Below are 56,117 nucleotides of genomic sequence, written 5' to 3'. Positions count from 1 at the left end.
GAGCGTGCTATGGCCTCGGCCTGGCCGCGTTCTTCCGCGCCGATGCCGGGATAGGCACCGGCCGTGTCCACCAGGCTGATCAACGGCACGCCGAAACGGTCGGCGAGTTCCATGATACGCACAGCCTTGCGGTAGCCTTCGGGCTTGGCCATGCCGAAATTGTGCTTGAGCCGGCTCTTGGTGTCGGAGCCCTTCTCCTGGCCGATGACGGCAACCGGCTCGCCGCGGAAACGGGCGAAGCCGCCGACGATGGCGTGGTCGTCGCCGAAGGCGCGGTCGCCTGCCAGCGGCGTGAAGTCGGTGAACAGCGCATCGACATAGTCGAGGCAGTGCGGCCGGTCGGGATGGCGGGCGACCTGCGCCTTCTGCCAGGGATTGAGCTGCTTGTAGATGTCGCGCAGCGCGTCGCGGGAGCGCTTTTCCAGCCGCGCGACCTCGTCGCCGACATCCACCGCCTCGCCGCTCTCGGAGAGCTTCTTCAGCTCGATAATCTTGCCTTCGAGGTCGGCGACAGGTTTTTCGAAATCGAGGTAATTATACATTCGTGAGCGGACCAGGACGCGGGATACGGTTCGAAACGACGCCGGAATTGACGGGAAAATGGGCCCGGCGCCCGGAATGCTGCCCTCACATAACGATCCGAGGCCTAGTCGGCAAGCGGATGATGGTCCTGCACCAGCCTGACCAGCCGCTCCTCCAGGACATGGGTGTAGATCTGCGTGGTGGAGATGTCGGAATGGCCCAGCAGTTGCTGCACGGCACGCAGGTCGGCGCCGTTCTGCAGGAGATGGCTGGCGAAGGCGTGGCGGAGCACATGCGGCGAGACCTTCGCCGCCGCGATGCCGGTGCGCGCGGCGAGCCCCTTCAGTTCGCGCGCGAAGACCTGGCGCGGCAGATGGCCGCTCTCCGACGACGCCGGGAACAGCCAGGGGCTTTCGTCGAGGCGCGGCACGGCGGCGCGTTCGGCCGTCCAGGCGCGCATCGCCTCGCGCGCCGCCTTGGACAGCGGCACCATCCGCTCCTTGCCGCCCTTGCCGCGCACGATGAAGAAACGCTCGTCGCGCTGCGCCACGGAGGCGGGCAGCGATACCAGTTCCGAAACGCGCAGGCCCGTGGCGTAGAGCACCTCGACCAGCGCATGCAGCCGTTTCGCCGCGACCCGGGCCGCACCGCCCTCTGCCGGGTCGCGCGCTTCCGCCGCGGCCCGGTCGAGCAGGCGGCCCGTATCGGCCTCGCTCATCGTCTTGGGCAGGGGCCGGCCCTTGCGCGGCGCGTCGAGAGTGCCGGTCGGATCGTCGGCGCGAAGCCCTTCCGCATAGAGGAACTTGAAGAACTGGCGCAGCGCGGAGAGCTTTCGCGCCTGCGAGGTGGGTGCGAAGCCGCGCTCGGCGATACCGTCGAGATAGGCGCGGATGTCGGCGGCACCGGCGCCCGCCAGCCCTCCCGGCGCATCGGCCATGTGCTCGGCCGCATCGTCGAGGTCGCGCCGGTACGAGGCGAGCGTGTTGTCGGCCGCCCCGCGCTCGGCGCTCATCATCTCCAGGAAAGCCTCGATGCGGGCGGCGCTGCGCATCTCCTACTTCTTCGGATTGAGCTTGTCGGGCGGGATCCTGACGATCATCTCGCCCTGGTTCGGCTGGACGAAGGTGGCGAGCGCGAACATCGCGCCGTAGACGACGCCGGCGATCACGGCGAGGGTCATCAGCAACCGGAACAGTGTCGGCATCGGTCGATTCGCGCGCCTTTTACGATTCTGGTCCTTATCCGACGGGCACCGCGCCATTTCAAGGCGGCCGCGGCGCTTGACGCAACAGGCCTTTTCATGTCGATACGCGACCGGCAGGACGAGAGACGATGACGACCGAGCACATCCCGATGGAGCAGCGGCCGGACGAGGTGCTTCGGCGCCTGGGCAGCCGTTCGATTGTCTTCGTGGGGCTGATGGGCGCCGGCAAGACGGCGATCGGCCGCAGGGTGGCGAACGCACTCGGTCTTTCCTTCACCGACAGCGACCACGAGATCGAGACCGTCTCGCGCATGACGGTTCCCGAGCTTTTCGAGCGTTACGGCGAGGCCGAATTCCGCGCGCTGGAGCAGCGCGTGATCGCGCGCATCCTCGAAAGCGGACCGCAGGTCCTGTCGACCGGCGGCGGCGCCTATATGAACGAGCATACCCGCCAGGCCATCACCGAGCGCGGCGTGTCCGTCTGGCTGAAGGCCGACATCGACACGCTGATGGAACGGGTGTCCAAGAAGCAGAACCGTCCGCTGCTGAAGAACCCCGATCCGCGGGCCGTCATGCAGCGGCTGATGGCCGAGCGTTATCCGGTCTATGCCAGGGCCGACGTCACCGTGCCGACCCGCGACGAACGCAAGGAGGTCATCGCCGCCGAGGTGATCGCCGCTCTGTTCGCGGCACTGGACGGCGGGGCGCAGGCCGGGGTCCAGGCACCCCACGCCGCAAAGGAGATGCCATGAGCGAGCGGGTCACCGTCGGGCTGGGAGAGCGCAGCTACGACATATTGATCGGACCGGGCCTGATCGAGGCGGCAGGCGCCGAGATCGCCGCCCGGCTGCCCGGCATCCGCGCCGCGATCGTGACCGACGGGAACGTCGCGCCCGTGCATTTGGCAAGGCTGGAGGCGGGCCTCGCCGCCGGCGGCGTCCCGTCCGTTGCCCTGACGCTCGCGCCGGGCGAGAAGACCAAGAGCTTCGCCGCCCTGCAGGATGTCGTGGACGCCGTGCTGGCCGCGCGGCTCGAGCGCGGTGACGCAGTCGTCGCGCTCGGCGGCGGCGTGATCGGAGATCTTGCCGGCTTCGCGGCGGGCATTGTGCGGCGCGGCATGAATTTCGTGCAGATACCGACATCGCTGCTCGCCCAGGTCGATTCTTCGGTCGGCGGCAAGACCGGCATCAACAGCGCCCACGGCAAGAACCTCGTCGGCGTCTTCCACCAGCCTCGCCTCGTGCTGGCCGACACCGGCGTGCTGGATACGCTGCCGGCGCGGGAATTCCGGGCCGGCTACGCCGAAGTCGCCAAATACGGCCTTATCGACCGGCCGGATTTCTTCGCCTGGCTGGAAGCCAACTGGCGGGAGGTGTTTTCAGGCGGTCCCGCCCGCACGCGCGCGATCGCCGTGTCCTGCCAGGCCAAGGCCGATGTCGTGGCGCGCGACGAATTCGAGACCGGCGATCGCGCCTTGCTCAATCTCGGCCACACATTCGGCCATGCCCTGGAGGCCGCGACCGGCTATGACGGCGGGCGTCTCGTCCATGGCGAGGGCGTGGCGATCGGCATGGCGCTTGCGCACCGCTTCTCCGCGCGCCTCAATCTGGCGAGCCAGGACGACGCGGCCCGTGTGGAGGCTCATCTCCGGGCCGTCGGCCTGCCCTGGCGCATGGCCGACATCCCCGGCGAACTCCCCGATGCCGAAAGGCTGCTTGGCTACATCCAGCAGGACAAGAAGGTGTCGCGCGGCGCGCTGACCTTCATCCTCACCCGTGGCGTCGGCCGCTCCTTCATCGCCAGGGACGTGCCCGCCTCGGAGGTGCTTTCCTTCCTGAAGCAGAACCATCCGGGATGAGCCCGGAGCTTGTCGGCGCGCTGGCGGTGCTGGCCCTGGCGACGGCCGGTGCCCTGCTCCTGATCGCCCGCCGCAGGTTCGCGCCCGGCGCGGTGCCCGACAAGGCCGGTACCGCGGGCGCGCAGGAACGGCTCGAAGGCGCTCGGCGCGACGGTGCGACCGCGCCGGCCGGCGCCGGATGGCAGGCCGATCTGGCGGGTCTCGAGGTGTCGGACGTGATGGTGCACCGTATGAACATGCGCTCCGTCAATGTCGACGATCCCCGGGAGACGATCGTCCGCGAGATCCTGCAGAGCCCGCACACCCGCATGCCGCTGTGGCGCGGCTCGCTCGACGACATCGTCGGCGTCGTCCATGCCAAGGATCTGTTGCGCGCGCTCCATGACCTCGGCAACGACTTTTCGAAGCTCGACATCATGAAGGTGGCGTCCAAGCCCTGGTTCGTGCCCGACACGACCTCGCTGCAGGACCAGCTCAACGCCTTCCTGCGCCGCAAGGCGCATTTCGCGATCGTCGTCGACGAATATGGCGAGGTGCAGGGACTGGTCACGCTGGAGGACATTATCGAGGAGATCGTCGGCGAGATCGCCGACGAGCACGACGTCGACATGCAGGGCGTCAAGCAGGAGGCGGACGGCTCGATCGTGGTCGACGGTTCCGTGCCGATCCGCGACCTGAACCGCGCGCTTGGCTGGAACCTTCCCGATGACGAGGCCACCACGGTCGCCGGCCTCGTCATCCACGAGACGCAATCGATCCCCGAGGAGAAGCAGGCTTTCACCTTCCATGCCAAGCGCTTCATCGTGATGAAGCGCGAGAAGAACCGCATCACGCGGATCAGGATCAGGCCGGCCGAGCAGCAGTGACGGTTCATATGCCGGTCGTTGTTGCCGGCCACTTTCGAGCATGGCTTTGTATGTCCTTCGGAGGTGGACGATCATGACCGAGCATGTGTCGAAGTCGCAGTTCAAGGCGCGGGCATTGGAGTTCTTTCGCCGGGTCGAAACGACAGGGGAACCTGTCGTCATTACCGACCGCGGCCAGCCCAGGCTCGAGATACGCCGCTATTCCGCGCCGCGACGGGATTCGCTGGAGACCTTGCGTGGGACGGTGCTGCGCTACGACGCTCCCATGGAGCCAGTGGGCGACGATGTTTGGGAAGCCGGGACTTGATCATACCCGATCCCGCGTCGCGACGATCTGTCGTAACGGGTTTCGGCCGACCGTCGCGAACACTCCGGCATCACTCGACGGCTGACGCGCTTCCTTACCAGCGCGTCTTCTCTCCCGGCGCGGCCGGTTCGATCGCCAGCGCATGGACCCCAGCCTCGAGTTCGTCGGCCAGCAGCCCGTTGACGGCCCGATGGCGGTCGATGCGGCTCATGCCGGCAAAGGCCGGCGATACGATGCGCACCCGGAAATGCGTTTCGCCGGAGCCGTCGAAGGTAGCGTGGTGGCCCGAATCCGCGTGATGATGGCCGGCATGGAGATGGCTCTCGTTGATCACCGACAGCCTTTCGGGGCGGAAGGCCTCTGTCAGCTTGGCTTCCATCGTCGCCTGTATGGACATCACGCTATTCCTTCACCATATGTGGCTTGCCGCCGCGAAAATCTGAAAAAACTGCACCCGATGGCCGCGATTCAGCGGTTAGGGCGATTGCGTCGGAAATGTCAATTCTTGTCTCGCGGCCCCATCTTCCCATAAATGGAACCGATGACGTCCTATTCCAAATATTTCGACCGGATCCGCGTCCGGCCCGATCCGGAGGCGGAGCTGAAGTCGCGCGCGCCGCGCTGCCAGTGGGACGGCTGCGCGGAGGCCGGCACGCATCGCGCGCCGGTCGGGCGGCTGAAGGAGGGCGAGTATTTCCGCTTCTGCTTCGAGCATGTGCGCGAGTACAACAAGGGGTTCAACTACTTCTCCGGTCTCGCCGACTCCGAGATCGCGCGCTTCCAGAAGGAGGCGCTGACCGGTCACCGGCCGACATGGACGATGGGCATCAACGGCGCGGCGCGCTCCGCGCCCGATTTCGCGCAGCAGCGCTCGGGCCGCGCCGGCTACTACAACCGCATTCGCGACCCCTACAACCTGTTCAACGGCGGCCGGGACCATGACGGTCCGCGCGAGCGCAAGGCAAAACCGCTTGAGGCCAAGGCGCTCGAAACGCTCGGCCTTGATACAAAGGCGACTGGCGCGGACATCAAGTCCCGCTATAAGGAACTCGTGAAGCGCCACCATCCCGACGCGAATGGCGGTGACAGGGGTTCGGAAGATCGGTTCCGCGACGTGCTCCAAGCATATCGCGTGCTCAAACAAGCAGGTTTGTGTTGAGCGCAGGGTCTGATAAAGACCACCCCCGAAGAAAAGATGGGTTGCCGGCGAAGCGAAGACCTTCGCGCGTGGAGAAGTGATGAACAAGATGGATCGCGATATCGCCAACCTGCCCGACACGACGGTGTCGGTGAAGCAGGTCTTCGGCTTCGACTCCAGGATGGTGGTGCCGGCCTATTCGGTAGCGACCGAGCACGTGCCCGATGTCGACCCCGACTATCTGTTCGACGAGCAGACCACGCTCGCCATCCTCTCCGGCTTCGCCTTCAACCGCCGCGTGATGGTGTCGGGGTATCACGGCACCGGCAAGTCGACCCATATCGAGCAGGTCGCCTCGCGTCTCAACTGGCCCTGCGTGCGCGTCAATCTCGACAGCCATGTCAGTCGTATCGACCTCGTCGGCAAGGACGCGATCGTGGTCAAGGACGGCAAGCAGGTGACCGAGTTCCGCGACGGCATCCTGCCATGGGCCTATCAGCACAATGTCGCGCTCTGCTTCGACGAGTACGACGCCGGCCGGCCCGACGTGATGTTCGTCATCCAGCGCGTCCTGGAATCGTCGGGACGCCTCACGCTGCTCGACCAGAGCCGCGTCATCCGCCCGCATCCGGCCTTCCGCCTGTTCGCCACGGCCAACACGGTCGGCCTCGGCGACACGACGGGCCTCTATCACGGCACACAGCAGATCAACCAGGCGCAGATGGACCGCTGGTCGATCGTGACCACGCTGAACTATCTGCCGCACGATAACGAAGTCGCGATCATCCTGGCCAAGGCCAAGCACTACCGCAACGAAAAGGGCAAGGACATCGTCAACAAGATGGTGCGTGTGGCCGACATGACCCGCTCGGCCTTCATGAACGGCGATCTGTCGACCGTCATGAGCCCGCGTACCGTCATCACCTGGGCCGAGAACGCCGAGATCTTCGGCAGCGTCGGCATGGCGTTCCGGCTGACCTTCCTCAACAAATGCGACGAGCTCGAGCGCAACGTGGTCGCGGAATTCTATCAGCGCGCCTTCGGCGAGGAATTGCCGGAATCGGCGGCCAACGTGGTGCTCGGCTGAACCGGTAAGACCGATGGCGGGCCCCGGAGACAACACGCGCAACAAGCCGAAGAACGGCACCGACACGGACGCCTTCAAGCGCGCCGTGACGGTCACCATGCGCGCGATCGCCGGCGACAACGAGATGGAAATCGCCTTTGCGAAGGACCGGCCCGCTTTGGCCGGAAACCGGGCGCGGCTTCCCGAACTGCCGAAGAAGCCGTCTAAGACAGACATCGCCGTCACTCGCGGGCTCGGCGATTCCATGGCGCTGAAGCGCGCCTGCCACGACATGCGCATCCACACCCGCCTCGCTCCGGATGGAAAGCAGGCCCGCGCCATCTATGACGCTGTAGAGCAGGCGCGCTGCGAGGCGATCGGCAGCCGCGCCATGCAGGGTGTGGCCGACAATATCGGCATGATGCTGGAGGACAAATACGCCAAAGCCAATCTCGCCGACGTGCGTGATCAGGCCGACGCTCCGCTGGAAGAGGCGATCGCGCTCATCGTGCGCGAGAAGCTGACGGGCCGCGCCGTGCCGAAGAGCGGCGAGCGCATGGTCGGCCTCTGGCGCAACTGGGTCGAGGACAAGGCCGGCGCCGACATGGACGGCCTGGCCGACAAGCTGGACGACCAGCAGGCCTTTGCCCGCGTCGTGCGCGAGATGCTCGCCTCCATGGAGATGGCCGAAGAACTCGGCGACGACGAGGAGACCGAGGACGCCCAGGACGACAATGACGACCAGCCGCAGGGCGAGGAAAACAGCGAGAAGGGCGGCGAGGAGGACTCCGGATCGGACGAATCCCAATCCGACGACGCCGAAGCCTCCGCCGAGGAGCAGGAGACCGGAGAGACCGAGGCTTCGGACGCGACGGCCGACGACATGTCGGATGACGAGGATGCCGACGCAGAGACACCCGGCGAGGCCAAGCGCCCCGACAACCCCTTCGTCAACCTGCCCAAGGAGATCGACTACAAGGTCTTCACGTCAGCCTTCGACGAGACGGTGGGCGCGGAGGAGCTCTGCGACGAGGAGGAACTCGACCGGTTGCGCGCCTTCCTCGACAAGCAGCTCGCCAATCTGCAGGGCGTCGTCGGCCGCCTGGCCAACCGCCTGCAGCGCCGCCTGATGGCCCAGCAGAACCGGTCCTGGGACTTCGATCTCGAGGAAGGTTATCTCGATCCGGCACGCCTGGTGCGCGTGGTCATCGACCCGATGCAGCCGCTCTCCTTCAAGCAGGAGCGCGACACCAAGTTCCGCGACACGGTGGTGACGCTGGTGCTCGACAATTCGGGTTCCATGCGCGGCCGGCCGATCACGGTGGCGGCGACCTGTGCCGACATACTGGCCCGCACGCTGGAGCGCTGCGGCGTCGCGGTCGAGATTCTCGGCTTCACCACGCGCGCCTGGAAGGGCGGGCAGTCGCGCGAGAAATGGCTGAAGGACGGCAAGCCCGCCAATCCCGGCCGCCTCAACGACCTGCGCCACATCATCTACAAGAGCGCCGACACGCCGCTGAGGCGCGCCCGGCGCAATCTCGGCCTTATGATGCGCGAGGGGCTGCTGAAGGAGAACATCGACGGCGAGGCGCTGCTGTGGGCGCATAACCGCCTGATCGGCCGGCCCGAGCAGCGCAAGATCCTGATGATGATCTCGGACGGCGCGCCGGTCGACGATTCGACGCTGTCGGTCAATCCGGGCAACTATCTGGAACGTCATCTGCGCGCCGTCATCGAGCTGATAGAGACGCGCTCGCCGGTCGAGCTCCTGGCGATCGGCATCGGCCACGACGTCACGCGCTATTACCGGCGCGCCGTGACCATCGTCGACGCCGAGGAGCTTGCCGGGGCCATGACCGAGCAACTCGCCTCGCTGTTCGGCGAGGAATCGACCCGGGACACCCGCCGCAGCGGTTTGCGGCGGGCCGGATGAAGAAACCCTCCCTTTTCGTCGCGATCGCTCTGGGCTTGCTCGCGGCTGTGCCGCCGGCGACGGCCCGTGACAGGGCCGCGGTCGAGCAGCTGGAGGTGAGAGCCCGGCCGATCACCAACTTCCGCATCGGCCGCGACGATAAGCAGTTCGGCCCTTTCGAATTCGTCGGCGGGCTGGAGATGACCTCGTCCGGGCGTGACTTCGGCGCGCTGTCGTCGTTCCGCTTCCTCTCGCCAGGCGGCGACTTCGTCGGCGTCGCCGATACCGGCTTCTGGTTCTTCGGCATTGTGACCCGCGATGCGGACCGGCGCCCGACCGGCATCGGCCGCTTCACCATGCAGCAGATGGTCGACGCCGGCGGCAATCCGATCGGCGAGAAGTGGCTCGTCGACGCCGAGGGGCTCGATGTGACCGACGACGTCGCCACGGTCGGCTTCGAACGCAATCATCGCATCGCCCGGTTCCGCATCGATCGGGACGACATGAAGGCACCGTTCCGCGAGCTCGATCTCGTGGTGCCGAAGGTCGAGCTGCGCCGGAACAAGGGCTTCGAGACGGTCGCGCGCGCGCCTGCCGACGGTAATCTGCGCGGCAGCCTGATCGTCGTGTCGGAGCGCAGCATCGACAAGCAGGGCAACGTCTTCGCCGCCATCCTCGAAGGGCCCGGCAAAGGCGTCTTCACGATCCGGCGCCAAGACAATTTCGACATCACCGACGGTGCCTTCCTGCCGGACGGAGACCTGCTGCTCCTGGAGCGGCGCTTCACCATGGCCGACGGTGTCGCCATGCGGCTGCGCCGGATCAAGGGCGATACGATCGCCAAGGGCCAGATCGCCGACGGGCCGGTGCTGATGTCGGCCGACATGGGCTACCAGATCGACAATATGGAGGCGATGGACGTCTGGCGCCGCGACGACGGCGCGCTGATGGTGTCGCTGATGTCGGATGACAACCACTCCATGCTCCAGCGCAATCTCTACCTGGAGTTCCGCCTGCACGAGGATTGAGGCGTATTTTCCGCAAGGTCGGCTTTGCGGTGGCAGGGTTGCACTGCTACGTGGCGCCCCAGCATTTACCCCTCATCCGACCGCGCGGAGCCTGTCCTCGGGCTTGCCGGAGGCAAGACCCGTGGGCGCGGCCACCTTCTCCCACACCGGGAGAAGGCCGGAGCCTGGTTTTGCCGGCACTGCAAATCGTTAACGTCGACGACTGGCGGAAGCGTCGCCGCAGCGCTCCCTTCTCCCCTTGTGGGAGAAGGTGGCCGCGCGAAGCGCGGTCGGATGAGGGGTATGCCATGTTCCTGACTGGAAATACTGTCGCCGCAGCGACGCAGCCAACCGGCTGCCGCTACGCCGCCGCCAGACGCGCGCTCCAACGGGCCACGATCAGCCGGTAGGGAATAAGCGCAAAGACGGCGATGACGAGCTTCACGCCGAGATCGCCGAGCGCCCAGGAAACCCAGCGCTCGGCCTGCGCGCCGAACAGGCCGAGCAGCGGCGCCTGCTCCAGTGCGAAGGCGTCGTCGGGTCCGAAGAAGGCGAAGGTGGCCGAGAAGGCGATGCTGAAGAAGACGGCGGTGTCGACGACCGAGCCGGCCAGCGAGGCGAACACCGGAGCGCGCCACCAGCTCTGCCGCCGCAGACGATTGAACACGGTGACATCGAGAAGCTGGCCGACGAGGAAGGCGCTTCCGGAGGCGGCGGCAATGCGCACCAGGCGTCCCGCGGCCGTCTCGAATTCGATCAGCCCGTAGCGATAGAGCAGCGGCGGCACGACGATCGAGCAGAGCACCGCCGCAGCGAAGCCGACGAAGACGACGCGCCGCGCGATTGCCGGCCCGTACCGGCGGTTGGCGAGGTCGGTGACAAGGAACGCGAAAGGATAGGTGAAAGCGCCCCAGGTCAGGATGTCGGCGAGCGAGAGGACGCCAAGCTGCCCCTGTATGGGAAACTGCACAAGCACATTGGATGCCATGACGATGAGCGCCATAGCCGCCACGAATGGCAGGTACTTGGAAAAGAAAGACATTTTTTTATCCTGGGTGATGGAACCAGTGGAGCGGAACCACGAGAGGCGACTGCTCCGGAAGGCGGTCGTCCCCCGCCTTGGAACTTGCTATCAGGCGGCAGTCTGCTCGGCAAGCTTCTTCACGACCTGCTTCTTCAGAAGCCGGGCACGCTGGGAAAGCTCGGCCACATCGGCCTTCACGAGGAACGCGTCGAGACCGCCGCGATGCTCGACCGAACGCAGGGCGTTCGCCGAGATGCGCAGGCGCACATTCTGGTTCAGCGCTTCCGAGATAAGCGTCACATTGACGAGGTTAGGCAGGAAGCGGCGCCGCGTCTTGTTGTTGGCGTGGCTCACATTGTTGCCGGTCTGGACAGCCTTGCCGGTCAGTTCACAAGCGCGAGACATTTTCGTAACCTTCAATTCGTACCGGGCCAATTGTCCAAGCCGCACCAAACAGGGATCGGCGCGCGGGCTTGTCAGGCGGCCTTGAGGGAAAAGTTGGCGTTCCATAGTGGCATTTGACCGATGCGTCAAGCGCAAGCTTGGCGAAGCCTCGCGATTGCGGCGTTTCACAATGCCGTCGGAATTGGTCGCTAGCCAGTCCCCGAGGGATGTTTGACTGCGATCAGGAGCCGGACTTGTCTTTCACGCATCGCTCTTCCCAACCCGGCCGAATATGCGCCGCAAGCGCCCTGGCCGCGCTTGCCTGCGTCTGGCTGGCGGTTCCGGTCCATGCGGCGGCCAAGCAGCAGCCGCGTGCCTTCAAGGCGGACTACGCCGTCACGATCTACGGGCTGACGGTTGCGCGCTCCCAGTTCACGAGCCGCATCTCGCCCGACAGCTTCAAGCTGGAGGGCGCGATCTCCAGCGCCGGACTGGCCGTCATCTTCGACAATACCAGGGCCAGCACGGTTGCCACGGGTCGCTTCTCGAAGGACGCCACGCTGCCCGATGACTATTCGGTTTCCTATACATTCGGCAAGAAAATGAAGCGGACGACGCTGGCCTTCGCCGACGGCAAGGTGTCGAAGGTAATCAACGTGCCACCTCTGCAGAAGCGCGGCAAGGACTGGGTTCCGCTCGACGGCAAGGATCTCGTCGCCGTCACCGACCCGATCTCGGCCGTGCTGGTGCGCGCGCCTTCGCTCGGCCAGGTCTGCCGCCGGACCATAAAGGTCTTCGACGGCGAGCTTCGTGCCGATCTCCGGCTTTCCCCGGTCGGCACCGGACCGGTTGACATGGGCGTCTACAAAGGCGACGCGGCGGAGTGCAGCGGCAAATTCGTGCCGGTCGCCGGCTATCGGCCAGGCAACAAGTCGATCCGCTACCTGAGGGACCGCAGCGACATCCGCATCACATTTGCCCCGCTCGGCGAAACCGGCGTATATGCGCCGATCCACGCCACGGTGGGGACGCAGATCGGAACGGTCACGTTCCGCGCGCGGCAGATCGAAGCCATCGAGTAGCGCGCAGGGCGCGCCGGGAGGGGACCTTGGGGGGCGTTTCACCGGGAACGGCTGGCGGAGCCGGAGCATGATGCCGTTTTCAGGAGGCATCGAGGCGACGGCGAACGCCGCTCTGCTGCTGTCGATCGCAGCGGCGGTGCTCACCCTGTTCCAGGCCGAGCGGGAACCGAGCCTCCGCCGGTCGGCCGTGAAGACGCTTGCGGTGGCGCTTCTCGCCGTGATCTCCTCCGTCGAACACGGACCGTTGCTGCTGACCGGCGCCCTGGTGCTGAGCGCGGCCGGCGACGCCTTCCTGTCGCGTATCGGCGAGCGCGCCTTTCTGGCCGGGCTCGGCAGCTTCCTCGCCGCGCATGTCCTTTACATCCTGCTTTTCGCCATGTCGGGCGGCGGGGCCGGCATGCTGTTTTCCGATCTGTGGCGCCCGGTCCTGGCTGTAGCGATGGTTCTTCTGGCGGCGGCCATGGCGACGCTTCTTCTGCCGCGCGTCGAGCACGCGCTCAAAATGCCGATCGCGGTCTATGTCGCGGCCATCCTCGCCATGGGCCTCGCCGCGCTCACCACGCAGAGCCTCGCCGTCATTGCCGGAGCGATCCTGTTCATGGTCTCCGACGGCATATTGGCGACCGAGCGTTTCCTCACGGCCGGCACTTCTCCTGTGCGGCTGCCGATGCGCTATGCCGTCTGGATCACCTACTATGCCGCGCAGCTGTTGATTGCGCTGGGCATCTTGCTCGGCTGAGGCGACGAGGCCGGGGGCGGACGGTGAGCGATCGAGGGCGGCACCCGGATGCGCGGGACTTCATCCGGGAAAAGCTGCATATCGTGTCCCCGCCCCTTCTGCCCGAACTGAGACTCCATGCGGCCCATTCCGGCAGCGGCCTGTGGCGCCTTGCCGCGGGGCCGGACGCCGGTGCCGGCTCCGCACCGCCCTATTGGGCCTATCAATGGCCGGGCGGGATCGCGCTCGCCCGCTATCTGCTCGACATGCCCGAGATCGTGGCCGGCCTGTCCGTGCTCGACCTCGGCGCCGGATGCGGCGTCGTCGGCATCGCCGCCGCCAAGGCCGGCGCACGGCAGGTGACGGCCGCCGAAATCGATCGCAATGCCGTCGTCGCCCTCGGTCTCAATGCGATGCTGAACGAGGTCGACATCGCCACGCTTCCCGCAGACGTCATGGCCGGCCCGCCGCCTCCCGTCGATCTCGTGGCCGTCGGCGACCTCTTCTATGACAAGGCGCTGGCCAGGCGGGTGACGGCCTTCCTCGACCGCTGCCTCGCCGCGGGGATCGGCGTGCTTGTCGGAGATCCCGGACGGGTCCATCTGCCCCGGTCGCGGCTTCGGCTTCTGGCCGACTACGCCGTGCCCGATGTCGGCCAGGCGGGCGCCGGCGGATCGGGCGCCGTGTTCTCCTTCGGGCCGGCCTGAAGCATACCTCCCGAAATTGTGCAGCGGTCTCGGGAAAAATACATGCGCCGATCAAGAACCTGCAGCGCGTCAGAACACGTCCTTGCGCTTGCGGATCTCGGCGAAGACCTCGGCGTCGCTCGCTTTCTCCATGCCCAGGTTCTTGCGGATGACGGGGTCGTGGCAACGCAGGAACGGATTGGTCGCCAGTTCCAGGCCGATCGTGGTCGGCAGGGTCGGCTTGTCGGCGGCCCTTAGCTTGTTGACGTCGCCCGCCCGCTCGCGCAGCGCCGAATTGGTAGGGTCAATGGTCAGGGCGAACCGGGCATTGGCCTGGGTATATTCATGGCCGCAATAGACCGAGGTCTCCAGGGGCAGGGCGGCAAGCTTCTGGAGGGAGGCATGCATGACGGGCGGTTTGGCCTCGAACAGCCGGCCGCAGCCCAGGGCGAACAGCGTGTCGCCGGTGAAAGCGACCGCCGATTGCGGAAAATGATAGGAGACGTGGCCGGCGGTGTGGCCGGGCGTGGCGATCACGCGCACGGGCTGCCCGGCGAAGCGGATCTCCTGGCCGTCCGCGACGGTCTCGTCGATCCCGGGGATCTTCGACGCTTCGGCCGCCGGCCCGACTATCCTGAGCCCGAATTGCTGCTTCAGCACCAGATTCGCCTCGATATGATCGCCGTGATGATGCGTCGTCAGGATGACCGTCGGCTTCCAGCCGGTGCGGCGGATCGCCTCGAAGATCGCCCGCTCCTCGGGAGCGTCGATCAGCGCCGTCTCACCGCTTTTCGGATCGTGCAGCAACACCCCGAAATTGTCGCTCCGGCACATGAATTGGTCGATCTCAAGGGACATCGCATTTCTCCTTTGCGGGCCGGACGATAGGAGCCACACCCTCGTCTGTCACCACTTTCTTGAAACATGCCGTGGGGGCCGCTACCGTCGCCCGGGATGAACTCTGATATCGTCGATCTCCGCTCCTTCTATGCGTCGGTGCTCGGCAGGCTGGCCGAGCAGTCGATCGCCGCCGCGCTGTCGGCGATCTGGGACAAGCTGCCCGGCGAACGGCTGGTCGGCCTCGGCTATACCTTGCCCTGGCTCGATCGTTTCGGGCCCGACGCAGAGCGCGTCTTCGCCTTCATGCCGGCGACCCAAGGCGCGGTGAAATGGCCGCCGGCCGGCCCCTCGGCGACGGCCCTGGTGTTCGACGAGGAACTGCCGCTGGTCGATTCGTCCGTCGACCGCATGCTGCTGGTCCATTCGCTCGAGCATGCAGAGAGCCCACGAGAAACGCTGAAGGAGATCTGGCGCGTGCTGGCGCCCGCCGGCCAGGTCGTCATCGTCGTGCCCAACCGGCGCGGCATCTGGGCCCGCTTCGAACATACGCCCTTCGGCACCGGCCGACCCTTCTCGCGCACCCAGTTGAGCGACCTTCTGCGGGAAGCCAACTTCACGCCGGCAGCGTGGTCGGACGCCCTGCATTTCCCGCCGTCGCTGCGCCGCTTCGTGATGCGTTCGCACAACCTGCTGGAGCGGTCGGGACGTCGCTTCTGGCCGATCTTCTCGGGCGTGATCATCGTGGCGGCACAGAAACGCCTCTATCAGGGCCTGCCGGTGGCGCAACGTGCCTCGCGACGGGTCTTCGTACCGGTACTCACCCCACAGGGCGCGGGGCGGATCGCCTGACGCGGCCCGGCCGGCGCAGGCCGGCCGGGTCAAATATGGATCGTTGCCGGCCTCGAGGGTGGCGGTCCGAAGATCTATGCCAGTTGCTGCGCAACCCGCATTGAAAGGACCGTTCCGATGACGGCTCAGACCGAGACCGCTTCCCGGGCACCGGGGGCCGCAACCGACGGAGGCAGCCTCGGGGCCCAGCTCGGCCTCATGTTGCGCGCCTTCATCACATCGCCGCTGCGCAACGTGATCCTGGTCATGGCTGCGACCAGCCTGGCGGTGATCGTGGCCACCGCCTTCGGCCAGATCCTTCTCAATCGTTGGAACCAGCCGTTCTACGACGCGATCGAACGGCGCAACCTCCCGGATTTCCTCTACCAGCTTCAGGTTTTCGCGATGATCGCGGCCGGCCTGCTGGCGCTCAACATCGCCCAGCAATGGCTGAATCAGATGGTGCGGCTGAAGCTGCGCGAAGGGCTGACCCTCGATTTGATCGGCGAATGGATGCGGCCGCGCCGTGCCTTCCGGCTCGCCAATGCCGGCGCCATCGGCGTCAACCCAGACCAGAGGATGCAGCAGGACGCCGGCCACTTGGCCGACCTGTCGACCGATCTCGGCTTCGGGCTGCTGCAGTCGTCGGTGCTTCTCGCCTCCTTCGTCGGCGTGTTGTGGTCGCTGTCGGCCGACTTCGTCTTCCATGTCGGCGGCAAATCCCTCGAAATTCCCGGCTACATGGTCTGGGCCGCGATCCTCTATGCCGGCTCCGCCTCGGCCCTCAGCTGGCTCGTGGGACGACCGCTGATCGGCCTCAATAGCGATCGCTATGCACGCGAGGCCGATCTGCGCTTCTCGATGATGCGCGTCAACGAGAACATCGACGCGATTTCGCTGGCCGGCGGCGAAGCAGGCGAGCGGCGGCGGCTCGAATTCGACCTGGCGTCGCTGCTCGCCGCGATCCGCGGCATCTTCCGCGCCCAGATCCGCCTCGCCTGGGTGACCGACGGTTATGGCTGGTTCACGGTGGTCGCCCCCATCCTGGTGGCCGCGCCCGTCTATTTCGCGGGCGATCTGAGCTTCGGAGGCCTGATGATGGCCGTCGGCGCCTTCAACCAGGTGCATTCTTCCCTGCGCTGGTTCATCAACAATATCGGTGCCATTGCCGATTGGCGCGCCACGCTTCTGCGTGTTGCCGTGTTCCGCTCCGCCCTGATCGAGGCCGACGTCCTGCACGATGCGGAGAAGCGCCTCGAGTTCGCGACCAACGACGAGGACAAGCTGACCTTCGACGAACTCGAGATCGCCGCGCCCGGCGGCTGCACCAAGCTCGCCGAACCCCATATCGAGATCGGCGCCGGCGAGCACGTGGCCATCGGCGGCGATCCGCGCGCCGGCAAGACATTGTTCTTCCGGGCGATCGCCGGACTCTGGCCATGGGGCAGCGGGCGGGTCGGTCTGCCGAGCGGCGGGTCCATCGCCTTCGTGCCCAGGACGCCCTATTTTCCACCCGGCAAACTGCGCGACGTGCTTTCCTATCCGCAGGCCGATGGAACCTTCGAGGACGCGGAGATGAAGGCGGCGCTGGCACGCCTCGGGCTCGACCGGCTCGCCGGATCGCTGGACCAGGCGGCGCGCTGGGAGCGGATGCTGAGCGAGGACGAACAGCGCCTGCTGGCGCTGGCCAGGATCAGGCTGCAACGTCCGCGCTGGGTGATCCTCGACGAAGTGCTCGACACGATGGGCGGCGACACGCTGAAGCGTGCGCTCTCGCTGTTCCGTGACGATCTGCGCGAGACCGCGGTCGTCAGCGTCGGCAACGTCCACCGCAACGGCGACTTCTTCTCGCGCGTGGAGCATCTCGTCAAGGATACCGAGGGGCGCAGGCTCAGGACGGTGCGCTTCGGCGACGACGAGCGCCTGAGGACGGCGATGAAGGCACACGAGGAGGCCCGACCGACGGGGACCTGAACGCCGAACGACGCGAGCGATGCGATCCGGACGTGGTTGCGCGCGAGGACTTTTTCTCGACACCGGGCGCTTTGCTTTGTATCAGCCTGCCGACCCGCAGGTTCCTAGACCCCGAAAGCCGCTTCCGATGGATGAGAATTCGCCTGGCGTCCGCCCCGTGCCGAGACAGGGCATCATGGACATCGCCGCCTATGTGCCCGGCAAGAGCAATGCGCCCGGCGTCGCGAAGATCCACAAGCTCTCGTCCAACGAGAACCCGCTCGGCGCTTCGCCCGCGGCCAAGGAGGCGGTGAGGCGCGTCGCCGAGAAGATGGAGTTCTATCCGGACGGCTCCGCCGCAAGGCTGCGCCAGGCAATAGCCGAGCGGCATGCGCTCAATCCGGAGAACATCATCTGCTCCAACGGCTCGGACGAGGTCATCGGGCTCTTGACGCAGACCTATCTCGGCCCCGGCGACGAAGGCATTTTCACCGAGCACGGCTTCCTGGTCTACAAGATCTATATCCAGGCGGCGGGCGGCGTGCCGGTCATTGCGAAAGAGACCGACCGGACGGCCGATGTCGACGCCATCCTCGCCGCGGTCACGCCGCGCACCAGGATCGTCTTCATCGCCAATCCCAACAACCCGACGGGCACTTACCTCCCCTTCGGCGAGATCAGGCGCCTGCATGCGGGCCTGCCCAGATCCGTATTGCTCGTGCTCGACGCGGCCTATGCCGAATATGTGCGCAAGAACGACTATGAGGCCGGCGTCGAGCTGGTCTCGTCGGCCGAGAATGTGGTGATGACCCGCACCTTCTCCAAGATCCACGGGCTTGGCGGCCTGCGCGTCGGCTGGGCCTACGGGCCCTCCCATGTGATCGACGCGCTCAACCGGGTGCGCGGCCCCTTCAATGTCAATGCCGCCGCGATCGAGGCGGGTATCGCGGCGATGGGCGACCGCGCCCATGTCGAGCGCACCGTGCTGCACAACGAAAAATGGCTGAACTGGCTCAGCGAGGAACTGCCCAGGCTCGGACTGTCGGTGACGCCGAGCGTCGGCAATTTCGTGCTCATCCATTTCCCCGAGGACGGCCGGCATTCGGCTGCGGCGGCCGACGACTATCTGTCGGCGCGCGGCTACATCTTGCGCCGCGTCGCGGCCTATGGCTTCCCCAACGCGCTGCGCATGACCGTGGGCAGCGAGGAAGCCAATCGCGGCGTGGTCGCCTCTCTCGCCGAATTCCTGAAAGCGTGACGACATGACGATACCCCTCTTCGAAAAGGTCGCCTTGATAGGCATCGGCCTCATCGGCTCCTCGCTGGCACGCGTGATCCGCCGCGAGCAGATCGCCAGCCACATCGCCATCGCCACGCGAAGCGCCGGCACGCTGGCGCGCGCCGAGGAGCTGAAGCTCGGCGATTCCTATTCGACCGACCTCGCCGAAGCGGTGCGGGACGCCGACCTGGTGATCGTCTCCGTGCCGGTCGGCTCTTCGGGCGCGGTCGCGGAAGCGATCGCTCCGGCCCTGAGGAACGGCGCCATCATCACCGATGTCGGCTCGACCAAAGCGTCCGTGATCGCGCAGATGGCGCCGCACATTCCGGCCGGCGTCCATTTCATCCCCGGCCATCCGCTCGCCGGCACGGAGAAATCGGGACCGGACGCCGGCTTCGCCGACCTCTTCGACAATCGCTGGTGCATCTTCACGCCGCTGCCCGGTACCGACGCGGAAGCACTGGAGAAACTCTCCAGTTTCTGGCGGCGTTGCGGCTCCAACATCGACACGATGGATCCGGCCCATCACGACATGACGCTCGCCATCGTCTCCCACCTGCCGCACATCATCGCCTACAACATCGTCGGCACGGCCGACGACCTGGAGACGGTGACCAAGTCGGAAGTGATCAAATACTCGGCGTCGGGTTTCCGCGACTTCACCCGCCTCGCCGCATCGGACCCGACCATGTGGCGCGACGTCTGCCTGCACAACAAGGATGCGATCCTGGAAATGCTGGCGCGTTTCTCGGAGGACCTCGCCTCCCTGCAGCGGGCGATCCGCTGGGGCGACGGCGAGAAGCTGTTCGACCTCTTCACCCGCACCCGCGCCATCCGGCGTTCGATCATCCAGGCCGGCCAGGAAATCGACGCACCCGACTTCGGCCGTCAGGCGATCGAGCATCCGGCGAAGGCGTAGGTCGGCGTTACGCTCGTCTCGGCTTCGCGGGATTACCCCTCATCCGACCTCGCTTCGCGAGGCCACCTTCTCCCACAGGGGGCCCACAGGGGGAGAAGGGAACGCTTGCAGCAACGTCTCGGCCAGTCGCAAACGCTGGCGATTTGCAGCGCCGGCTAAACTGGACTCCAGCCTTCTCCCCCTGTGGGAGGAGGTGGCCTCGCGAAGCGAGGTCGGATGAGGGGTAATGCAACGCGACGACAGCTGACTGTCTTCGCTTGAACCTATGATCACCGCGCCACTGGCGGCAGGTCGCCGAGCGGGATGAAGCCGAGCGTCGCCTTGCCCCTGACGATCCTGAGCGGCAGGGACGGCTCGCGACCGAGCAGAGCGAGGCCGGCCATGGCCGATTCGATCTGGGACCTGGCTTCCGGAAAGGCGCCGACAAGCAGGGCCGAGACGGCCGGAGGGTTGCGCAGCCTGATCGTCAGCGAGGCGTCGATCAGTCCGTCCGCCGCCACCGAGATCGGTCCGCTCACCGACACGCCACCTTCGCCCGACGAGAGATCGAGATTGCGGATTTCGGCCGAGCGCCCACGCAGGCCTCGCGCGCCGGACCGGATCAGCGCGACGCCGTCCTTGAGTGTGACATCGCCGCTGCCGTTGAGCATCGGCAAGGTGCGGCCGCCGGCGATCCCTGGGTCGATCTCCAGCTCCGTGAAATTCCCGGCCCAGTCCACATCGGTCCCGTTCGGCCGCAGATGCATCTCCGCCTTGCCCGCGCTGAACAGCGACACAGGATCGCCCTCCTCGGGATCGGTCATTCCGGACAGGCCGTCGGTCGCGACCGAGACACGTTCCGGCAATGGGGTTGCTATCCTCACGCTGGCGCGCAGGCTGTCCCAGTCGAGCCAGAGCGGCGCGATGCCGGGCGCCGACACACGGAGCGGGCCGTCAAGCTCGGCCACGGCCTTGCTCGGCTGGTAGACCTGGGCGGCCGAGCGCAGGCTGCCGGCAGCCGCGAACAGGCTCCGGCCGCCGTCCTCGTAGCCCAGGCTGTCGCAATAGAGGCCGATGCGGAACGGGAAGCCGCGCACGTTGAGATTGGCGCATTCAGCTGTCACGCCGTCCTTGTTGAGGTCCGCTACGGCCCTTGCGGCCTCCGCCTCCAGCCGGTCCGCCATATAGAACCAGCCGGCGCTGTAACCGCCGAACAGCACCACCACGAACACGGCCAACCACATTATGCGCCTGGAGTAGCTCGGCTTCTTCGTATCGCTTGACGTCATGTGGCGGCTCTCGCTAACCGTTGGCTTGCGTGCCCCGCGCTTCCGGACGGATGCGCGGGCACGCTCTGAAATCTCGATCTGCGCGGCATGTCCCGAAAATCGCTTCCGACTTTCGGACCGCAGCGGCAGGCCTGCGGCCCGTTTGCCGCGTCTGGATGTGGCTTGGCGATATGGGCGATTTTTGGGTTTTTGGCTACGGCTCGCTGATCTGGCGCCCGGGTTTCGCCCATGTCGAAACGCGACGCGCCCGCCTGCACGGGTTCCGGCGTTCGCTCTGCGTCTATTCCTGGGTCCATCGCGGCACGCCCGAGCGGCCCGGCCTCGTGCTCGGCCTCGATCGCGGCGGCTCCTGCGTCGGGCTGGCGTTCCGCGTGCCCGGCGAATTGCGCGACGAGGTGATCGGCTATCTGCGCGAGCGCGAGTTGGTCACCAATGTCTATTCGGAGCGCACGCTGCCGGTGAGGCTCGACGGCGGCGAGACGGTGACGGCCGTGTGCTACGTCGTCGATCGCGGGCACCGGCAATATGCCGGCAACCTGCATGCCGCCGAAGCCGCCGCCGTCGTCAGGGGAGCGGCCGGCCAGTCCGGGGTGAACGAAGACTATGTGCATTCCACCCTCGCCCATCTGCGCGCGCTCGGCATCCGCGACCACTGGCTCGAGGATGTGGCACACCAGATCGGCGGCGGACACGACTAAAGCATGTCTCCCGAAAGTGTGCGGCGGTTTCGGGAAAAAGACATGCGCCAATCGAGAACCTACAGTTCGTTGCGTGAAGCCTCCTTCGCGCAACGAGCTGTAGGCCGGGGAACCTAATCTTTCGGCTGCAGCCCGAGATCCTTCAACCGCTTCCGCGCCGTCTCGGGCAGCGGCGGCGGGTTCGGCCCGGTCGCGGCCTCGACCAGCAGCTCGTCGCAGCCGGCTTCGGTCTCCCGGATCAGCCGCTCCATGAACTCTTCCTTGCCGAGGCCCGGCGGGATCGGCGGCAGGAAACGCGCCTTGATGGTGCCGGGATAGCGCAGGAACTTGCGGCGAGGCCAATAGAGCCCGGCGGCATGGGCGACCGGCACCACCGGCACGCCCAGGCGGAAATAGAGCTCGACGATACCCCATTTGTAGGCCGGCTCCGCGCCCGGCGGGCGGCGTGTGCCTTCGGGATAGATGATCAGCTGGCGCGGGTTGCGGGCCAGCTCCTGCCGGGTCGCAGCCACAACAGCCTTCAGCGCCTTGGAGCGGCTGCCGCGATCAACCGGGATCATGCGCATCTTCATAATGTACCAGCCGAAGAACGGTATCCAGGTCAGCTCGCGCTTCAGGATGTAGAGCGCATCGGGGACATGCGGCAGGAACGCGATCGTGTCCCAGAAGGACTGGTGCTTCGGCGCGAGGATGTAGGAGCCCTCGGGGAGGTTGTCGACCCCCTGGATCTCGGTCCGGGCACCGGCCAGCTTCGCGTGCAGCCACAGGCTGGTGCGCACCCAGATTTTCGGCACGTACCAGGCCCGCCGGCGCTCCGCCAGGAAATAATATGGCGTCCAGAATATCATCTGGACGATCAGGTTGAGGTAAAAGGCGACGTTGAACGCCAGCGAGCGGAGATAGAGCATCGGCCGCTGGTTACACCAAGCCCGCAAAAAGGAACAGTGGCTCAGCCCCCTGCGGTAGCCTGCGCGTCGACGACCGTGACCGGTTCGGCCACGCTGCGCAACGGCATGACCCCCCGCGCCAGCGCGGCGATGTATTTGGTGTATTCGGTGAACAGCACGCGCAACGCCGCCGGCTTCGTCATCCAGCCGCCCCCGTCGAGCCGGTGGTTGACCACCGGGTAGGGAAGAAGGTCCGCATTGGAAAGATAACGCCGCATCTCGAGCAGGCTGCGCGGCATGTGGTAGTTGTTGGTGACGAGGATCACGCGGCTGTAGGCGTGGCTCGACACCCATTTGGCGCTCTCCTCGGCATTGCCGATCGTGTCGAGCGCGGCATGGTCGATGTCGACGCAGCAGGAGAACAGCTTCTTGTCGCCGCCGGTCGCCGCCTGCAGGTCCCCGAGATCGGCCGCCGGATGGACGCCGCTGATCAGCAGCCGCTTGCCCTTGCCCGATTTCAACAGACTGACGGCGGCATCGATGCGCGACTGCCCGCCGGTGAGCACGATGATGGCGTCGGCTCTCTCGGGATCGTCGGGCGTGGACATGCCGCTGATATGGGTAGCGAACAGGCCGAAACCGCCGGCGAAGACGAGCCCCGCGAGAAGAATCGCCCCGACCGAAAGCTTGAGTGCCGGAAGCTTGAATGCGGAGAAAACCCGACCGTCGCGCGCCTCTCCGGGCTGCGCCCCGATACCCTCTCCGGGCGTGGCCCGGTCGGATATGTCCTTCCCCTTCATGACGTGATGGTTAACCGCCAAATGCGGCGCTGGATAGGAAGATTTACCGTTTTCAGCCAAAATGCATTACAATTTGACATGATTCGTGATCAACTTTCCGGGACATGCCGTCATGTCTCCGGTCGGCCGCCCTCCATGTGGTTCAGATAGGCAACGACGGTGAAGTGCGAGGTAGCGGCGGTCAGGCCGGCGATGACCAGAACGATCAGCGCCACGCCCGCATAGCCCGCTGCGCCGATGGCGAAATTGCCGAAGAGCGCAGTCGCCTGATCCGCCTCCGGCGTCGCGAGATTCATCGACGACCAGAAGGAAAAGGCGATGAAGACCACGACCGCGGCCAGGCCGCCCGCCGCGGCGCCCTTCATGCCGGTGACCAGGAAGTGACGGCGGAACTCCGAGGCGATGAAGCCCGCCTCGGCGCCGACGAAATGCAGGACCTCGATGATATGGCCGTTGCCCGCCATGGCGCCGCGCGTGGCGAACACCACCGTGAGCACGGTCGCTGCCAGCATCAGCACCAGCACCGTCATGCCGATCGTCACCGTGGTGCGCGCCATTGCGACCAGCCGGTCGACCCAGGTGCGGTGGTCGTCGAGCGCCGCGGTGGGCAGTTCCGGCGCCAGCATCGCCCGCATGGCGGCGAAATCGGGCGGATTGTCCTCGTCGATCGTTACGATGACGAGGCGCGGCACCGGCAATTCATCGATGTCGAGGCCGGAACCGAGCCACGGCTCCAGGAGACGAGCGGTCGCGGCGCGGTCGACGATGCTGGTGCTCTTGACGCCGGCGAAACCCGAGGCGATGCGCGCCGCGGCCTGAAGTGCGGCGTCCATGTCGAGCCCGTCGGCCGGCTTGATCTGGATCGTCGCCTCGCGCGCGATCTGGTTCTCCCACACCGCCGCCGTGTCGCGCACCAGCGTCACCGCGCCGAGCGTCAGGCAGGAGAGGAAGGTCATGATGGCGATAACAAGCACCAGCGCGCGGCCGGCGACATTGTGCTCCGGCACGATCGGCGCGGCCTTGCGGCGAGGGGGCTGCGGTACATTCGCGACCGACAGCTCCGCTTGCTGCGGGATCTCGACGCGTTCAGTCATAGATGTCGAGCCTCCCGCCGGAAAGGATCATGCGGCGGGCGTCGACCTGCTCCATCAGGCCGACGTCGTGGGTGGCGATGACGACGGCGGTTCCCAGCCTGTTGAGCTCGAGGAACAGGCGCAGCAGCCGGCGCGCCAGCGGCGGATCGACATTGCCTGTCGGCTCATCAGCCAGGAGGATCTCCGGCTGCTCGATCAGCGCCCGGGCAATCGCGGCGCGCTGTTTCTCGCCGCCGGAAAGCACGGGGGGCAGCACATGCATGCGTTCGCCGAGACCTACCCATCTCAGCAGTTCGACCACGTCGTTGCGGTAGCTGACTTCCTCGCGGCCGCGCACGCGCAGAGGCAGCGAGACGTTCTCATAGGTGGTCATGTGATCGAGCAGCCGGAAATCCTGGAACACGACGCCGATGCGCCGACGGATCAGCGGCAGATCCTGCCGGGAAATGCGCGAACGATCCTTGCCGAAGACCGTGATCAGCCCCCGCGTCGGCTTCAGTGCCAGGAACAGCAGCCTGAGCAGCGTCGTCTTGCCGGCGCCCGACGGTCCGCTCAGGAACTGGAACGAGCGCTCGGGAATCTGGAAGGAAATGTCACGGAGGATTTCCGGACCCATTCCGTATCTGAGGCCGACATTCTCGAAGCGGATCACGTTGCTACAGCCTTGACGTTTCCCGGCGCCGCAAAGCGGCCCGGCCATGTTTGGACCATCGGCCCGCATGGTTAACCATTGGTTAATTTCGGGCCGCTCGGGAGCTTCCGATCGGGAAACGTTAACCATTTCGGGCTACGTCCTGCCGATGAGAGCATGTCCTGACAACAGGATGACGGGCCATATGGCCGACCATTGGAACGCACGCCCGGTTTCGGGCGAAATCATGACGGCGCCGAGTACCGCCGCGCCCGACCTGCGTGCCCGCCCGGAACGCAGTGCCGATATCATCGATGCCCGGTTCGAGCCCGTCGTCTCCGTCGGCCGCACCGGGGATCGCGCCACGACCGCGGGGCAGGCGGCCGTTTCGCCGTCCCGGGGCTTGGATGTGCTGCGCAGCGCCGGGCCGACAACCGAACGGGCCGGTGGCGGCGGGCCGTTCTTCCTGCTCGGCGTCGTGACGCTTGCCGCCGCCGCGTTCTGGATCTCGGGCGGTCACGTGCTCGTCCCCGCGGAATTCGCTTCGGCCGTGTTCCGGCCATGATCAATCCGCATTGCATCGTCCGGCCGGACGGACTATGCGGCAGGGTCTGGCCGGATCCGTCCCCGGCGAATGACATGACCCAGATTGACCACGGTCCAAGGAGAACGCGATGCCGGTGGTACGAGGCAAGGAAATCGAGGTGCTGTTCAGCGCCTCCGAGATCGCCCGCCGCAATCTCGAGCTCGCCGAGGAGATAGGGAAGCGCGACTACCACGACCTTCTGGTCATCGCGATCCTCAAGGGCTCCTTCATCTTTGCGGCCGACCTCATCCGCGCCATGCACGACACCGGGCTTTCGCCCGAGGTCGAGTTCATCTTCATCTCGAGCTACGGCGCCGGCACGACCAGCGGCGAGGTCAGGGTGCTGCGCGACATCGACAACGAAGTGCAGGGACGCGACGTGCTCCTGATCGACGACATCCTGGAATCGGGCAAGACGCTGAAATTCACGCGCGAGCTGATGCTGTCGCGCGGCGCCAGGAGCGTGTCGATCGCGGTGCTGCTCGACAAATATACGCGGCGCCAGACCGAGCTCGACGCCGATTTCACCGGCTTCCAATGTCCCGACTATTTCGTCGTCGGTTACGGCATGGACGTGGCGCACGCGTTCCGCGAACTGCCTTTCGTCGGCGTGGTGAAGGGCGACGCCTGACGCGTCGGCCGATGTTCAGGAAACGTCAAGACTTCGCGGGAAATATCCCGGCATGGCAAGAATCCTGATCGTCGAGGACGACGACTCCGTCCGCTCCTTCACCGCGCGCGCGCTCGCCGCGGCCGGCCACAGCGTCGACACCGCCGAGGACGGCGAGGTCGGGCTCGACCGAATCACCGCCCATTCCGGCGGCTACGATCTCGTGCTCTCCGACATCCGCATGCCCGTGATGGACGGGATCGAAATGGCCAAGAAGGCGGCCGGGGCCTATCCCGGACTGAAGATCCTGCTCATGACCGGCTATGCCGAGCAACGCGAGCGCGCCGCCGAACTGTCGGCGATCGTGCTCGACGTGGTGCAGAAGCCTTTCTCGCTCGCCGAGATCCGGCAGGGCGTCGCCCGCGCGATCGCCTGAGTTCGCGTTTCCAGCAACGCTCGACCTGACCGCTCGGCGGTATTTGTGCCCTGCGAAGACGGGCATCCATCACAGCAGGAACGGGCTCTCCCGCGCAAGGTTGTATTCTTCGAGATTGCCACGAAGAATAGAATTCGGAAGGCAATTGAAAGGCAATGCCGTAAAAGCGCTGCGTTCAGGCTATCAAGCAAATCTCACATAAGAGCCGCACGGCGCGGCGCGATTAATCAAAGCTTTACCGAAACCAGGCAAGTGTTCGGTGACCGTCGCTTCGGGCGACCGCACCGACAACACCGATCCCCGTTCCATCGTCACGCCATGGAGGGTTCCCCGGTCTTGACCGCGGGCGGAGCCGCTTGGGCATTCCGGATCGGGCCGGCCATGAAGGCCTTCCCGCAACCACCGGCTCCGGCTGGCCATGAGGGCCGACCGGCAACGATGAGCTGGGGAAGTTCTGTGCTCACCAATCTGAAAATCTCGCGAAAGCTGGCACTCGCCTTCTTCGCACTCATCGCCACGATCGGAGCCATGAGCGGCGCGGCGCTCTGGAACATGTCGACAATCTCCCAGGCCCAGCATGCCGCCGAAGAATCGAAGGCGACGGCCGGAACCGCGCTTCTGGCGCGCATGGCGCTGGCGCGGGTCGAGAACTCCTATCGCGGCCTGCTCCTGTCGGGTGACGCCTATTACGTCAGCCGCATCGAGAAGCATGGGAACACGCTGAAGAAGGAACTCGCCGCGCTTCGGACCTTGCGGGCCGACGATGCCGAGATCCTTGCGCTCGCCGACAAGGCGGAGCAAGCGCTGGCGATCTACCAGAAGGACGTGATCGCCGCCGGGCAGAAGCTGGCAGCGGATCCGATGACCCGCGACCAGGCGGTCAGGATGGTCGGCCCCGACGGCCCGGCCGACGCACTGATCGCGCCCATCGAGGACGCGCTCGACAGCGTCATCGAACTGGGGACGACGGCCAACCAGGCGTCCTCGGCACAGCAGCAGGTCGAGGTCGACCGCGCTTCCGTCGCCCTCTATGTCGGCCTGGTGGCGGCGCTGCTCATCGCAGCCGGCGTATGGTGGCTTCTCACCCGCCTGATCGCCGCGCCGATCAACGCGCTCACAGCCGCCATGGGCCGCCTGGCTGCCGGCGACAATGCGACCGAGGTGCCGGCGACCGGACGCCGCGACGAGATCGGCCAGATGGCCGGGGCCGTCCAGGTGTTCAAGGACGCCCAGATCGCCAAGGTGCGGCTGGAGGCCGAGGCGGTCGAGACACGCGCCGGGGCCGACGCCGATCGCGCCCGCAGCGAGGAGGAGAAGGCGCGCGAGGCGGCCGAGGACCGCGTCGCGGTGTCGGCTCTGGCCGCCGGCCTGTCGCGGCTCGCCGAGGGCGATCTCTCCTACCGTATCACCGAGGCCTTCGCGCCGAAGGCCGAGCAGCTCAAGACCGACTTCAACCGCGCGATCGCGGAGCTGCAGGCGACCATGGCGACCATCCATGGCGCCGTCGGCGCCATGACCACCGGCACCAGCGAGATCAGCCAGGCCGCCGACGACCTGTCGCGCCGTACCGAGCAGCAGGCAGCAAGCCTCGAGGAGACCGCGGCCGCCCTCGCCGAGGTCACCGGCACGGTCAGGAAGACGGCCGAGGGCGCCCGCCAGGCCGCCCGCGTCACCGGCGAGGCGCGCGAAGGCGCCGAGAAATCAGGCGAAGTCGTCCGCGAGGCGATATCGGCCATGGCCCAGATCGAGAAGTCGTCCGACCAGATCTCGCAGATCATCGGCGTCATCGACGAGATCGCCTTCCAGACCAACCTCCTGGCGCTCAATGCCGGCGTCGAGGCCGCCCGCGCCGGCGAGGCCGGTAAGGGTTTCGCCGTGGTCGCCTCGGAAGTCCGGGCGCTCGCGCAGCGTTCGGCCGAAGCCGCCAAGGAGATCAAGTCGCTGATCTCGACCTCGACCCAGCAGGTCGAGCAGGGCGTCGGCCTCGTCGGCCAGACCGGCACCGTGCTGCAGCATATCGCGGCCCAGGTGACGGAGATGAGCACGCTGGTCGCCGAGATCGCGTCCTCCGCGCATGAGCAGTCCACCGCGCTCGGCGAGGTGAACGTCGCCATCAACCAGATGGACCAGGTGACCCAGCAGAACGCCGCCATGGTGGAACAGTCGACCGCCGCCAGTCACTCGCTGGCTCAGGAGGCGGGCCAGTTGTCGCGGCTCGTGGCGAAGTTCACGCTTGGCGCCGACGCGGCGCGCCCCGCACAGGCTCAGCCGGTCGCAAGGATGCAGCCCGCCGCGAGGCCCGTCGCCGCGCTGAAGACGGTCTCGACCGGCAGGGGATCTGCGGCACTTGCGCCGCAGGCCGACCCCGACGGCTGGGAAGAGTTCTGAGCATTCTGCAAAGGATCCGGCGGCCCGCTTCATGCGGGCCGCTTGCTTTTGAGCGGGCGGAATTCTCCGGCATTTAATTGAACCTTTACCGAACTGAAGCAAGATCGGTGGCGAAGGTTGCCTTGGGCGGGCAGGCCGACAGCACCACGTGATTCGCCAGAAAGCGGGTCGGAACTTTCCGATCCTCGTCGTGGTACCGTTCGCCATACGCCCCAGACACCGATCGATCGGAATTCGAGGGGGCTTCCATGAAATCTTTACGCATTTCGACCAGGCTGTATTTGCTGGTCGCGCTGACGCTCGCGATAACGGCGTGCGTCGTAGTGTTCAATGTGTTCGAGGCCCATCACAGCCTCGTCGACGAACGCAAGGCAATGCTGTCCGCGATGAACGAGAATGCGGTGAGCATCTTCGACGCCTACCACAAGCTCGAAGCCGCCGGCACCATCAGCCGCGAAGAGGCGCAGGCGCGCGCAATGGCGGCAATCAAGCCGATGCGCTATCAGGGCAACGGCTACTTCTGGATCAACGACATGAACCAGAAGATGATCATGCATCCGATCAAGCCGGAAATGGACGGCACCGATCAATCCGCGATGGAGGATGCCCATGGCAAGCCGCTGTTCGCCGAGATGGTCGCGATCGTCAAGGCGCAGGGCAAGGGATTCGTCGATTATTACTGGCCGAAGCCGGGATTCGAGGAGCCGGTGCTGAAATATTCCCACGTGGCCGGTTTCGCGCCGTGGGGCTGGATCGTCGGCACGGGTGTCTACAGTGACGATCTTTCGGCCATGTTCTGGAGCAATGCCACGGTTTCCGGCGGCGCTCTGCTGCTGGGCGTGCTGGTTTCCCTGGCGGCCGCCTTCCTTTCGGTCCGCAGCGTCACCCAGCCGATCAACGCCCTGACTTCGGCCATGGGCAGGCTCGCCACCGGGGACCATTCGACCGAGGTGCCGGCGACCGGACGCCGCGACGAGATCGGCCAGATGGCCGGGGCCGTCCAGGTGTTCAAGGACGCCCAGATCGCCAAGGTGCGGCTGGAGGCCGAGGCGGTCGAGACACGCGCCGGGGCCGACGCCGATCGCGCCCGCAGCGAGGAGGAGAAGGCGCGCGAGACGGAACAAGACCGCGTCGCGATATCCTCCCTGGCCGCCGGCCTGTCGCGGCTCGCCGAGGGCGACCTCTCCTACCGTATCACCGAGGCCTTCGCGCCGAAGGCCGAGCAGCTCAAGACCGACTTCAACCGCGCGATCGCAGAGCTGCAGGCGACCATGGCGACCATCCATGGCGCCGTCGGCGCCATGACCACCGGCACCAGCGAGATCAGCCAGGCCGCCGACGACCTGTCGCGCCGTACCGAGCAGCAGGCGGCAAGCCTCGAGGAGACCGCGGCCGCCCTCGCAGAGGTCACCGGCACGGTCAGGAAGACGGCCGAGGGCGCCCGCCAGGCCGCCCGCGTCACCGGCGAGGCGCGCGAAGGCGCCGAGAAGTCCGGCGAAGTCGTCCGCGAGGCGATATCGGCCATGGCCCAGATCGAGAAGTCGTCCGAGCAGATCTCGCAGATCATCGGCGTCATCGACGAGATCGCCTTCCAGACCAACCTCCTGGCGCTCAATGCCGGCGTCGAGGCCGCCCGCGCCGGCGAGGCCGGTAAGGGTTTCGCCGTGGTCGCCTCGGAAGTCCGGGCGCTCGCGCAGCGTTCGGCCGAAGCCGCCAAGGAGATCAAGTCGCTGATCTCGACCTCGACCCAGCAGGTCGAGCAGGGCGTCGGCCTCGTCGGCCAGACCGGCACCGTGCTGCAGCATATCGCCGCCCAGGTGACGGAGATGAGCACGCTGGTCGCCGAGATCGCGTCCTCCGCGCATGAGCAGTCCACCGCGCTCGGCGAGGTGAACGTCGCCATCAACCAGATGGACCAGGTGACCCAGCAGAACGCCGCCATGGTGGAACAGTCGACCGCGGCCAGCCACTCGCTGGCCCAGGAGGCGGGTCAGTTGTCGCGGCTCGTGGCGAAGTTCACGCTTGGCGCCGACGCGGCGCGCCCCGCGCAGGCTCAGCCGGTCGCAAGGATGCAGCCCGCCGCGAAGCCCGTCGCCGCGCTGAAGACGGTCTCAACCGGCAGGGGATCTGCGGCACTTGCGCCGCAGGCCGACCCCGACGGGTGGGAAGAGTTCTGATGACATGGCACCGGCGGTCGATCTCGTCGACCGCCGAACAGCGAATCAGCGGGAGGCGGCCTCTTCGGCCGCCTTCCTTATTGCAGTCGAGGACAGGGACGACCTCGGCCCGTGGATGAAGGTCCAGGCCGGCGCCCTGGCGCGGGCGAGGCGGGGCGCTTCGAGCTCGTCGATGCGCGCATAGTCGAAAGTCTTGGCCACCACCGACGAGAGGAATGACAGCGTCGCGCCCGGCCGGTCGATCACGGCGATCGGGAAGGTCATCACGATGTCGCGCCAGCGCTGCCACCGATGGAAGTCGCGCAGGCTGTCGGCGCCCATGATCCACACGAAATCGACGCCGGGATTGCGGGCCTTCACGAGGGCCAGCGTGTCGGCCGTGTAGCGGACATGATGCGCCGCCTCGAAGGCGGTGACCTTGATGCGCGGATCCCGCGCGATCGTCTCGGACCAGCGGATGCGCTCGGCGAGCGGCGCAAGCTCCCTTTTGCTCTTCAGCGGATTGCCGGGGGTGACGATCCACCAGAGCTGGTCGAGCCTGAGGCGACGCAGCGCGATCTCCGCTGCCAACGCATGGCCGCCATGCGGCGGGTTGAACGAACCGCCGAACAGCCCGACCGCCCGGCCGCGCGGAGCATGCGGCATCTTGAGATACCGTGGATGGACCCCGGCAAAAGGCGATGCGCCGTCGCTCAAAATTGATTGCGCCTACCGCGCTGACATTTTGGCAATGGCCCCTGCCATGAAAATAGGGCGGAAAGCCTTTTGATTTCAGTCGGATAGGGTTTCGCCTGATACCCCTCTCTGTCCTGCCGGACATCTCCCCCACAAGGGGGGAGACCGGCAGTCATCGATGACGGCACTCGTCCTGCGAGGTTGACGATTGGCGAAATCCAAGCGGCCGGCCTATCTCCCCCCTTGTGGGGGAGATGTCCGGCAGGACAGAGAGGGGTGCGAAGACACGCCGCACTTTCATCCATGATGGCGCCCGGTGACCGGCGGTGGGTCTCATCCGACCGCGCCGAGCCTGTCCTCGGGCTTTCGCGCCAGCGGGCATGGGCCACGACGTTGCGCGCTCCCACGGTCGATCTCATCGACCGCGGATATGATTTGGTGGGCGAAGCTGGCCGATCTCGAACAGAGACCGCACGAAGACCGATCACGGCCGCGTCTGCCCCGATCCGCGCACCCGATATTTGAACGACGTCAGTTGCTCGACGCCGACCGGCCCGCGTGCATGCATCTTGCCGGTGGCGATACCGATCTCGGCGCCCATGCCGAACTCGCCGCCGTCGGCGAACTGCGTCGAGGCATTGTGCAGGAGGATCGCCGAATCGATCTCGTTGAAGAAGCGTTCGACCGTCGCCTGATCCTCCGCCACGATCGCTTCGGTGTGATGGGACGAATAGGTCTCGATATGATCGATCGCGCCGGCCACGCCGTCGACCAGCTTCGCCGAGATGATGGCATCGAGATATTCGGTCCGCCAATCCGCCTCCGTGGCCGGCTTCGCCGCAGGAAACGCGGCGACGACCTCCTCGCTGCCGCGGATCTCGCAGCCGGCCGCGGCGAGCGCGTCGAGCACCGGCACGAGATGGGTCGCGGCCACGGCACGGTCGACCAGCAGCGTCTCGGCCGAGCCGCAGATGCCGGTGCGGCGCATCTTGGCGTTGACGGCGATCGCCACGGCCATGTCGAGTTCGGCCGAACGATCGATGTAGAGATGGCAGATGCCTTCGAGATGGGCGAAGACGGGCACCCTCGCCTCGGTCTGCACCCGGCCGACGAGGCTCTTGCCGCCGCGCGGCACGATGACGTCGAGATTGCCGTCGAGGCCCTTCAGCATCTCGCCGACGGCGGCGCGATCGGTGACGGGCACGAGTTGGATCGCCGCTTCCGGCAATCCTGCCGCCTTCAAGCCTTCGACGAGGCAGGCATGGATCGCGGCCGAGGAATTGGCCGAATCCGAGCCGCCGCGCAGGATGACCGCGTTGCCGGCCTTGAGGCAGAGCGCGCCGGCATCGGCCGTCACGTTCGGACGGCTCTCGTAGATCACGCCGATCACGCCGAGCGGGGTGCGCACGCGCTCGATCTCGAGCCCATTCGGCCGCTGCCAGGCGGCTATGACCCGGCCGACCGGATCCTCCAGCGCGGCGATGGCGCGGATGCCTTCGGCCATGTCGCGGATGCGGGCAGGCGTAAGCTTCAGCCGGTCGAGGAAGGAGCCGGCGAGACCCGCCTCAACGCCGTTCGTCATGTCGATGGCATTGGCTTCCAGGATCGCCGCTTCGTTGCGCAGGATCGCATCGGCCATGGCGTCGAGGGCCGCATTCTTGGCCGATGTCGGGGCGATCGCCAGCGGTCGCGCGGCGGCGCGCGCAGCGCGGCCGATCCCGGCCATCAGTTGAACGACGTCTGCGGCGTGCTTGTCGAGCATGGCCTATCCCTCCACCCGCATCGGCTCGGCCGGCCGGCTGACGACCAGGTCGTCGCGGTGCACCATTGCCGACCGCGCTTCGTAGCCGAGCACTGTCGCAATCTCGGCGGTCTTCAATCCTGCGATCCTTACGGCATCCGCCGCATCATAGGCAACCAGCCCGCGCGCGATCTCGCGGCCTTCCGGGCCGAGAATGGCGACCGTATCGCCTCGCGAGAAGCTGCCGGCAACCTGCTTCACGCCGGCCGGCAGCAGCGACTTGCCCGACAGCAGCGCACCCACCGCGCCGGCATCGACCACCAGCCGTCCGGCCGGCTCGAGCTGTCCGGCGATCCAGGTCTTGTAACCCTTGACCGGACTGGCGCTCGGCCGGAAGAAAGTGGCGCGCTCGCCGCGGTCGATCGCCGAGAGCGGATTCAACCGGCTGCCGAGCGTGATGACCATGGCCGTGCCGGCCGTGGTCGCGATCTTGCCCGCGTCGAGCTTGGTGCGCATGCCGCCGCGCGACAGTTCGGACGCCGCGCCGCCGGCCATGGCCTCGATCTCGGGCGTGATGCGGTCGACGACGGGGATGAACGCCGCCGACGGGTCGAGTGCCGGCGGCGCCGTATAGAGTCCGTCTATGTCGGAAAGCAGCACCAGCAGGTCCGCGCCCATCATCGTGGCGACGCGGGCGGCGAGACGGTCGTTGTCGCCGTAGCGGATCTCGGTGGTCGCCACCGTGTCGTTCTCGTTGATGACGGGCACGGCGCGCATTTTCAGGAGCGTCGAGATGGTGGCGCGCGCGTTGAGGTAGCGGCGCCGCTCCTCGGTATCGCCGAGCGTCACGAGGACCTGGCCGGATTTCAGCCCCTTGCACCCGAGTTCGTCCGACCACGCTCCGGCAAGTGCGATCTGTCCGACGGCGGCGGCGGCCTGGCTCTCCTCGAGCTTCAGCGCCCGCTTGCCGAGGCCAAGAATGGTGCGGCCGAGCGCGATAGCGCCCGAGGAGACGACAAGCACATCCGCCCCGGCTGATGTGAGCGCCTCCACATCGTCGACCAGCGAGGCCAGCCACTCGCGCTTGAGTCCGGTAGAGCGGTCGACCAGCAGGGCCGAGCCGATCTTGACCGTGATGCGGCGGTAGTTCTGGAGCGACTGCGTCATGAGTGCAGTCCAGTATTGTCGTCGCAGAAACACTCGAAAGTTCGCGCCTTACGTTGCCCCCCTCTGTCCTGCCGGACATCTCCCCCACAAGGGGGGAGATCGGCTGTCATCGGCGAAGGCGTCCGTTCTGCAGCGTCGCAGATTGGCGAAAGGCAAGCGGCCGGCCGATCTCCCCCCTTGTGGGGGAGATGTCCGGCAGGACAGAGGGGGGCAACGTGGAGCGCCATCATCATTTCATTGCCTACCTTGCCCACCGCGCGTCCGGTTCGGCCGGCGCTTCGGCCTCCCTGGCTCCGTGGATCTCGCCCGCCAGCGTGCGCAGCACCGCTTCGACACCCTCGCCGGTGACGGCCGACAGCAGGAAGGGCGCGCGGCCGGCCGCGCGCTTCAGCGCCGCGACCTTCTTCTTGCGGGTGGCGGCGTCGAGCGTGTCGATCTGGCAAAGCGCGACGATCTCCGGTTTCTCGGCCAGTCCGTGGCCATAGGCTTCGAGTTCGCCGCGCACTGTCTTGTAGGCTTTCCCGGGATTTTCCTCCTGGGCGGAAACGAGGTGCAGCAGCACGCGTGTGCGCTCGACATGGCCGAGGAAGCGGTCGCCGATGCCCACGCCCTCATGCGCGCCCTCGATCAGGCCGGGAATGTCGGCGAGCACGAATTCGCGCGCGTCGATGCGCGCCACGCCGAGGCCGGGATGCAGCGTCGTGAAGGGATAGTCGGCGATCTTCGGCTTGGCCGCCGTCACCGCCGCCAGAAAGGTCGACTTGCCGGCGTTGGGCAAACCGACCAGGCCGGCATCGGCGATGAGCTTCAGGCGAAGCCAGATCGTGCGCTCGTCGCCCGGCAGGCCGGGATTGGCGCGGCGCGGCGCCTGGTTGGTCGACGTCTTGAAATGCTGGTTGCCGAAGCCGCCATTGCCGCCGGCCGCGAGGCGGAAACGCTGTCCGACCTCGGTGAGGTCGCAGATCAGCGTCTCGTTGTCTTCCTCGTAGATCTGCGTGCCGGCCGGCACTTTGAGCGTGACGTCCGCACCCTTGGCGCCGGTCCGGTTGCGGCCCATGCCGTGCACGCCGGTCTTGGCCCGGAAATGCTGCTGGTAGCGATAGTCGATCAGTGTGTTGAGCCCATCGACAGCCTCGGCCCAGACGTCGCCGCCACGACCGCCGTCGCCACCGTCCGGCCCGCCGAACTCGATGAATTTCTCGCGGCGGAACGACACCGAGCCGGCGCCCCCGTCGCCGGAGCGGATGTAGACTTTTGCCTGATCGAGGAACTTCATCTTCTGGTCAATCTGCCGTGAAACGGCCCCTGCTCTAGACTATTTCCGCGCCGGATTGAACTGTCTTGCCGACAATGCTTCGCGCGGCAGCGCCAGGGCATCGGCCCGAAGGCGGGATCGATCCTCGAGCGACATGGTGCCCGGGTGGCTGAATGCCCTTGGCGCCTCCAAAGGACGCTCCTGGATTGCGACCGTTTGCCCCGAAGAAAGTCGCAGGCGACAGGTTGCCGCGAAGTACCCGGCGGCAACATTATCGGAACGCAAGTGCGGGAGAAGCATATGAAGCTGGTGAGCTACAATATCCAATACGGCATGGGCCGCGACGGCGTCTTCGACCCCGACCGGATCGCGGCAAGCGTGGCGGATGCCGACATCATCGCCCTGCAGGAGGTGTCGCGCGGGCTCGCCCAGAATGGCGGCGCCGATCTCGTCGCGTTGATGAAAGACCGCCTGCCCGGCCATTTCGCCGCATTCGCCGCGGCCATGGACATCGACGGCGGTTCGTCGATCGTCGACGGACGCGCTGTGACGCGCCGCCGGCAGTTCGGCAACATGGTCCTCAGCCGCTGGCCGATCCTCGCCACGCGCAATCTTCTCCTGCCCCGCAGCCGCAGTTTCGACCGCGCCAACTTCCAGCGCGCGGCACTGGAGGCGCTGATCGTCACGCCGCTCGGGCCCCTCAGGATCTATGACGTGCATCTCGACCATATCAATCACGAGGAGCGGATGCTCCAGATCACCGACCTCAAGAAACGGATCTTCGCCTATCCGATGGAAGGAGGCGCGATCACCGGTGCCGCCGAATATGGCGAAGAAGAGCTGCCGCATCCCGAGGATTTCGTGCTGCTCGGCGATTTCAACATGACGCCGGATTCACCGGAATATGGGCTGATGGCGGGCGAGGCCGACTATGCCGAGGGCCGGCGCATCGTGGCCCATCACCCCGTCGACGCCTCCCGTATCGAGGGCCCAAACGGCGAAGTGAGCTGGATCGACACGCAAAGGCCGGAGCGACGCGGCCGCCTCGATTACTGCTTCGTCTCGGCCAGCCTCGCCGGCCGCGTCCGCCGCGCCTGGATCGACACCCAAGCGCCGGGTTCGGATCATTTTCCGGTGTGGGTGGAGATGGAGTGGTGAATGGTGAATGGCAAAATGGTGAATGGTCAGGCGCCCGCCGGCCACTCAGTGGGCGGACCTGACCGTGTCCATTCACCATTCACTATTCACCATTCACCAGCCTCATAATTTCCCCCAACTCCTCAAACTCACCCACGTCTTCCGATCCAGCCGATAGCGTTCGACCGGCACCTGGCCGGCCACCAGCGAGTTGAGCATGCCCTGGCCGGCATACTGGAAGCCGCATTTGTGGATGACGCGCCGCGAGGCGGGATTGATGACGCGGCATGAGACGTGCAGTTCCGCGATGTTGGTCGCGCGGAAAGCGAGGTCGACCAGGGCATGCGCGGCTTCCGTCGCATAGCCGCGCTTCCAGTAGGGTTCGCCGATCCAGTATCCGATCTCGAGCCCGCGCTCGGTGGCGTTGAGGCCGGCGCAGCCGACGAAGGCGCCGGTGTCGGCGAGCGTCACGGCATAGACGCAGCCGGCCTTCCTCTGCCGGGACATGGCGATGAAGGCCCGCGCTTCGGCCTCGCCATAGGGATGGGGCATGCGCGACAGCATCTCCGCGACGCGCCGGTTGCCGGCGAGCTCGGCCAGTTCCTGGATGTCGTGGTCGTGCGGCGGCCGCAGCACCAGGCGCTCGGTGACCAGAACCGGGCAATCTATGGTGGTACTTTCGCCCTCGAAATCGTCGTCCGTTTCCTTGATCATCGCAATCTCCTCGATTTGCGTACCATCAATGGGCCTGGATGCAGTCGCATCCAGGCGGCCTCAGTCGCCGGCGCGGCCCATCCGGGCCGCTTGGCTTTCGCGCCAACGGGCGTGGGCCACGCAGTCGCGCGCTCCAACGGTCGAATGGTCGACCGTTGGTACAGTTCTGTTGACGCATCAGGCTGCATGGGCCGCCGGCCGGACATGCGCATCGCCTTCGAAGGCGGCGCGCGTCAGCCGGGTCTTGACGATCGCGACCATCTCGTTGCGCGGGACCGACCAGGCATTGCCGCCGCCGCAGACGCTGAAGCCCAGCTTCTGCTGGACCCGCTGCGAGGCCGGATTGTCGACGAAGGCCGAGGACCTGACGGCTGCGATGTCGCGCGTGGCGAAGGCATGGCCGATCAGCGCGCGGGCGGCCTCGCTGACGAAGCCGCGGCCGTGCCAGGGTTCGGCAAGCCAGTAGCCGAGTTCCGGCTCCGGCCCGGCGCCCTCGATGGAGACGATGCCGATCAGCCGCTGGCGGTGGATGGTGTAGACCATCGCGTCCGGATCGTCGGCGAGGCCGGCGATCCACTCCTCGGCGTCGGCCTGGGCGTAGGGGAAAGGCACGCGGGCCAGCATGCGCGCAACGGCCCGGTTGGAAAGCCACAGCGCGATGTCCTCGGCATCGAACGCGATCGGCGGTCTCAGCGTCAGCCGCCTCGTAACCAGAATATGCATTGGCCGTCCTCCAGATGCGAAAAAGGGGAGATGGTTGCCCATCTCCCCTGATCCTTTTCCGGATTCTGCCGGACACCGGTTCCCGAGATGGGCGCCGGTGTTGTGGTGCGGGACCGGCTACTCCGCTGCTTCAGTAATCGGGTTTACCGACACGTAGGTTCGGCCGTTGGCTTTCTTACGGAAGGCCACCGCGCCGGCTTCGAGTGCAAAAAGCGTATGGTCCTTGCCAAGGCCGACATTGGTGCCGGGATGCCACTTGGTGCCACGTTGACGCACGAGGATGTTGCCTGCGAGCACCTTCTCGCCGCCGAACTTCTTCACGCCAAGACGCTTGGACTCGGAATCGCGACCGTTGCGCGACGAACCGCCAGCTTTCTTATGTGCCATCGGTGTTCTCCTTCAGTCCCGTTCTTACTCTGATTCCGCCGCGGCTGCAGCCTTTTTCGGCGCGGCCTTCTTGGCGGGCTTCTTCTCGGCGTCGGCGGAAACCTCGGCCACGTCTTCCTTCTTCGCCGCGGCCGCCTTGGAAGGCTTGGCCCCGCCGGTCAGGATCTCGGAGATCCGGACCTCGGTGTGCAGCTGACGGTTGCCGCGGGCGCGGCGCGAATTCTGGCGACGGCGCTTCTTGAACGCGATCACCGAGCGCGCCTTGCCCTGCTCGACGACTTCGGCCGTGACGACGGCGCCGGCCACGAAGGGCGCGCCGATCTCGACAGAATCGCCTTCGCCGACGGCGAGGACTTCGACGAATTCCACGATGTCACCGGCATTGCCGGCGACCTTCTCGACCTTGAGCAGGTCGTTGGCGGCGACGCGATACTGCTTGCCGCCCGTTTTGATGACTGCGAACATTTCTTGCCTTTCGCTGTTCGGTCGGCCTTATGGTCCGCATGAAGCGGTCCGGCCGTCTTTTTGTCAGTCTGTTTCGGGTTCAAACGACATCCGGCGCGGAGAGACCCCACGCCGGATGCTGGCTGTCCCTAACGCGCCGATGACGCCAAGTCAAGGCAAAGGCTATAAAATCGCTTCGAAGGGGCCTTGCGGTGCGTGCGCCCACCCGTTATCTAGTGCGCCGCGCCGGCAACGGCGGACCACGCCCCGCGGAGAGGTGGCAGAGTGGTTGAATGCACCGCACTCGAAATGCGGCATACTCGCAAGGGTATCGGGGGTTCGAATCCCCCCCTCTCCGCCATCCTGCTTCGCGCTGCGCGCTTCGCAGGATTTGGCACACAGCTCCCATTCGAAGCAGGATGCCCTCCGAAGCTTCAGCGAAGGAGGGCTTTTCGATAGCAGGATTGGCATCAGCCTTCATCCTGCTTCGCGCTGCGCGCTTCGCAGGATTTGGCACACAGCTCTCATTCGAAGCAGGATGCCCTCCGAAGCTTCAGCGAAGGAGGGCTTTTCGATAGCAGGATTGGCATCAGCCTTCATCCTGCTTCGCGCTGCGCGCTTCGCAGGATTTGGCACACAGCTCTCATTCGAAGCAGGATGCCCTCCGAAGCTTCAGCGAAGGAGGGCTTTTCGATAGCAGGATTGGCATCAGCATTCTCCTGCTGCGCGCTTCGCAGGATTTGGCGCCCCCGTTGATGCGCCCTCCGAAGCCTTACCGAAGGGGGGCGCTACGCAGGATTTGGCGCCCAGCTCTCATTCGAAGCAGGATGCCCTCCGAAGCTTCAGCGAAGGAGGGCGGGATGAAGCCTCAAACATCAGCCTGCTTCCCCCTTCGGGCCCTTGGTGTCACGGCCATGCCGAGAAACACGGTCATGGCCTGATTGAGACGCACCATGTCCTCGTGGTCGAGCCGCCCGACCTGGGCGCCAAGCCTGGCCTTGGGGACAGTGGTGATCTTGTCCACCATCAGGCGGCAGGTGGAGCGCAGGCCGTTGCGCTCGTTCGGCTCCACGACGGGGCGGAACAACGGCACTTCGGTCGGGTCGGTGGTGAAGGCGCAGATCGTGATGGAGTCGGTGGCGTCGAAACTGTCGTCCTGGACGATGACGGCAGGGCGTGGCTCGCCCGCATAGTCCTTGCCCCCGGAGACGGTCCAGACCTCACCGCGCCTCATTCATCGCCCCAGTCGGACACGGCGTCGATGAACGCTTGATCTCCGCGCGCGTAAGCGCTGGCAGCGACAGCCTGCGACTGACGATGAGCTTGCGTCCGGAAGGAAGGTGAACGCACGTCCGGCACCCAGATCTGGATCGGACGCAGCCCCTGTGCGCGCAGCCGCTCGCGATGTTCGCGCACCTTCTCCCGAACAGGCTTGGGCTTCGATGCCGACACTACCGGCCTCCGCAATTTCAGTTACATGTAACTTAGCATGGACCTCCCTCGGATGTCAGCACGTCCACACCGCGTTCGGCCCCTCAGGCTGCGGCCACCCTTGAGTTCTGGAATGCGCTCGATCTGGCACTCAACACGTCTTGAGCGCCATTCGTGGCGGACAACGGACGTTGTCTTCCAGAAACGCCTCTATTTGACAGACAACGATTCTTGACGCGGACCAACCGAAGCGCTGTTGCAGGCCGGCGCTCTACAGCTTTGAACCCTTACTCGCTATTGTACGGGACTGACAGGATCAGGCGACCGCGCTGTCGCTGATTTCACGGATACGGTCGAAAAGCAGCGTAACCCGCTCCTCGTCGAACACCTGTTCCGGCCCGGTCGGCGCGATGTCGGTGAAGGGCCGTTCATAAAGCAGCCCGGGATCCATGCTGCCCTGATGGGTCAGGTGCTCGATCACCATATTGATGAACTCGATCTGGGTCGCGCTCGCCGTGCCGGTCGACAGGAATTCCCCGAACGCCTCTCCGACCGCCTTGCGGTCGAGCCCGACGAGGGAACGCACGAAACGGCCAAAACCGTTGCTTGTCTGGCGCGCCTTCTCGATGTCGTCGGCATCGCCGATTCCAGCATCGAGCAGCATTTTTTCCAGTTCCGCGAGGTCCACCGAGGTGAGCGGCTTGCCCTGCCTCAAGCGATGCAGAACGATGTGGTCCTCATGCGCCTTGAGGAAATGCCGGGCCTTCGCCTTGAACCGGGCAAACTCGGTCTCGCCGACCTGCGGCAGCTCCAGCTCGACACCTTCCCCGATCTCGTCGGCGAAGTTCGAATAGACGATCGCCCTGCGCCCCTTCTCGATGTGCTGGATGAGGTTGCGCAGCCTCAACCGGACGAGTTCGAGCAGCGAGACTGTCACGCCTTCCCACCACTGATCCGACAACACGTCCTCGATCAGTTCCATGCGTTCTGCGACGGAAGGAATGCCGGCCTGGCTCTGCAAGGCGGAAGCGATCTCCCGCAACTCGCTCTTCAGTTTGGCGAAGCGCTTCGAGCCGGCGAGCAGCGCCAGCTCCAGGGAGAACATCAGGAGGTCGAAGCGCTTGGCCTCCTCGGTGCCGAGCGTGACCGATGTCGGCAAAGGCGCGATGTCCTCGACGAGTTCGCCGCGCGCCTCGTCGTCGAGCGCGATCCACGCCTCCGGCTGCCGGTATTTCTCGACGGCGCGGCGCTTCTGGCGAACGACGAAGCTGTCGAGATTGATCCCGGCGACCGTGCCTTGCAGGACGCCGAGCGCGTCGGCGCGAATCTGCTGCTCCGATGGCGGAGCATCGTCCTTGCCCGGCGGCTCATAGGGCGGCGAAGGCCCCTCCGACACGGAGGACGGCGTGTCTTCCTTCTCTTCCAGCGCTTGGACGAGATCGAGCCGGGCCGCGAACAGCCGTTCCGACAACGACTTCGCGGCGCTTGCCTCCTTGATCTCCGGATTGGCGCCGAAGAATTCGAGGTTCATGCAATAGTCGAAGACGCGGAAGAACTCCTTGTCCTGGCCGGGGCCGAAGAGGTCGGGGCAGAGGCGCGTGCCTCGCCCCATCATCTGCCAGAATTTCGTCTTGGACCGCACCTGCTTGAAGAAGACGAGGTTCACCACTTCGGGCACGTCGATGCCGGTGTCGAGCATGTCGACCGAGATCGCGATGTGCGGCGGCTTGGTCTTCTTGGAGAAATCGTCGATCAGGGTTTGCGCATAGGCGCCGCTTTCATAGGTGATGACGCGCGCGAAATGTCCAGCGAGGCTCGGATAGGCGGCATTGAAACGCGCCTCGATGAACAGAGCGTGATCCTGGTTCTTAGCAAAGATGATGGTCTTGCCGAGCCGGTCGCCGCCCTCGACCTTGAGGCCGTTCTGCATGAGATGCGCGATGACCTGATCGACCGTATCCTGGTTGAACAGGCGCGTGTTGATTTCGGCCGCATCCACGGAATCGGGGATTTCCTCATCGCCCCATTCCAGCATGTCCCACTGGTCCTTCTCCTCTTCGGAGAGGGCGTCATAGCGTAGGCCGGAGCGCACGATCTTCAACGGCACCGAGATGGCGACCGGCGGCACGAGGTGACCGTCGGCGACGGCCTCGTCGAGCGAATAGGCATCAGTCGGAACGCCGTCCTCCAGGTCGAACAGCGAATAGGTGTTCTTGTCGATCTCGTCCTTCGGCGTCGCGGTGAGACCGACCAGGAAGGAATCGAAATATTCGAAAATCGCGCGGTAGCGCTGGTAGACCGAGCGATGCGCCTCGTCGATGACGATCAGGTCGAAATGGCCGGGGCCGAAGGTCGCCTTGCCGTCCCGCTTGCCGTCGATAAGGTTCATCATCGTCGGATAGGTGGAGAGGAAGACACGTCCCTCGCCGGTGCGTTCGGTAACGAGATTGACCGGCGCGGAATGCGGCAGATGCGCCTTGAAGGCGCCGGCCGCCTGGTTCACCAGCGCGATGCGGTCGGCGAGGAACAGCACCCGCTTCACCCAGCCGGCCCGCATCAGGAGATCGACCAGCGCAATCACGGTACGGGTCTTACCGGAGCCAGTCGCCATGACCAGCAGCGCCTTGCGTTCGCCGTCCTCCTCGAAGACCTTGGCCACCGAACGGATGGCGCGTTGCTGATAGGGGCGGCCGGCGATCTTCAGGTCAGTCCTGGTCTCGGCGAGTTTTCCGCGCCCGGCGCGGCGCTGGACGATCAGCTCCAGCTCGTCGCGCTTGTAGAAGCCGCCGATCTGGCGCGGCGGATAGCGCGTATCGTCCCAGATCCAGTGCTCGTAGCCGTTCGAATAGAAGATGACAGGCCGCTGGCCGTAACGGGCTTCCAAAGCATCGGCATAAAGCTTCGCCTGCTGTTGCCCCTGCCGCGCGTCGCGGCGCGTGCGCTTGGCCTCGACCAGGCCGAGCGGCTTGCCGTCGGCGCCCCACAGCACATAGTCGACGAAACCGACGCCCTCATTGTTGGGCATGCCCTCGACGCGGAATTCGACATCCTCCGGCCTGTCGAGCGCCCAGCCGGCCTCGCGCAACAGGAGGTCGATGAAGCGGTCGCGCGTCTCGGCTTCGTCGTAGTCGTGGCTCGAGGGAAGCGCCTCGCTCGCCTGCCGGGCGGCGGCGACCTCGGCGCGAAGCCGCTTCAGCTCCTGGTCGAGATTGGCCTTGTCGGCGAGCAGTTTCGTCAGCTCGCCGTCCCTGGCTTCGAGTTCGGCCTGCTGCGCCTTGAGATGGGCGAAGGCCTTCTTCAGCGTCTCGTCGCGGCGCGACAGTATGGCGGCGTCGAAGGCGAGCCCTTCCGCCGGCTTTGCTTGGCGCGCATAGGTGCGTGCCAGCCAGAAGCAGACATGGAAAAGCTCCTTGACCGCGCCGAGCGCTTCGCCGGGCTGGATCACCGTGCGCTCTTCATGGACGGCGCGGTTGCGCAATTGGTTGATATATTTCGCCTTGGCGAAAACAGGGCCGGCGATCGCCTTGAAACTCGGCTCATGCAGCAGGGCGGAGATGTTGTCCTGATAGGGCAGCTTCAGGCCCGGATCGTTCCTGAACGCCCATTTGACGCCGATCTCGACCGTGCGCCCGGCATAAAACACCGCCGCCCGCGGGTCCGACGCCGCATGCTTCTCGGCCGCCACCGCCGCCTCATGGACGCTCGGAAACTCGGCGGCGAGAAAGGCGAAATTGGACATGGGCTAGAGTTGTCCGGAAAGGGCTCGGTGTTGGAGGGAGGAAAAGAGTACTTCTGCGTTGCTTGAGGAGGAGATCAACTGCTGCATTTCCGTTTTGACGGCCTGCGCCAATCGGGCGAATTTTCGCTGTAATTCGATTGGAGGAACGACAGTTGGGAACTCCGAGAGCTGTGTTTTGTTGATGGATGCAATCCCCGTTGTCTGCTTCGCTACGCTTAAGAAATACCGTTTCCCATATGGGCTTCCAACAAGCCAGCTCAAAAACAACGGCAGAACCGCTTCTGTTTTCAGTCGAACCCGAAAGATATGATTCTGGTGTATTGCTTCCTTCAGTTCACCCGCCCAGAGAGTACCGCGCCCGAGCTTGTCAGGATCGCCACCCTCGGTCAGCAGGAGATCGTCCGTATGAAGACGGTATCGTGCAACTTCGCTTTCGGTTGCCTCGATCGTTTTCACGCCGGTGAGTTTAAGCCTGCGATCCTGAACGTTGGCAACCGCCAAGTAAGGCACTTGTCTGGTCGGCTGCCCGTTCAGCTTCCTACCCTTCGTTATTCCCGACCCAATCTCGGCCAAGTTCGATAGTGGAATGAAATTTCCCCATTTGGAAAGGTCGTCGCTGGTATGACCAAACAAGTCGAAGAAAGTCGACTGCGTGAGGCTGTCGAGCAGTTCGATGGCGCGCTTGCGCTTGCGGCGTAGCGCATCCGCCTTGTCCAGGATCGTCGCGATCCTCAGCTGCTTGGGGAGCGGCGGGAGGGGGATGAGCGAGTTCTTCACAATCCGGTCGCTGACGGCAGGATAGCTTGCGCCAGTCGCCTCACGAACCATCGTCTCGATAAACTGCGGCGACCGAACCCAATGCATGAGGTAGCTGCTTAGCACCTTCTCTGGGTTTGGTCTTAACACACAGAAGCCGGTTGATGCTGTAGCGCCGTCATATTCGTCGGGAACGGGAGCAACGGCATTCAGATTCGGTCTAACCGTGGATACCAGAATGTCACCGGCAGCAACGAGTTGTCGGGCTCGACTCGGCGCATCTTGACCTCTTAGGAACGACGCATCGCTGATTACCTTCGAGGTTTGATCTACCGCGCTAAGGTCGATGTAGCAGAATTCTTGCTCGGGGTGACGTGTTGGGTTCCACGTGCCGACAGACAATGTCAGATCGCCAATTGCGACAGACATCGTCACAGCATCGCCTCCAGTTCCCCTAGCCCTTCGGCAATCTCCGTCTCCAGCGCCTTTAACTCCGCGATGATCTCCTTTGGCGGGCGGTGTTCGGCCACCTCATGCACCACCTCCTTGTAACGGTTGATGGAGAGGTCGTAGCCGGCGGCTGCAATCTCGGCCTTGGCCACGCAGAAGCTCTGCGCCGTGCGTGGACGGTCGCGCTCGGCACCGTGACGTTCCGTCCATCGTGCGGCGATATCGGGCAAGTTGTTCTTCGCCAGTTCCTTGTCGGAAAGCGTCAGGTTGACGAAATGCCCGGCCTCGCGGTGGCCGGGCGTGGCGCCGAGCTTTTCGCCTGACAGGAGCGGCGTGCGCTTGTCGTCGAGCGAAAAACCGTCGGCCTGGCAGTCGTAGAACCAGACATGATCGGTGCCGCCCGAATTGGTCTTGGTGAAGAGTACGATCGCCGTCGACACGCCGGCATAAGGCCGGAACACACCCGACGGCAGTTTTACGATGCCGTCCAGCCTGTGGTCCTCGACCAGCATTTTTCGGATCGCCTTATGCGCGGTGGACGAGCCGAACAGCACGCCGTCGGGCACGATGACAGCGGCGCGCCCGCCGGGCTTCAGCAGCTTCAGGAACAGCGCCATGAACAGAAGCTCGGTCTTCTTGGTCTTGACGATCGACAGCAGGTCCTTGGCGGTCGTCTCGTAGTCGAGCGATCCCGCGAAGGGTGGATTGGCGAGCACGAGGCTGTAGCGGTCCTCGTCGCCGGCATGTTCCTGCGAGAGCGAATCCTTGTAGCGGATGTCGGGGTCCTCGACGCCGTGCAGCGTCATGTTCATCGTGCCGATGCGCAGCATCGTCTGGTCGAAGTCGAAGCCGTGGAACATTTCCGAATTGAAATGGTCGCGCGTCTCCTGCTCGTGGAACAGCTTCGGATGGTTCTCGCGCAGATATTGCCCCGCGGTGACCAGGAAACCGCAGGTGCCGCAGGCCGGGTCGCAGATGACGTCCTTCGGCGTCGGCGCCGTCATTTCCACCATCAGTTCGATGATGTGGCGCGGCGTGCGGAACTGGCCGTTCTGGCCTGCCGTGGCGATCTTGCCGAGCATGTATTCGTAGAGATCGCCCTTGGTGTCGCGATCCTGCATCGGGATTTCGGCAAGCAGGTCGACCACCTTGGCGAGCAAGGCCGGCGTGGGGATCGTGAAACGCGCACCCTTCATGTGGGTGGCATGCGCCGTGCCGTCTTCCGCCATGTTCCGCAGGAACGGAAACACATGTTCGGCGACGATCCCGAACATGGTGCCGGGGTCGCGGTTCTTCAGGCGCGACCAGCGCATGTCCTGATAGGCGACGCCACCATCCGCACCGATGCCGTCCTTGCCCTCGGCAAAGATGCGGCGGCGCATCGGCTGGCCGGTGCGCGTCGATCGGTTCTCCTCGAGCTGCTCCGCCTCGTCCAGCCCGCGCATGAACAGGAGATAAGTGATCTGCTCGATCACCTCGATCGGATTGGCGATGCCGCCCGCCCAGAAGGCGTTCCACACGGCATCGACCTTGGAGCGCAGTTCACCTGTGATCATTCTTTCAAGCTCTTGATTCCCGAAGTCGCGACAACCTAGGCTAGGTGCAGCCAAAAGGAAAAGAGGCTTGGGGTGGCGAACGCTTGGATGGTGCGCGCGGAGCGCAAGGGCAGACTATACGACGTCTTCAAGGAGCGCGGGGTGGTCGCGATCGGCTGGCACGAGATCGGCAGCCTCGACGACCTGAGAAGCCGCGAGGTAATCGCCGCCAAGGTGAAGCAGCAGTGGCCCGAAACGTCACCTCAAGGGGTGGCGATGGCCGCCGGCCAGATACATCGGTTCAGGACGGAGATGAAAAAGGGCGATACCGTCGTCACTTATGATCCTGGTCGCCGCGTGTATCTCGTCGGCAGGATCGTGGGCGATTATGAGCGGGATCCCTCGGTCGACGAGGAAGATCCCAACGTCCGGCGGGTCGCCTGGGAGGATGAAGTGTCCCGCGACCTTCTTTCCCTCACCAGCCGCAACAGCCTCGGCGCGATCTCCACGCTTTTCCTGTTGTCCGATGATGTCGTCGCCGACCTTCGCCGGGCGATGAACTCGCACCAGCCCGCGCCCACACCGGGTATCGCAGACGATGCGCAGGCGGAAGACGACGTCTTCAAGAACATACAGAGCAAGGCGATCGAGTTCACGAAGGATCGGGTTTCAGCGCTCGACTGGTCCGACATGCAGGAGCTCGTCGCGGGCCTGCTCCGCGCCATGGGCTACAAGACGCGCGTTTCACCGGCAGGGCCGGATCGCGGCAAGGACATCGTCGCCTCGCCCGACGGCTTCGGCTTCGAAGCGCCGCGCATCGTGGTCGAGGTAAAGCACCGCCAGGGAGCGATGGGGGCGCAGGCGATCCGCAGCTTCCTCGGCGGTCGCCACCCCCAGGACAAAGGCCTCTATGTATCCACCGGCGGCTTCTCGAAGGATGCCCACTACGAAGCCGAGCGTGCCAGCATTCCGCTGTCGTTGATGACGATCGACGAGCTGGTCGAGGCCGTCATAGAAAATTACGACCGGCTTGATGTCGAAACACAGCAGCTTCTGCCCCTCAAACGGATTTATTGGCCGGCCTGAGCCGGCTCCCGCCCTATTTCCCCTCGTCGACCCTCAAGATCACCGTCTCCTCCGGCCCAGCCGGACGCCGATCCTGTGCCGTAACGTCCAGCTTCACGGGCAGCGCAGGCGGTCGGACAGGATGTTCCTGGCGATGCCGAGGCTCTCCCGGATTCGCCGAAGCGCGTGAGCCCGTCTAAGGCGTCGCGCACTATGAGCACGCGACCCACCATCAGCCGCCGCGATGCCTCAGATGTATCACCTGCTCAAAGCGCTAAGCGGCGCGAGTGCGCGCTGCGCCTGCTCACACGACCATAGGGCCGTTCGAAGTTATTGCCGCGGCCCTCCGGCCGAGCCGCACAGCGAGTCGTTCCGCTCGGTCGCAAAGATCGCGAGAAGGTCGGCGTTAGGGCAGAAGTGCTCCGCGTTTTTCGCGGCAGTCCCTGCCTCCAGCTCGCGGAAGCAGCGTCTCTTCGAACGGCATCGCATGCAGGCGATCTCGGCGTCGCGCAGCATCCTTGGATAGTCTTGCTCCAGCTCACCGCCATTGACGCGGAATGCCTCCATCATGCGGTACAAGCGCAGCTCCGACCCACCATTTCCCGCTGGCAGCCGGAACTCGCTTCTCCAGGCGCCGAGATCATCCGGCGTTTTCCTCGCAACCGGCCCGCGTCTGCCAGGGCCACTTCGATCATTGTCGGGGCATGAATAACGATGCCATGTGTCGCGCACGGCCTGGAAAAATGCTGCAACTCCCTGCATTGGTTTCTCCTTCCAACTGCTCGAGCAACGCCCAAGACCGACCGCCCCATGTGTTGCCCTCCCTTCGGGTGATCGCCGCGACGAACCTCAAATCGGCGCCGACGCGCCGGCTGTTCGTCGCTGCTTTCCGGCCTGCGGTATGGACGGCTGGTTCGCAGCGTAATCCGGGGAGCTGTTGGCGCCTTGATCAGGATCAAGGCATCTCCGCAGAACGATGCGAGGCGTGTCGGCAGGCGGTCTTCACACCGTTCTTACAGGGAGAACATGCCGGCAGACTGATGGGGCGGCGCAAAGGTCGCAAGAAAGGCCCCTCACCCTTACCCTCTCCCCGTAAGAAGAACGGGGAGAGGGGGACCTCAGCGTCGCATTCCTCCTCGGAAACTGAGGTTCGTGCATTTCCCACCCCTCAGTAGGCTCTTGGCGATCGGAGAACGCGGATGAACATAAGGCGATCTTTACCATATCAGCCCGATCGGCAGCGTCGCCTTGGATCACTCGCGCCCTTCTTCGAGGTGACGGACGGTTGCGAGGCGCCTGACGGCGATCGTCGCGAGGGCCTGCGCCCGCTCCCGGGCGGCCTGCGAAGGCAGCGTCTCGCCGGCCTCGATGTAGTAGTCGACCAGCCATTCGCAGAGTGCATCCAATGAGCGGGGCGGCGGCAGGCCGACGGGCGCGGGATCCTGGAGCGGATCCGATGCGAGATCGTGCGAGAGCTTGCGTGCCTCGAGGGCGAGAGCGCGGTAGTCGTTTGCTCCTTGGTGCTTGTCGGCGCACTGCTCCAGTTTCCGGCAGACCTCGAGCTCCAGTTCTGCCAGGTCATGGGGTTCGCGAACCGTCGCGCCTGCATGGCGGCCTGCGAAGAAGGCCTTTCGCCGCGCGCGCCTGAGCGTCTTGGCATGTTCCAGTTCCTCGCGCGCCATCCGTTCCGCGGCCTGCCGGATCTCGGGCGACGCATTCTGCGCGGCGACATAGGACCAGAAGGCGAAGGCGCGCTCCTCGTTGCGCACGGCAATGGCGAGCGAGCGGTAGGCCTCCACCAGTTCGGGTGAGACAAGGCCGATGCCTTCGTCGTCGAAGACGCCCTCCGGCGCGGGGCCGGCGTGGAGGACCTCGGGCCGAAGGCCGATCTGTTTCGACCAGGCGGCCACCATATCCATGTGGCCGGTCTCCTCGGCAACCAGTTGCTCGAAGACATCGGCCAGTTCCGGGCGGCCGGCGGCGCGCATGCGTCCGGCAAGGCCGGCATAGCGGTCGGCGGAGTCCTTCTCCATCGCCATGGCGACGGCCAGAAGCTCCTCCATCGAACGGATGGGCCTCGACGGTTCGGATTTCAGACGCGGCATCGGATCGCTCCTCCGGTTCATGGCGACAGTACAGGCACCTTCACCGGACTTGTTTGCGCTCGATCAAAGAAGTGCGGGCCGAAACCGGCGACATGTTGCGCGGCAGGCCGCATTCGAATGGCCTGGAGAAAGGTGCAGATGCCCGCGCGCATTTCAATACGGCGGACCGGAGCGAGTGATGCCTTCCGCATCATTGCGGAAACGCTTGCCGCCTGCCTGCGCCTTCTTGCGGCGCTTGCATGTCTCGCGGTCTGGACGGTGCCGGGCCACGCCGCCGGAAGCCTGCAGGATTTCCTCGCGAATGTCAGGCCGGACGAGCTGATCCAGGGTGCGGAAGCCTATGGCGAGATCGCGGGAAGCCCACCATTGGCGCCGCTGCTGTCGGCGGGCAGGACGGTCGGCCACGCCTATCTCAACACCGATTACACAAGTGCCGTCGGCTATTCCGGCAAGCCGATCCACATCCTTGTCGGCATCGATCCGCAGGGCGTCATCCGCGGCATCAAGCTGGTCGAGCACAAGGAGCCGATCGTTCTCATCGGCATTCCGCAGGAAAAGGTCGTTGCGGGGCTGAACTCGCTGATCGGCAAGGACCTTGGACGCGTGGCCTCCGGCAGGGAGCAGCCTCCGCAGGTGGACATCGTCAGCGGCGCGACGGTGACTGTCCTGGTGATGGGCGACAGCGTGGTGCGCTCGGCCGTGCGGCTGATCCGCAGCGGGCGCCTAGGAGGCACCGACGCGGCCGCTACGCCCATCCCCACAGTCGCCGCCCGCACCGTCGACATGGCCGTGTCTGAGGTCCGCGACTGGAACACGCTGGTCGGTGACGGTTCGGTCCGCAGCCTGCGGCTGACCGTCGGCGAGGTGACCAGGGCCTTTGCCGACGCAGGCCATGCGAAGGCGGCCGCACGGCCGGAGACAGGCAATCCGGACGATCCCTTCATCGAGCTCTATGTCGCGCCGGTCAGCGTGCCCACCATCGGCCGCAGCCTGCTGGGCGATGCCGCCTATGAGAGGTTGCTGAAATCACTCAAGCCGGGCCGGCAGGCGATCCTGGTCGCCGGAGACGGCGCCTACTCCTTCAAGGGCTCGGGTTATGTTCGCGGCGGCATCTTCGACCGCATCGAGCTGCTCCAGGACGGGCAGGGCGTCCGCTTCCGCGACCGCAACCATACACGGCTCGGCGATCTGGCGGCCGAGGGCGCGCCGCGCCTGCGCGAGATCGCGCTGTTCCAGGTGCCGGAAGAATTTGCACTCGATCCTTCCGAGCCGTGGGATCTGCAGCTGCTCGTCCAGCGCAGCTACGGCGCGCGCGACAAGGCGACATTGCCCTTCAATCTCGGCTACACGCTGCCGGCGCGCTACCTGAAGGCGGCCCCGGCCGAGACACCGCAAACCGCCTTCCGTCCAAATGCGGCCCAGGCCGAACCGGCCGGCGCGCAAGCGGCGAGCGAAGCGTCCGGGCAGGGCTTGCCGGACCAGGAACCGTTGTGGGTGAAGATCTGGAAGCTCAACACGGTCGAGATCGGCATCACCGTCGTTGCGCTGCTCGTGCTCACCGCCATCTTCTTCTTCCAGAACTGGCTGGTGCGCAGGCCGCGCCTGTTCGCATGGGTGCGGCGGGGCTACCTGCTGTTCACGCTGGTCTGGCTCGGCTGGTACGCGAATGCCCAGCTTTCCGTGGTCAACGTGCTGACCTTCACCAATTCGCTGGTCACGGGCTTCAACTGGGAGTTCTTCCTCTCCGCGCCGCTGATCTTCATCCTGTGGGCGGCAGTGGCGGCCGGCCTTCTGTTCTGGGGCCGGGGCCCGTTCTGCGGCTGGCTCTGCCCGTTCGGCGCGCTGCAGGAGCTGACCAACAATCTGGCGCAATGGCTCAAGGTCCCGCAGGTCAAGCTGCCCTTCGGCCTGCATGAGCGCGTGTGGCCGGTCAAATACATCATCTTCCTCGGCCTGTTCGGCCTGTCGTTCTACTCCGTCGCCCTGGCCGAGACCTATGCGGAGGTGGAGCCGTTCAAGACGGCGATCATCCTGAAATTCGCGCGCGAATGGCCTTTCCTGATCTTCGCGCTGACACTGCTGGCCGCGGGTCTCTTCATCGAGCGCTTCTATTGCCGTTATCTGTGCCCGCTGGGCGCCGCCCTCGCCATCCCCGGCCGCATCCGCATGTTCGAATGGCTCAAGCGCTATCCCGAATGCGGCTCGCCCTGCCAGCGCTGCGCCAAGGAATGCCCCGTCGCGGCGATCCATCCCGAAGGGCAGATCAACGTCAACGAGTGCATCTACTGCATGCACTGCCAGGAACTTTATCACGACGATCATCGCTGCCCGCACATGATCCAGGTGCGGCTGAAGCGGGAGAAGTTCCAGGCGCTGTCCTCGCCTGTGACAAAGGCGCCGGCCACACGTGCCCCGGGCAAGGGACCCGCACGCCCGCCGGTCATCACGCACAAGGGCGTGCCGATCACGGCCGCGACAGCGACCACGGTTGCAACAGCGACCACGGTTGCGACAGCGACCACGGCCCCGAACAAAGACACCGAAGCAACAGGCTGACAGGCCAATCAGAAGGAGACGGACCATGTCGCAGGAAAATCAGGAACGCGATGAGCACGAACACAGGGCGATCCTCAGCAGGCGCCAATTGCTGGGAACGACGGCGGCGATCGCCGCGGCGGGAGCGGCCGGCGTCGGCACGGGCCTGTCGTTGACCGGAGGCCTCGTTTCGCCGGCCGCCGCGCAAGGTGCTGCCGGCGCGCAGCATGCCGAGGTCAAGCCCGGCGAGCTGGACGAATACTACGTGTTCTTCTCCAGCGGCCAGACGGGCGAGGTCCGCATCGTCGGCGCGCCCTCCATGCGCGAGCTGATGCGCATACCGGTCTTCAACCGGTGCAGCGCCACCGGCTGGGGCCAGACCAATGAAAGCCGCAAGGTGCTGACCGAAGGGCTGCTTCCCGAAACGCAGGAATTGCTGAAGGATCTCGGCGGCGTCTACCACAATGGCGACCTTCACCACCCGCATCCGTCGTTCACCGACGGCACCTATGACGGGCGCTATCTCTTCGTCAACGACAAGGCCAATACCCGCGTCGCCCGCATCCGGCTCGACGTGATGAAGTGCGACAAGATCATCCAGTTGCCGAACCAGCATACGGTCCACGGCCTGCGCGTGCAGAAGTACCCCAGGACGGGCTACGTGTTCTGCAACGGCGAGGACCGCGTGCCGATCCCCAATGACGGCAAGATCCTCGACGACAAGACCGGCTATCATTCGATCTTCACCGCCGTGGACGGCGAGACGATGAAGGTCGCCTGGCAGGTCATGGTGGACGGCAATCTCGACAATGTCGATGCCGACTACCAGGGCAAATATGCCTTCGCCACCTGCTACAATTCCGAGGAGGGCCTCAACCTCGCCGAGATGATGGCCAAGGAACAGGACTGGATCGTCATCTTCAACCTCCAGCGCATCGAGGAGGCGGTGAAGAAAGGCGACGTCAAGGAGATGGGCGGCGTGCCCGTCATCGACGGTCGCCATGGCTCTCCATACACGCGCTATGTGCCGGTGGCGAACAGCCCGCACGGCATCAACACCGCGCCCGATGGAATCCATGTGGTGGCCAACGGCAAGCTGTCACCCACCGTAACGGTGTTCGACGTGACCAGGTTCGACGATCTGTTCGACGACAAGATCGAGCCGCGCGACACTGTGGTGGCCGAGCCGGAACTGGGGCTCGGACCGTTGCACACGGCCTTCGATGGCCGCGGCAACGCCTACACCACCCTCTTCATCGACAGCCAGATCTGCAAATGGAGCATCGAAGACGCCAAGCGCTCCTTCGCCGGCGAGGCCGTCGATCCGATCCGCCAGAAGCTCGACGTCCACTATCAGCCGGGCCACAACCACAGCTCCATGGGCCAGACCAAGGATGCGGACGGCAAGTGGCTGATCTCGCTCAACAAGTTCTCCAAGGACCGCTACCTCAATGTCGGCCCGCTGAAGCCAGAGAACGATCAGCTGATCGACATTTCGGGCGACCAGATGGTGCTGATGCATGACGGTCCGAGCTTCGCCGAGCCGCATGACGCGACGCTCGTCCACCGCTCGAAGATCAATCCAGTCAATGTATGGGATCGCGCCGACCCGTTCTTCGAGGATGCCGTCAAGCAGGCCGCGGCGGACAATATCGACCTGATGATCGACAGCGAAGTCATCCGCGACGGCAACAAGGTGCGTGTCTACATGACCTCCTCGGCGCCGGCCTTCGGGCTGGAGAGCTTCAGCGTCAAGCAGGGCGACGAAGTCACCGTCTACATCACCAACATCGACGAGGTGGAGGACCTGACCCATGGTTTCGCCATCGTCAACTACGGCATCAACATGGAAGTCGCGCCCCAGGCCACGGCTTCGGTGACGTTCACTGCGAGCAAGCCCGGCGTCTACTGGTACTACTGCTCGTGGTTCTGCCATGCCATGCACATGGAGATGAAGGGCCGCATGTTCGTAGAGCCGCAGGGCGTCTAGGGCATGGTCCGTCCCCTTGACATAGCCACGATGGGAATGGCGGCGTTCATCGCCGCCGTTCCCCTGCGCCTGGCCGGCGCGGCTGAGATCGTCGTCCCGCCCGGCGCGGAACCCTTGCAGGCGGTGGTCGACGCCGCCGCCCCGGGAGACGTGGTGAGGCTGGCGGCCGGCGAGCATCCGGGGCCGGTGGTGATCGCCAGGCCGCTGACCCTCGAAGGCGAGCCGGGCGCAGTGCTCAAGGGCGGCGGTCATGGCAGCGTCGTCACCGTCGCGGCCTCGGATACGATCGTCCGCGGCCTTGCCATCGAAGGATCGGGCATGGATCTCGATGCCATGGATGCCGGGGTCTTCGCGACAGAGGCGGCATCGGGCGTGCTGATCGAGAACAACACGATATCAGGCAATCTCTACGGCATCTATCTGCATGGCGCGCGCGACGCGATCGCACGCAAGAACCGGATCGAAGGCCTGCGCGACGGGCGCACGAGCCGGTCCGGAAACGGCGTCTCCGTGTGGAACGCGCCCGGCGCGAAGGTCCTCGACAACGAGATCAGCTTCGGCCGCGACGGCATATTCGCCAACTCCAGCAAGCGCAACGAATTCAGGGGCAACGTCTTCCGCAACCTGCGCTTCGCCATCCACTACATGTACACCAACGACAGCGTGATCGCCGACAACAGCTCGTTCGGCAACATCGTCGGCTACGCGATCATGTACTCCAGCCGGCTCGAAGTGACCGACAACCTGTCAGATGGCGACCGCGACAACGGGCTGCTCTTCAACTACGCCAACGGCTCCGAGATCCGCGGCAATGTGGTGCGCGGCCGCCCGCAGCCGGCAGGCCGCTGGACCAGCAATGGACAGCGTGTCCGGGACCCCGACTTGCCGACCGCGAGCGGTGCCGAACGGCCGGCGCCGGCGGGACGCGGAATGCGCATCGGGCCGGAAAAATGCGTCTTCATCTACAACGCCAACAAGAACCGTTTCAGCGGGAACCTCTTCGAAGGTTGCGAGATCGGCGTGCATTTCACCGCCGGCTCCGAGGGCAACGCCATGAGCGGCAACGCCTTCGTCCGCAATCGGAACCAGGTCAAATATGT

Annotated in this window: 53 protein-coding genes and 1 tRNA gene (2 of these 54 only partly in view); 27 read left to right on the top strand and 27 right to left on the bottom strand. The window is 65.4% G+C overall.

From position 1 onward, the window contains the following. The 3 genes from JN280_RS07860 to JN280_RS07850 form a co-directional block, all read right to left on the bottom strand. On the bottom strand, positions 1 to 542 hold the 5' portion of the coding sequence (locus tag JN280_RS07860) for an acetyl-CoA carboxylase carboxyltransferase subunit alpha (RefSeq protein WP_202311244.1). Its footprint begins 409 nt before the window's first position; 542 of the gene's 951 nt are visible here — the first part of the coding sequence; the start codon lies at positions 540 to 542; its stop codon lies beyond the left edge, outside the window. A 104-nt stretch (positions 543 to 646) separates the two neighbouring features. Further along, positions 647 to 1,573, bottom strand: a complete 927-nt coding sequence (locus tag JN280_RS07855) for a site-specific tyrosine recombinase XerD (RefSeq protein ID WP_202311243.1) — start codon at positions 1,571 to 1,573, stop codon at positions 647 to 649. A gap of 3 nt (positions 1,574 to 1,576) precedes the next feature. Beyond that, the gene (locus JN280_RS07850; protein ID WP_202311242.1) at positions 1,577 to 1,726 is read right to left on the bottom strand and encodes a histidine kinase; all 150 of its coding nucleotides are present in this window, start codon (positions 1,724 to 1,726) and stop codon (positions 1,577 to 1,579) included. A gap of 128 nt (positions 1,727 to 1,854) precedes the next feature. On the opposite strand from JN280_RS07850, the gene JN280_RS07845 reads away from it, so the two are divergent. The 4 genes from JN280_RS07845 to JN280_RS07830 all read left to right on the top strand — a co-directional run bounded on the left by JN280_RS07845 (position 1,855) and on the right by JN280_RS07830 (position 4,757). Further along, entirely contained in the window at positions 1,855 to 2,478 is a 624-nt protein-coding gene (locus JN280_RS07845) for a shikimate kinase (RefSeq protein ID WP_202311241.1), read from the top strand. Continuing rightward, entirely contained in the window at positions 2,475 to 3,584 is a 1,110-nt protein-coding gene (aroB, locus tag JN280_RS07840) for a 3-dehydroquinate synthase (protein ID WP_202311240.1), read from the top strand. Before JN280_RS07845 ends, aroB begins: the two co-directional genes overlap by 4 nt. Next, positions 3,581 to 4,450: a transporter associated domain-containing protein gene (locus tag JN280_RS07835; RefSeq protein ID WP_202311239.1), complete on the top strand. Its 870-nt coding sequence runs from the start codon at positions 3,581 to 3,583 to the stop codon at positions 4,448 to 4,450. The genes aroB and JN280_RS07835 overlap by 4 nt, the downstream gene beginning before the upstream one ends. Before the next feature lie 73 nt (positions 4,451 to 4,523). Further along, positions 4,524 to 4,757 (top strand): type II toxin-antitoxin system Phd/YefM family antitoxin, encoded by a 234-nt coding sequence (locus JN280_RS07830; RefSeq protein WP_202311238.1) that lies wholly within the window; start codon positions 4,524 to 4,526, stop codon positions 4,755 to 4,757. A gap of 94 nt (positions 4,758 to 4,851) precedes the next feature. Here JN280_RS07830 and JN280_RS07825 read toward each other — a convergent pair whose 3' ends face one another. Continuing rightward, the gene (locus JN280_RS07825; protein ID WP_202311236.1) at positions 4,852 to 5,154 is read right to left on the bottom strand and encodes a BolA family protein; all 303 of its coding nucleotides are present in this window, start codon (positions 5,152 to 5,154) and stop codon (positions 4,852 to 4,854) included. A gap of 144 nt (positions 5,155 to 5,298) precedes the next feature. Between JN280_RS07825 and JN280_RS07820 the strand changes: the two genes are divergently transcribed. The 4 genes from JN280_RS07820 to JN280_RS07805 all read left to right on the top strand — a co-directional run bounded on the left by JN280_RS07820 (position 5,299) and on the right by JN280_RS07805 (position 9,901). Beyond that, the gene (locus JN280_RS07820; protein ID WP_202311234.1) at positions 5,299 to 5,916 is read left to right on the top strand and encodes a J domain-containing protein; all 618 of its coding nucleotides are present in this window, start codon (positions 5,299 to 5,301) and stop codon (positions 5,914 to 5,916) included. 79 nt (positions 5,917 to 5,995) lie between these two features. Beyond that, positions 5,996 to 6,982, top strand: coding sequence for a cobaltochelatase subunit CobS (gene cobS / locus JN280_RS07815; RefSeq protein ID WP_202311231.1), 987 nt, complete (start codon positions 5,996 to 5,998; stop codon positions 6,980 to 6,982). Positions 6,983 to 6,995: 13 nt separating this feature from the next. Further along, positions 6,996 to 8,894, top strand: coding sequence for a cobaltochelatase subunit CobT (gene cobT / locus JN280_RS07810; protein ID WP_202311229.1), 1,899 nt, complete (start codon positions 6,996 to 6,998; stop codon positions 8,892 to 8,894). Beyond that, positions 8,891 to 9,901 (top strand): esterase-like activity of phytase family protein, encoded by a 1,011-nt coding sequence (locus tag JN280_RS07805; RefSeq protein WP_202311227.1) that lies wholly within the window; start codon positions 8,891 to 8,893, stop codon positions 9,899 to 9,901. Before cobT ends, JN280_RS07805 begins: the two co-directional genes overlap by 4 nt. A 340-nt stretch (positions 9,902 to 10,241) precedes the next feature. Here JN280_RS07805 and JN280_RS07800 read toward each other — a convergent pair whose 3' ends face one another. Then, a complete protein-coding gene (locus JN280_RS07800) occupies positions 10,242 to 10,922 on the bottom strand; it encodes a queuosine precursor transporter (protein ID WP_202311225.1) in 681 nt (226 codons plus the stop codon). 90 nt (positions 10,923 to 11,012) lie between these two features. Continuing rightward, positions 11,013 to 11,309 (bottom strand): 50S ribosomal protein L28, encoded by a 297-nt coding sequence (rpmB, locus tag JN280_RS07795; RefSeq protein WP_202311224.1) that lies wholly within the window; start codon positions 11,307 to 11,309, stop codon positions 11,013 to 11,015. Between the two features lie 233 nt (positions 11,310 to 11,542). Here rpmB and JN280_RS07790 point away from each other — a divergent pair, with 233 nt between their 5' ends. The 3 genes from JN280_RS07790 to JN280_RS07780 all read left to right on the top strand — a co-directional run bounded on the left by JN280_RS07790 (position 11,543) and on the right by JN280_RS07780 (position 13,795). Next, positions 11,543 to 12,370 carry a DUF3108 domain-containing protein gene (locus JN280_RS07790; RefSeq protein ID WP_244743088.1) on the top strand — a complete coding sequence of 276 codons (828 nt, stop codon included), beginning with the start codon at positions 11,543 to 11,545 and terminating at the stop codon, positions 12,368 to 12,370. A 67-nt stretch (positions 12,371 to 12,437) separates the two neighbouring features. After that, positions 12,438 to 13,109, top strand: a complete 672-nt coding sequence (locus tag JN280_RS07785) for a lysoplasmalogenase (protein ID WP_202311222.1) — start codon at positions 12,438 to 12,440, stop codon at positions 13,107 to 13,109. 83 nt (positions 13,110 to 13,192) lie between these two features. Continuing rightward, positions 13,193 to 13,795, top strand: coding sequence for a class I SAM-dependent methyltransferase (locus JN280_RS07780; protein ID WP_342216172.1), 603 nt, complete (start codon positions 13,193 to 13,195; stop codon positions 13,793 to 13,795). 69 nt (positions 13,796 to 13,864) lie between these two features. Here JN280_RS07780 and gloB read toward each other — a convergent pair whose 3' ends face one another. Next, positions 13,865 to 14,632, bottom strand: coding sequence for a hydroxyacylglutathione hydrolase (gene gloB, locus JN280_RS07775; protein ID WP_202311220.1), 768 nt, complete (start codon positions 14,630 to 14,632; stop codon positions 13,865 to 13,867). Positions 14,633 to 14,728: 96 nt separating this feature from the next. On the opposite strand from gloB, the gene JN280_RS07770 reads away from it, so the two are divergent. The 4 genes from JN280_RS07770 (at position 14,729) to JN280_RS07755 (ending at position 19,593) form a co-directional block, all read left to right on the top strand. Beyond that, entirely contained in the window at positions 14,729 to 15,463 is a 735-nt protein-coding gene (locus tag JN280_RS07770; protein ID WP_202311219.1) for a class I SAM-dependent methyltransferase, read from the top strand. 117 nt (positions 15,464 to 15,580) lie between these two features. After that, complete coding sequence (locus tag JN280_RS07765; protein ID WP_202311218.1) at positions 15,581 to 17,416, top strand: ABC transporter ATP-binding protein/permease; 1,836 nt, start codon at positions 15,581 to 15,583, stop codon at positions 17,414 to 17,416. A 127-nt stretch (positions 17,417 to 17,543) separates the two neighbouring features. Next, positions 17,544 to 18,653 (top strand): histidinol-phosphate transaminase, encoded by a 1,110-nt coding sequence (gene hisC / locus JN280_RS07760; RefSeq protein WP_202311217.1) that lies wholly within the window; start codon positions 17,544 to 17,546, stop codon positions 18,651 to 18,653. A gap of 4 nt (positions 18,654 to 18,657) precedes the next feature. After that, a complete protein-coding gene (locus JN280_RS07755; protein WP_202311216.1) occupies positions 18,658 to 19,593 on the top strand; it encodes a prephenate/arogenate dehydrogenase family protein in 936 nt (311 codons plus the stop codon). 269 nt (positions 19,594 to 19,862) lie between these two features. Here the strand turns inward: JN280_RS07755 and JN280_RS07750 are convergent, their stop codons facing one another. After that, positions 19,863 to 20,861: a DUF2125 domain-containing protein gene (locus tag JN280_RS07750; RefSeq protein ID WP_202311214.1), complete on the bottom strand. Its 999-nt coding sequence runs from the start codon at positions 20,859 to 20,861 to the stop codon at positions 19,863 to 19,865. Positions 20,862 to 21,031: 170 nt separating this feature from the next. Between JN280_RS07750 and JN280_RS07745 the strand changes: the two genes are divergently transcribed. Next, entirely contained in the window at positions 21,032 to 21,559 is a 528-nt protein-coding gene (locus JN280_RS07745) for a gamma-glutamylcyclotransferase (RefSeq protein ID WP_202311212.1), read from the top strand. A gap of 113 nt (positions 21,560 to 21,672) precedes the next feature. On the opposite strand, the gene JN280_RS07740 is transcribed toward JN280_RS07745, so the two are convergent. From JN280_RS07740 to ftsE, 4 genes are all read right to left on the bottom strand, one after another. Continuing rightward, positions 21,673 to 22,467, bottom strand: a complete 795-nt coding sequence (locus JN280_RS07740; protein ID WP_202311210.1) for a lysophospholipid acyltransferase family protein — start codon at positions 22,465 to 22,467, stop codon at positions 21,673 to 21,675. 41 nt (positions 22,468 to 22,508) lie between these two features. After that, a complete protein-coding gene (locus JN280_RS07735) occupies positions 22,509 to 23,246 on the bottom strand; it encodes a YdcF family protein (RefSeq protein WP_202311209.1) in 738 nt (245 codons plus the stop codon). A 110-nt stretch (positions 23,247 to 23,356) separates the two neighbouring features. Continuing rightward, complete coding sequence (locus JN280_RS07730; RefSeq protein ID WP_202311208.1) at positions 23,357 to 24,340, bottom strand: cell division protein FtsX; 984 nt, start codon at positions 24,338 to 24,340, stop codon at positions 23,357 to 23,359. After that, a complete protein-coding gene (gene ftsE / locus JN280_RS07725) occupies positions 24,333 to 24,992 on the bottom strand; it encodes a cell division ATP-binding protein FtsE (protein WP_202311207.1) in 660 nt (219 codons plus the stop codon). The genes JN280_RS07730 and ftsE overlap by 8 nt, the downstream gene beginning before the upstream one ends. A 184-nt stretch (positions 24,993 to 25,176) precedes the next feature. On the opposite strand from ftsE, the gene JN280_RS07720 reads away from it, so the two are divergent. The 5 genes from JN280_RS07720 to JN280_RS07700 all read left to right on the top strand — a co-directional run bounded on the left by JN280_RS07720 (position 25,177) and on the right by JN280_RS07700 (position 31,168). Further along, a complete protein-coding gene (locus JN280_RS07720; RefSeq protein ID WP_202311206.1) occupies positions 25,177 to 25,536 on the top strand; it encodes a hypothetical protein in 360 nt (119 codons plus the stop codon). 109 nt (positions 25,537 to 25,645) lie between these two features. Then, positions 25,646 to 26,188: a hypoxanthine phosphoribosyltransferase gene (hpt, locus tag JN280_RS07715; protein WP_202311205.1), complete on the top strand. Its 543-nt coding sequence runs from the start codon at positions 25,646 to 25,648 to the stop codon at positions 26,186 to 26,188. 52 nt (positions 26,189 to 26,240) lie between these two features. Then, on the top strand, positions 26,241 to 26,603 hold the full coding sequence (locus JN280_RS07710; protein ID WP_202311204.1) for a response regulator: 363 nt from the start codon (positions 26,241 to 26,243) through the stop codon (positions 26,601 to 26,603). Positions 26,604 to 27,059: 456 nt separating this feature from the next. Next, positions 27,060 to 28,991 carry a methyl-accepting chemotaxis protein gene (locus tag JN280_RS07705; RefSeq protein WP_202311203.1) on the top strand — a complete coding sequence of 644 codons (1,932 nt, stop codon included), beginning with the start codon at positions 27,060 to 27,062 and terminating at the stop codon, positions 28,989 to 28,991. 248 nt (positions 28,992 to 29,239) lie between these two features. After that, entirely contained in the window at positions 29,240 to 31,168 is a 1,929-nt protein-coding gene (locus tag JN280_RS07700) for a methyl-accepting chemotaxis protein (RefSeq protein ID WP_202311202.1), read from the top strand. Positions 31,169 to 31,213: 45 nt separating this feature from the next. Here the strand turns inward: JN280_RS07700 and JN280_RS07695 are convergent, their stop codons facing one another. The 4 genes from JN280_RS07695 to obgE all read right to left on the bottom strand — a co-directional run bounded on the left by JN280_RS07695 (position 31,214) and on the right by obgE (position 36,027). Continuing rightward, entirely contained in the window at positions 31,214 to 31,813 is a 600-nt protein-coding gene (locus tag JN280_RS07695) for a nicotinate-nucleotide adenylyltransferase (RefSeq protein ID WP_202311200.1), read from the bottom strand. A gap of 514 nt (positions 31,814 to 32,327) precedes the next feature. Then, complete coding sequence (locus tag JN280_RS07690; RefSeq protein WP_202311198.1) at positions 32,328 to 33,605, bottom strand: glutamate-5-semialdehyde dehydrogenase; 1,278 nt, start codon at positions 33,603 to 33,605, stop codon at positions 32,328 to 32,330. Between the two features lie 3 nt (positions 33,606 to 33,608). Continuing rightward, positions 33,609 to 34,751 carry a glutamate 5-kinase gene (gene proB / locus JN280_RS07685; protein WP_202311197.1) on the bottom strand — a complete coding sequence of 381 codons (1,143 nt, stop codon included), beginning with the start codon at positions 34,749 to 34,751 and terminating at the stop codon, positions 33,609 to 33,611. Between the two features lie 241 nt (positions 34,752 to 34,992). Continuing rightward, positions 34,993 to 36,027 carry a GTPase ObgE gene (gene obgE, locus JN280_RS07680; RefSeq protein WP_202311196.1) on the bottom strand — a complete coding sequence of 345 codons (1,035 nt, stop codon included), beginning with the start codon at positions 36,025 to 36,027 and terminating at the stop codon, positions 34,993 to 34,995. A 279-nt stretch (positions 36,028 to 36,306) separates the two neighbouring features. On the opposite strand from obgE, the gene JN280_RS07675 reads away from it, so the two are divergent. Beyond that, positions 36,307 to 37,164 (top strand): endonuclease/exonuclease/phosphatase family protein, encoded by an 858-nt coding sequence (locus JN280_RS07675; protein ID WP_202311195.1) that lies wholly within the window; start codon positions 36,307 to 36,309, stop codon positions 37,162 to 37,164. Positions 37,165 to 37,266: 102 nt separating this feature from the next. Here JN280_RS07675 and JN280_RS07670 read toward each other — a convergent pair whose 3' ends face one another. The 4 genes from JN280_RS07670 to rplU form a co-directional block, all read right to left on the bottom strand. Then, a complete protein-coding gene (locus tag JN280_RS07670) occupies positions 37,267 to 37,857 on the bottom strand; it encodes a GNAT family N-acetyltransferase (RefSeq protein ID WP_202311194.1) in 591 nt (196 codons plus the stop codon). A gap of 177 nt (positions 37,858 to 38,034) precedes the next feature. Continuing rightward, positions 38,035 to 38,580, bottom strand: a complete 546-nt coding sequence (locus JN280_RS07665) for a GNAT family N-acetyltransferase (RefSeq protein WP_202311193.1) — start codon at positions 38,578 to 38,580, stop codon at positions 38,035 to 38,037. Positions 38,581 to 38,697: 117 nt separating this feature from the next. After that, on the bottom strand, positions 38,698 to 38,967 hold the full coding sequence (rpmA, locus tag JN280_RS07660; RefSeq protein ID WP_202311192.1) for a 50S ribosomal protein L27: 270 nt from the start codon (positions 38,965 to 38,967) through the stop codon (positions 38,698 to 38,700). 24 nt (positions 38,968 to 38,991) lie between these two features. Continuing rightward, positions 38,992 to 39,432, bottom strand: a complete 441-nt coding sequence (gene rplU / locus JN280_RS07655; protein ID WP_202311191.1) for a 50S ribosomal protein L21 — start codon at positions 39,430 to 39,432, stop codon at positions 38,992 to 38,994. Between the two features lie 250 nt (positions 39,433 to 39,682). On the opposite strand from rplU, the gene JN280_RS07650 reads away from it, so the two are divergent. After that, positions 39,683 to 39,772: transfer RNA gene (locus tag JN280_RS07650), tRNA-Ser, on the top strand. Between the two features lie 507 nt (positions 39,773 to 40,279). Here JN280_RS07650 and JN280_RS07645 read toward each other — a convergent pair. From JN280_RS07645 to JN280_RS07625, 5 genes are all read right to left on the bottom strand, one after another. Beyond that, positions 40,280 to 40,645 carry a type II toxin-antitoxin system PemK/MazF family toxin gene (locus JN280_RS07645; RefSeq protein ID WP_202311190.1) on the bottom strand — a complete coding sequence of 122 codons (366 nt, stop codon included), beginning with the start codon at positions 40,643 to 40,645 and terminating at the stop codon, positions 40,280 to 40,282. Beyond that, positions 40,642 to 40,863 carry an antitoxin MazE family protein gene (locus JN280_RS07640; protein WP_244743084.1) on the bottom strand — a complete coding sequence of 74 codons (222 nt, stop codon included), beginning with the start codon at positions 40,861 to 40,863 and terminating at the stop codon, positions 40,642 to 40,644. Before JN280_RS07640 ends, JN280_RS07645 begins: the two co-directional genes overlap by 4 nt. A gap of 295 nt (positions 40,864 to 41,158) precedes the next feature. Beyond that, positions 41,159 to 44,581 carry a DEAD/DEAH box helicase family protein gene (locus JN280_RS07635; RefSeq protein WP_202311187.1) on the bottom strand — a complete coding sequence of 1,141 codons (3,423 nt, stop codon included), beginning with the start codon at positions 44,579 to 44,581 and terminating at the stop codon, positions 41,159 to 41,161. A 3-nt stretch (positions 44,582 to 44,584) separates the two neighbouring features. After that, complete coding sequence (locus JN280_RS07630) at positions 44,585 to 45,766, bottom strand: restriction endonuclease subunit S (RefSeq protein ID WP_244743486.1); 1,182 nt, start codon at positions 45,764 to 45,766, stop codon at positions 44,585 to 44,587. Between the two features lie 2 nt (positions 45,767 to 45,768). Continuing rightward, a complete protein-coding gene (locus JN280_RS07625; RefSeq protein ID WP_202311183.1) occupies positions 45,769 to 47,343 on the bottom strand; it encodes a type I restriction-modification system subunit M in 1,575 nt (524 codons plus the stop codon). Between the two features lie 72 nt (positions 47,344 to 47,415). On the opposite strand from JN280_RS07625, the gene JN280_RS07620 reads away from it, so the two are divergent. Beyond that, positions 47,416 to 48,408 (top strand): restriction endonuclease, encoded by a 993-nt coding sequence (locus JN280_RS07620; protein ID WP_244743081.1) that lies wholly within the window; start codon positions 47,416 to 47,418, stop codon positions 48,406 to 48,408. A gap of 309 nt (positions 48,409 to 48,717) precedes the next feature. Here the strand turns inward: JN280_RS07620 and JN280_RS07615 are convergent, their stop codons facing one another. Together JN280_RS07615 and JN280_RS07610 are read right to left on the bottom strand one after the other, a co-directional pair. Further along, positions 48,718 to 49,149 (bottom strand): hypothetical protein, encoded by a 432-nt coding sequence (locus JN280_RS07615; RefSeq protein WP_202311181.1) that lies wholly within the window; start codon positions 49,147 to 49,149, stop codon positions 48,718 to 48,720. Between the two features lie 491 nt (positions 49,150 to 49,640). Then, positions 49,641 to 50,492 (bottom strand): ferritin-like domain-containing protein, encoded by an 852-nt coding sequence (locus tag JN280_RS07610; RefSeq protein ID WP_202311179.1) that lies wholly within the window; start codon positions 50,490 to 50,492, stop codon positions 49,641 to 49,643. A gap of 138 nt (positions 50,493 to 50,630) precedes the next feature. Here JN280_RS07610 and JN280_RS07605 point away from each other — a divergent pair, with 138 nt between their 5' ends. The 3 genes in view from JN280_RS07605 to JN280_RS07595 are tightly spaced (at most 25 nt apart) and all read left to right on the top strand, a layout consistent with a single transcriptional unit that may run on beyond the window. After that, positions 50,631 to 53,048 carry a NosR/NirI family protein gene (locus JN280_RS07605; RefSeq protein WP_244743078.1) on the top strand — a complete coding sequence of 806 codons (2,418 nt, stop codon included), beginning with the start codon at positions 50,631 to 50,633 and terminating at the stop codon, positions 53,046 to 53,048. Between the two features lie 25 nt (positions 53,049 to 53,073). Continuing rightward, positions 53,074 to 55,017 (top strand): TAT-dependent nitrous-oxide reductase, encoded by a 1,944-nt coding sequence (gene nosZ / locus JN280_RS07600; RefSeq protein WP_202311175.1) that lies wholly within the window; start codon positions 53,074 to 53,076, stop codon positions 55,015 to 55,017. Positions 55,018 to 55,020: 3 nt separating this feature from the next. Continuing rightward, positions 55,021 to 56,117 carry the 5' portion of a nitrous oxide reductase family maturation protein NosD gene (locus JN280_RS07595; RefSeq protein ID WP_202311173.1) on the top strand. Its footprint extends 289 nt past the window's final position, so only the first 1,097 of its 1,386 coding nucleotides appear in the window; it begins with the start codon at positions 55,021 to 55,023; its stop codon lies beyond the right edge, outside the window.

The sequence above is a fragment of the Mesorhizobium sp. L-8-10 genome (assembly GCF_016756635.1).
Lineage (GTDB): Bacteria > Pseudomonadota > Alphaproteobacteria > Rhizobiales > Rhizobiaceae.
This window is presented reverse-complemented; position numbering and strand designations above follow the sequence as displayed.

Bases quoted from the DNA above. Each gene is read 5' to 3' on its own strand.
- JN280_RS07825 (WP_202311236.1), bottom strand. From the start codon at position 5,154: ATGTCCATACAGGCGACGATGGAAGCCAAGCTGACAGAGGCCTTCCGC.
- JN280_RS07850 (WP_202311242.1), bottom strand. From the start codon at position 1,726: ATGCCGACACTGTTCCGGTTGCTGATGACCCTCGCCGTGATCGCCGGC.
- JN280_RS07730 (WP_202311208.1), bottom strand. From the start codon at position 24,340: ATGACTGAACGCGTCGAGATCCCGCAGCAAGCGGAGCTGTCGGTCGCG.
- JN280_RS07820 (WP_202311234.1), top strand. From the start codon at position 5,299: ATGACGTCCTATTCCAAATATTTCGACCGGATCCGCGTCCGGCCCGAT.
- JN280_RS07710 (WP_202311204.1), top strand. From the start codon at position 26,241: ATGGCAAGAATCCTGATCGTCGAGGACGACGACTCCGTCCGCTCCTTC.
- JN280_RS07740 (WP_202311210.1), bottom strand. From the start codon at position 22,467: ATGCTCTATCTCCGCTCGCTGGCGTTCAACGTCGCCTTTTACCTCAAC.
- JN280_RS07855 (WP_202311243.1), bottom strand. From the start codon at position 1,573: ATGCGCAGCGCCGCCCGCATCGAGGCTTTCCTGGAGATGATGAGCGCC.
- JN280_RS07765 (WP_202311218.1), top strand. From the start codon at position 15,581: ATGACGGCTCAGACCGAGACCGCTTCCCGGGCACCGGGGGCCGCAACC.
- JN280_RS07755 (WP_202311216.1), top strand. From the start codon at position 18,658: ATGACGATACCCCTCTTCGAAAAGGTCGCCTTGATAGGCATCGGCCTC.
- JN280_RS07610 (WP_202311179.1), bottom strand. From the start codon at position 50,492: ATGCCGCGTCTGAAATCCGAACCGTCGAGGCCCATCCGTTCGATGGAG.
- obgE (WP_202311196.1), bottom strand. From the start codon at position 36,027: ATGAAGTTCCTCGATCAGGCAAAAGTCTACATCCGCTCCGGCGACGGG.
- JN280_RS07745 (WP_202311212.1), top strand. From the start codon at position 21,032: ATGGGCGATTTTTGGGTTTTTGGCTACGGCTCGCTGATCTGGCGCCCG.
- JN280_RS07665 (WP_202311193.1), bottom strand. From the start codon at position 38,580: ATGCATATTCTGGTTACGAGGCGGCTGACGCTGAGACCGCCGATCGCG.
- rplU (WP_202311191.1), bottom strand. From the start codon at position 39,432: ATGTTCGCAGTCATCAAAACGGGCGGCAAGCAGTATCGCGTCGCCGCC.
- JN280_RS07695 (WP_202311200.1), bottom strand. From the start codon at position 31,813: ATGCCGCATGCTCCGCGCGGCCGGGCGGTCGGGCTGTTCGGCGGTTCG.
- cobT (WP_202311229.1), top strand. From the start codon at position 6,996: ATGGCGGGCCCCGGAGACAACACGCGCAACAAGCCGAAGAACGGCACC.
- JN280_RS07750 (WP_202311214.1), bottom strand. From the start codon at position 20,861: ATGACGTCAAGCGATACGAAGAAGCCGAGCTACTCCAGGCGCATAATG.
- JN280_RS07635 (WP_202311187.1), bottom strand. From the start codon at position 44,581: ATGTCCAATTTCGCCTTTCTCGCCGCCGAGTTTCCGAGCGTCCATGAG.
- JN280_RS07835 (WP_202311239.1), top strand. From the start codon at position 3,581: ATGAGCCCGGAGCTTGTCGGCGCGCTGGCGGTGCTGGCCCTGGCGACG.
- JN280_RS07830 (WP_202311238.1), top strand. From the start codon at position 4,524: ATGACCGAGCATGTGTCGAAGTCGCAGTTCAAGGCGCGGGCATTGGAG.
- JN280_RS07700 (WP_202311202.1), top strand. From the start codon at position 29,240: ATGAAATCTTTACGCATTTCGACCAGGCTGTATTTGCTGGTCGCGCTG.
- JN280_RS07735 (WP_202311209.1), bottom strand. From the start codon at position 23,246: ATGAAGGGGAAGGACATATCCGACCGGGCCACGCCCGGAGAGGGTATC.
- JN280_RS07690 (WP_202311198.1), bottom strand. From the start codon at position 33,605: ATGCTCGACAAGCACGCCGCAGACGTCGTTCAACTGATGGCCGGGATC.
- JN280_RS07720 (WP_202311206.1), top strand. From the start codon at position 25,177: ATGGCCGACCATTGGAACGCACGCCCGGTTTCGGGCGAAATCATGACG.
- JN280_RS07605 (WP_244743078.1), top strand. From the start codon at position 50,631: ATGCCCGCGCGCATTTCAATACGGCGGACCGGAGCGAGTGATGCCTTC.
- proB (WP_202311197.1), bottom strand. From the start codon at position 34,751: ATGACGCAGTCGCTCCAGAACTACCGCCGCATCACGGTCAAGATCGGC.
- JN280_RS07845 (WP_202311241.1), top strand. From the start codon at position 1,855: ATGACGACCGAGCACATCCCGATGGAGCAGCGGCCGGACGAGGTGCTT.
- nosZ (WP_202311175.1), top strand. From the start codon at position 53,074: ATGTCGCAGGAAAATCAGGAACGCGATGAGCACGAACACAGGGCGATC.
- hisC (WP_202311217.1), top strand. From the start codon at position 17,544: ATGGATGAGAATTCGCCTGGCGTCCGCCCCGTGCCGAGACAGGGCATC.
- JN280_RS07630 (WP_244743486.1), bottom strand. From the start codon at position 45,766: ATGTCTGTCGCAATTGGCGATCTGACATTGTCTGTCGGCACGTGGAAC.
- rpmB (WP_202311224.1), bottom strand. From the start codon at position 11,309: ATGTCTCGCGCTTGTGAACTGACCGGCAAGGCTGTCCAGACCGGCAAC.
- gloB (WP_202311220.1), bottom strand. From the start codon at position 14,632: ATGTCCCTTGAGATCGACCAATTCATGTGCCGGAGCGACAATTTCGGG.
- JN280_RS07785 (WP_202311222.1), top strand. From the start codon at position 12,438: ATGATGCCGTTTTCAGGAGGCATCGAGGCGACGGCGAACGCCGCTCTG.
- cobS (WP_202311231.1), top strand. From the start codon at position 5,996: ATGAACAAGATGGATCGCGATATCGCCAACCTGCCCGACACGACGGTG.
- JN280_RS07670 (WP_202311194.1), bottom strand. From the start codon at position 37,857: ATGATCAAGGAAACGGACGACGATTTCGAGGGCGAAAGTACCACCATA.
- JN280_RS07770 (WP_202311219.1), top strand. From the start codon at position 14,729: ATGAACTCTGATATCGTCGATCTCCGCTCCTTCTATGCGTCGGTGCTC.
- JN280_RS07805 (WP_202311227.1), top strand. From the start codon at position 8,891: ATGAAGAAACCCTCCCTTTTCGTCGCGATCGCTCTGGGCTTGCTCGCG.
- JN280_RS07625 (WP_202311183.1), bottom strand. From the start codon at position 47,343: ATGATCACAGGTGAACTGCGCTCCAAGGTCGATGCCGTGTGGAACGCC.
- aroB (WP_202311240.1), top strand. From the start codon at position 2,475: ATGAGCGAGCGGGTCACCGTCGGGCTGGGAGAGCGCAGCTACGACATA.
- hpt (WP_202311205.1), top strand. From the start codon at position 25,646: ATGCCGGTGGTACGAGGCAAGGAAATCGAGGTGCTGTTCAGCGCCTCC.
- JN280_RS07615 (WP_202311181.1), bottom strand. From the start codon at position 49,149: ATGCAGGGAGTTGCAGCATTTTTCCAGGCCGTGCGCGACACATGGCAT.
- JN280_RS07675 (WP_202311195.1), top strand. From the start codon at position 36,307: ATGAAGCTGGTGAGCTACAATATCCAATACGGCATGGGCCGCGACGGC.
- JN280_RS07645 (WP_202311190.1), bottom strand. From the start codon at position 40,645: ATGAGGCGCGGTGAGGTCTGGACCGTCTCCGGGGGCAAGGACTATGCG.
- JN280_RS07800 (WP_202311225.1), bottom strand. From the start codon at position 10,922: ATGTCTTTCTTTTCCAAGTACCTGCCATTCGTGGCGGCTATGGCGCTC.
- rpmA (WP_202311192.1), bottom strand. From the start codon at position 38,967: ATGGCACATAAGAAAGCTGGCGGTTCGTCGCGCAACGGTCGCGATTCC.